Raw genomic sequence first — 57,516 nt, 5'->3', positions numbered from 1 at the left:
AGTGCTCGGCCGTGTTGAACACAGCTGGCTGGCAGTGGCTGATGAGCCTAACGGCCAGTTAATTGGCTATATTCCGCCGAAAGCGGGCGTGGAGAGCAGCCGTTACGACGCGACCATTCGAAGCGATCGTCCGCGCCCCCGCCGCAACAGCAAACAGGTTTGTGTGGCCGTTGGCGGCGCCAGCAAGGCTTGTCGCACTAACGATACCGCGACCTGGATTTTAGACTGATAATGCAATCCGGCGCACAATGCCCGCAGAAGCGTTTGCTCTGCGGGCTGTGATTTTCGCCCTTGCCTGGATAACCAAGATTTAATGACTCAGGATTCCCTTGCTCGCGATGGCATTGTCGCGGGCAATGATAACCTTTTGCTTAATGCCGCAGCACCCATCCTGAATGCCGTGGTACGTATACGGCAGGCCGCGACACATGACGATCCTGCCGGATTGCGCCAGTTACTGATCGAAGAGATCCGCCAATTCGAACAACGCTGTAAACAAGCGGGCTTACCTTTTGAGATGATTATCGGCGCGCGCTACTGCCTGTGCAGCGTACTGGATGAAGCCGCAGCGCAAACGCCGTGGGGCACGCGCGGCGTGTGGTCCGGCAACGGCATGCTGGTCACCTTTCACAATGAAAGCTGGGGCGGAGAGAAAGTTTTCCAGCTGTTGTCGCGCGTATCGCAAAGCCCGCAGCAGCATCTGTGGCTGCTGGAACTGATCCACTATTGCCTGCTGCTTGGTTATGAAGGCCGTTATCGCGGCAGTGACAGCGGCCGCGCGCAGTGTGAAGCCATCCGCAAACGCCTGGCACAACTCATTACGGAACATCGCCCGGCGAGCGCCAATCCGGCGGTGCCGCTGGTGGAAGTGCATCCGCTGGTCAGCACCCTGACGCGTCCGATGGTGCCGCTTTGGGCCTGCGTTACCCTGGCCACTCTGGTGGCGAGCCTGATTTACAGCGGGCTGAACTGGCGACTCGGCAACGCCGCCGAACCGCTGCTGCGCACCATCTATCAAACCCCGCTGCCACAAATCACGCCAGGACGTCGCCCTACTTCCCCTCAAGCGCTGCTTGATCTGCATCAACGTCTGAATGATGTGATTGCCGCCGGACAGCTGGAAGTGAGCGACGGCGCGTTCGGCAGCAAAGTGATCATCCCCGCTGACAAACTGTTCTCCAGCGACGGCACGGTGGTGAATCAGGTGGGACGGGCGCTGCTGGCGCATGTCGCCAGTGCAATGAAAACCGTTAAAGGCACGGTTTTGGTGTCGGTGTATACCGATAACAGCCCGGTCGATGGCCGTTTCGCCTCCAGCTACGAATTCTCCTCTGCGCGCGCACGCGCCATCATGCAGCTGCTTAATCCGCAGCTCGCGGAAGGTCACAGCGTGAAAGCGGAAGGTCGCGGCGACAGCAATCCGCTGCTGCCGAACGACAGTAATGAAAACCGCGCCCGCAATCGTCGGGTGGAAATCACCCTGTTTGTGACACCGGAAACCCTCGGCAATCATCAGGGAGGCCAATGATGCGCGCATCACTGCAACATCTGTTAACCCATCGCCTGCTGTGGAGCCTGATTGGCGTCACGGCATTGAGCTGCGTGCTGTGGATGCTCGGACCGCTGTGGAGCTGGGGCGATACGCGCCCGCTCGAGCCGGTATTGCCGCGCCAGTTAGCGGTGGGTCTGCTCTATCTGCTCTGGCTGCTGTTCCAGTTTATTCCTGCACTGTGGCGCGGCTGGTTTAATAGCAAGTTGCTCAACCGTCTGCAGCAGATGAGCCAGGAAGAGTTATCCGATCGTCAGGCCACCGAAACCCTGCTGGCGCAGCGCTTCAGTGAAGCAGCGCTGCGTTTAAAGCGCACCCAGTTTGGTCGTCGTCATCAGCAGAGCTGGCTGGCACGTTTTCAAAGTCACTACCTTTATCAGCTGCCGTGGTACGTGATGATTGGCGCGCCGGGCGCCGGTAAAACTACCGCACTACTCAACGCTGGCCTGCAATTCCCGCTCACTGACAGCCTCGGCAAAGCGGCAATTCGCGGCGTGGGCGGCACGCGCCACTGCGATTGGTGGTTCACCGACAGCGCGGTGCTGATCGATACCGCCGGACGTTACGCGTTGCAGGAGAGCCAACGCGCGCGCGATGGCGCGGAGTGGCACAGTTTTATCAATCTGCTAAAGCGCTATCGCACCCGTCAGCCGATCAACGGCGTGATCATGACCATCAGCGTCTCCGATCTGCTGACCGATTCAGCCGAAGCGCGCCATGCGCAGGCCAGCGCGCTACGTGAACGCATGGCGGAGCTGCATCAGCACACCGGCATTCACTTCCCGGTGTATGTGATGGTGACCAAAACCGACCTGCTGAAAGGGTTTATGAGTTTTTACGGCACGCTCAGCAAGCCGCAGCGCGATGCGATTTGGGGCTTCACTTTCCCGTGGGAACCGGGCAAACCGCATAAAGACGACTGGCACCGCAGCTTCAGCCAGCAATATCAGCACTTAGAGCAGCGTTTACAGCAGCAGTTGGCCGACGTCATGGCTGGCGAGCGCGATCTCACCCAGCGCGCCGACAGCTTCCTGTTCCCGCAAGAGTTCAGTTCGTTGCGTCCGCTGCTGAATGAGTATCTCGATGTGGTGTTTTCCAGCCATCAGGAGCCGATCGCCTGGTCGGCGCGCGGCCTGTTCTTCACCAGCGGCACGCAGGAAGGTTTACCGTTTGACCGCATCATGGGCGAGCTGAACCGCAAGCTGCAGCTGCCGCATACCGGCGAAAGCAGCCTCGCGGCGTGGAATAGCGTCGATCGCAGCAGTCCGATCCCCGGCAACAAAGGACAAAGTTTCTTTATCCGCGATTTGCTGAGCGATTTAGTGTTCCGCGAAAGCGGCCTGGCGGGCAGCAATCGCCATTGGGAATACCGCAACCGCCTGTTCCACTGGATCGGTTATGGCGTGCTGACCGGCGCGCTGCTGCTGCTCTCCTGTTTGTGGCTCACCAGCTATATTCAGAATCAGCGTTATCTGGACCAGGTTGCCGAACGCCTCGCGCCGATCACCACCCAGAGTCAGCAGGTGATCCATCAGCCCGCCGATAATATTTTTGATCTGCTACCCTTCTTAAATAACCTGGTGAAACTGCCGCTCTCCGAGCGTTTTTCCCTCGACAATCCACCGCTTACCATGCGCGTTGGGCTGTATCGCGGCAACCAGGTCAGCGATGCGGCGTGGGCGCTTTATCAAAATGCGCTTAAGTCTTTACTGCTGCCGCGCGTGGCGCAGCAGATCACCAATTTGCTGCGTGACGATCCTGGCACCGATAACGAGTACAGTCGCAATGCGCTGCGGGCTTATCAGATGCTCTATCAGCCGCGCAATTATGACGGCGAGTTTCTGCGTGGCTGGCTGATGCAAAACCTGCAGCGCACGCTGCCGGATGATGTCAGCGCGCGCGATTTGCAGCAGCTCGACTGGCATCTGAGCCAGCTGCTGGATCAGCAAATTCAGTCTTCGCCGTATGCGCGTGACAATGCGTTGATGATGCGCAAGCTTGCGGAGAATCTGAAAAATGCCGGTGACAGCAGCAACACGCTGGCGATTGCGCCGCACGTTGTTTCGCAGCGATTGACCAGACACAGTGAGTAATGGTGAGGTAATCATGCCGACACACACTGCGCCGGGCTGGTACGGCAAGTTACCGGCCACCGGCGATTTTTTGCGCCAGCGTCTGAGCGAAAATACCGTGACGCCTTGGAGCCACTGGTTTCAGCAAGGATTACTGCACTGGCATCAGCAAGCCGATGCCAGCACCGCACAGTTTTTACGTGCGCCGGTGTGGAATTTTGTGTTACCGCTTTCGCCGCTGCGTCAGCAGGTGCAGATGGGCTGCCTGCTGCCGTCTTGCGATCGCGTGGGCCGCAGCTGGCCGCTCCTGGCGCTGCGCAGCTTCCCGCTGAGCCACTGGCACAGCGCGCAGCTGGCGATGTCCGGTGACTGGTTCCAGGAGCTGGGCGCGTTGCTGCTGCACGCGGTGCGCGATCGACTCAATCCCGATGCGCTGGAGCAGCAGATGCAGCGCCTGTCGCCGCTGCTGGTGCCGGATACGCAGCGCAGCGACATCATGGATGTGATTGGTTTTGATGATTTACCCTGCACGCTGAGCTGGCGTGAAGTGGCTGACAGATTCGATCCGCAGCAGCACATGAGCTACTGGTGGAGTAATCGCAGTGACGGTTTTAGCCATGCCACCCACAAACACAGTGGCCCGCTGACTGCGCAACTTTTTTCATTATTGTTTAACCCGGCGTCTGGTGCACAGCCGGGCCGCAACGGCCTCTATCCACCGATGTTTGAATAGGCCGTGGCGTTTGCCTTGTTAACGGGATGACTCATGCAATTTACCATTGTGCAGTGCAATACGGATGTGCCCGCCAAGACGGTAGCCTTTAAACCGCCCGGCGGCACCATCGGCCGCAGTCAGGATAACGATCTGGTGCTGCCTGACGAATCGCGCGCCATATCGCGTCTGCAGGCGCTGGTGCACCTTTCGCCGGAGGGCGAGTGCCGCCTGACCAATCAGGGCAGCGTCACGTCGGTGGTATTGAACGGCGTCGCGTTGCAACGCGGCTCGCAAGTGGCGTTGCAGGATGGCGACACGCTGCAAATCGGTGAGTATGGGCTCGAAGTCCGCGACCCTAACAACCTGAAAGCCCGCCAGGACGATCCGCTGGCGTTCTTTGCCGACAGCAGCGACGACCCGCTCGGTATGATGCAGGAGTCGGAAGTGATTCCCGAGCCGGTTGCGCGTCAGGAGCGCCGCAACGATCCGCGTCTGGCGATTGATCCGCAAAGCGATGCGCCGACGCTGCCCGCCACGTTGCCGGGCGTCTCTCAGGACAAACTGATTGCCGCGCTGCTGGAAGGGATGGGGCTCAACAACGGCCATCAAACCACCATCACCGAAGAGCAGATGCGCGTAACCGGTCGCATGCTGAGCCTGTTTTCGCAAGGCACCGTCGCCCTGCTCTCCTCGCGCTCGATCCTCAAGCGCGGCGTGAAAGCCGACATGACGATGATTCTCAATGAGGCGAATAACCCGTTCAAAATTCTGCCGTCCGGTAAAACCGTATTGATGCAGATGTATCAAAGCCAGATGCCGGGCTTTATGCCGCCGGAACCGGCGGTGCGCGATGCGCTGGTGGATTTGCAGGCGCATCAGCTCGGCATGATTGCCGGTATCCGCGCCATTATTGCCGCCATGCTGCAGTCGTTTAACCCGCAGCGCTTAGAAGAAGAAGCACGCAAAGATGGCGTGCTACCCAAAATGGCGTTCAGCACCGGACGCAAAGCGGCGCTGTGGGATTACTTCTCACGCCACTATCAACGTACCGCTGGCGAAATTGAGGATGACTTCCATACGCTGTTCGGCGAAGCCTTCCTGCATGCCTATGATATGGAAGTGAATCAATACAAAGATTCTCAAACGCGGACCGAAGACGCATGAAGATGATGTTTGCCAGCCGCTGCCAGCAAGGCATGCGCGACGAAAATCAGGATCGTACCGGCGTCGAGCTGGACGATCACAAAGCCTGTTTTCTGGTGTGTGACGGCGTCGCCGGTTTGCCTGGCGGTGATATCGCCGCGCAGCTGGTGCGCGATACGCTGCTAACGCAGCTGCAGCACAGTGCGACGTTCACCCCTGAAAGCACGCGCGCCGCCATCGAACACTGCCAGCAGGTGCTGATTGAGGCACAGGGAAACAATCCGAATTTTTCACGTATGAGCACCACGCTCGCCGCGCTGTTTATCGACCGCGAAAAACAGCGCGCATGGTGGGCGCACGCTGGCGACAGCCGGGTTTATCACTTCCGTCATGGGGTGCTAAATCAGGTGACGCGTGACCACAGTCTGGCCCAGCAGTTACGCGAGGCGGGCTATGAAAATACCGGCATTAACAGTAATTTACTCTATAATGCGCTCGGTGTTGAGCCTGCCCGTCCGGCCACTTTTAGCGAGGTGATTACGCTGGCCGATGGCGATGCGTTTCTGGTTTGCAGCGATGGATTCTGGCTCAATCTCACCACCCACGAAATGGAACTGGCCCTGCGCATGGTGAATGCCTGCGAAGAGTGGCTGACTTTGATGGAACAAGCCGTTAACCGCAGTGTTAAAAGCGACAATCTCAGCGCTCTGGCCGTCTGGATTGGCGAACCGCAGGAAGCGACGCTGCTTTATTCCCAGGCCGATGCGGCACGTTTTCTGCCGTCACGTTATTGATCCAAGGATGCTTATGAAAGTGTGGTTGACGGGCTTCGCAACCCTGTTGCTGGCCGTAAATGCGCAGGCAGAAGATTATCGCGTGGTGTATTCCCCGAGCCTGTCATTAGAAGTCTACATTGATGACGTGGCGAGCAAAGCGCCCAACGACTGGTGCAAAGAGACGCTGCCGCTGCGCATCGTCTCGGGCAAAAGCACCGACTCCAGCATTCTGACCAGCTTCCTGCCGCGCGTCGGTACGCTGCTGGCGAATCAGTGCGGCCTGCTGGATGAACTGCCGTGGCAGATGACCAATAAAGAGGGCAGCGTGCTGGCTAACGGCAGCGCGGCCAAATTACAGAACTGGCGCCCGATCGTGCTGAACGATGCCACCGCCAGCGCCACCACCAGCAACGCCGCGCCGCTCGATCTCTCGCGCCCGGCGGATAGCACGCCGCTGCAGCACTTTGCCTTGCCGGGCGGCTGCCATTTCCGTACCTGGTGGGATGACAAAGGCGAATCGCTGTTTATCCCGGATAACCCGAATCAGCACTGCTCCACCGAAGGCTGGCTGGAAGGCCCGAGCGAAATGACGCTGATGAGCGCTGGCAAAACCCATAATCTGGCGCTGAACTTCTATCAGGGCTACCCGATTGCAGATTTGAAAATGAGCGGTCCGCCGCTGGAAGTGGTCTCGGTGAATAACCAGCGCATGATTGTTACGCGTCCGGATGCCGATGATAGCTGGTTAGTGCTGCCGTTTGATGCACAACAGCATGTGTGGCGTTTTAGCGGCACACTACTGGTGAAGATGGACAAAACCGCCGATCAGGGCAGCGATGTGCTGAAAAAGCGGGTTGAGACGTTACGCGGCGTTTGGTCGCCGCAATTTATGCCACAGCAAAAAGTGACTGTGTTACTGATTGACACCCTGCATGCGGATCTCGCCGATCCGGCGATTGGTGCCTGGCGTAACATTAATTAATTAGCGGTCGTTGCCTGCCGTCATCGTGATGACGGGGCGCTACAGGACGTGTTCAGAGAGTTCACTATGTCGGCAAACGAAAACCATACACCTAACGCCCTCCCTGCGGGCTACCGGTTTAATGAATTTGAAATCAAGGAAGTGATTGGCGGCGGCGGCTTCGGCATTGTTTATCGTGCCTGGGACCATCAGCTGGAACGCACCATCGCGATCAAAGAGTACATGCCCGTCTCGTTGGCGGTGCGTGCGGCGGATATGTCGCTGGAACTGCGCGGAGAGCGTTTCCATAAGCTGTTTACCGCCGGTCGTAATAGCTTTATTCAGGAGGCGCGCCTGCTGGCACGCTTCAATCATCCCGGCTTGCTACACGTGTTGCGCTTCTGGGAAGAGAACGGCACCGCCTACATGGGCACGCTCTATTACAGCGGCATGACGCTGAAAGAGTGGCAGATCACCAGTCCGGACAGCATTGACGAGAGCTGGATCCGTCGTCTGCTACCGCCTCTGTTTGGCGCCATTGATACTATCCACGCCGCCGGTTATCTGCATCGCGATATCTCGCTGGATAACATCCAGATTCAGGAAAACCAGCTGCCGGTGCTGCTTGATTTTGGCTCGGCGCGCAAAGAGATCGGCAATCTCTCGGATGAAACCGAGATCATGCTGAAGCCCGGCTTTGCGCCGATTGAGCAGTACAGCGAAGAAGGCGAAATAGAGCAAGGTCCGTGGACCGATATCTATGCGCTAGGCGCAGTGCTGCACAACCTGATCACCGGCCATGCACCGCCGGTGAGCGTGGTGCGCTGCATAGAGGATAACTATCAGCCGCTGGTGGAGCGCAAGCCGGAAGGCTATTCGCTGCCGCTGCTGCACGCCATTGACTGCGCGTTAGCCATGAAGCCAGCAGATCGTCCGCAAAGCATTGATGCCTTTGCCAGCTTGATCGATCTGCCGGTCAGCGATGTCGAAGCGCTCTCCACCACTATTCCGCTCGTGGCTGAGCCGGTTGTGCCGGTGGAGCCGAGTGTTGCAACGCCGGAACCGCAAGTGTTGGCCGTCAATCATGCCGCTGCCACCGTTGAACCTTTGACGCCGCGCAACGTGCGTCGTTTGTCGCCAGGTTTAGTGGTGGCCGCTGCGATTGCGGTGCTGGCGGTTGTGGTGGTGGTTTGGAAAGCGAATCATCACAGCGAAGCACCGCCGGTTGCCGCCAGCACCGCTCCCGCTGCGCCTGCTGCCGCAGCAGGCAACAGTGTAGCGAGCAGCGCACCGACGGTGGCGACGGTTTATCTGCGTTTGCAGGCGGGTGAGAATGTGATGCTGAATGGCGAAGCACGCGATGTGAAGCCCTCCTCCAGCGGATTCGCTTCACTGAATCTGGCGGCGGGGAACTATCGCATTGAGGTGCGTAACGGCAACCAGGTGCATAGCCAATCGCTGACCATCGATAAGCCGGGAACCTGGCTGATTAATCCGGCGCAGTAATCCGTATCAGCGCGCTGCCGAATGACTCTGCAGCGCTCTGACATCTGCTGCCAGGCGCGTCAATGCCGCTTCCTGCATGCCACGTTTGCCTAGCTCCTGCTCCAGCGCGTAGAGGTATTGTGCGTTGGTGCCGAGCGGACCGCTGGCCTGGGCAATCAACGGCGCAATGGTGCTGCGGCAGGAATCGGTTTCATACAGCGGATGACGTGGATCCATGATAAACACCAGCGCGGTAACGTTGCGTCCATCCTCCAGCTCCAGTTCACACCAGGTTGGCAGATAGCAGCCAGTAATCATTTCACGCTTCCACAGCAGCTCCAGCTCATCATGCAAACGCGATTCCGGTAAGCGGAACGCCAGTCCGCTGGTGGAACCGCCCTCTTTCAGCGCCAGCATGCGGCCAGGCGCGGTTACGGTGCCGCGACCGGCAATTAGACGCAGGCAAAACGCACGGTGCCAGCCCTCTAAACGACCCGGTGCCACTTCGGCCGCTTCAAAAATGGGATTCCACATCAGCGAGCCGTAGCCAAAAATCCACACCGGGCTTTGGTCAGGACGACAGGCCAGCGTCGCGGACAGCGATGCCGCACGCTTTTCACAGCTCCAGAACAGCGCTTCATCAATATCGCCAAACGATGTTTTACAATCTGCTTTTAACAAAAATTCCCGCGTTAACACTGTGGTCTCCTCTACTACGCTGACATCTTGCCGGTGTGGTTCCTCAAAACTGATGTCTACAGGCGACGCTCATTGCATCGTCTTAAGAGAAGACATTAATTCATTTTTAACAAAACATTCAAGATTGACCCCGATCACAAAAGGGAAATTCTGTGTAAATAGCATCGGCTGCCTGGTGAGGAACTTGAATGGCGAAGGGAAAAGTGCGAGGCGGGCCGCACCGGCCCGCAAGACAAACTAGTTTTTAGGGTGCCACTTTTCATCGTCACCTTTTGAGTACTCATGCTTGACTGCTGCCCAGGCGACTTTGTGTGCCACCTCTTCGCGCGACTCATCGCCACGCCGGTCGTCGGGATCTTTGTATTGGTCCCAGGCGCTGTTAAAGGCCTTTTGATAGATGGTTTGTGCGTGAGCCGGCAGGACATGACGCACGCTGTCTGGCAGCTCTTTGTTTGATGAATAAGGCATATTTCCTCCTGTTTCATACCCAGGGTTTAAGTCTGGATCATCTGGGTCAAAACGCAAACTGGTACTTTCACTGGCAGATGGCGTAAAACAGGTTTAAACCTTCATAAACTTCACCCTATACGACGATTAACCAGACCAATCTCATCTTTAATTGGGTGAGTGACTCATGCAACATAATGAATACAGGCGTTAATCCAGCGATAACACACTCTTTTGCCGTGTTATGCATAATAAACGCTTTTGGTAAAATCGCGTAAAGTCACAGCAGCACAGCTGATGAAAAGTTACACTGCGTTACGTCAGAAAACTCATTATATTTATCAGGCAATGATTGCCTGCTTTGTACTTTTTCCGGAGAGGATGGTAAATGCCTGGACATGAGAAAACCCGCCATACCGAGTACTCACTGATTTTCCCCGTTGCTGCGCTGGCGGTGCTGAGCTTCTTCGGCAACCAGACAGCGCTTCTGCCGGTTATCGGCATCAACCTGTTGGCATTAGTTGCCATTCTGTTTAGCGCCTTCAGCGTGGTGCGTCACGCCGACGTGCTGGCACACCGTTTAGGCGAACCTTATGGATCGCTGATTCTCAGTCTTTCCGTCGTCATACTTGAAGTGAGTCTGATCTCCGCGCTGATGGCCACCGGCGATGCCGCGCCCGCGCTAATGCGCGACACGCTCTACTCGATCATCATGATTGTGACCGCCGGTTTAGTCGGCTTTGCCCTGCTGCTGGGCGGACGCAAGTTTGCCACGCAGTACGTTAATCTGGCGGGCGTAAAACAGTACATGATCGCCATTTTCCCGCTGGCGATTCTGGTACTGGTGTTCCCCAATGCGTTACCTGGCGGTAACTTCACGACTACGCAGGCGCTGATCATCGCGGCGATTTCTGCGGCCATGTACGGCGTATTCCTGCTGATTCAAACCAAAACCCACCAAAGCCTGTTCGTTTATGAGCATGAAGATGATGGCGACGATCCGCACCACGGTAAGCCTTCTGCGCACAGCTCGTTGTGGCACACCGCATGGCTGATCGTGCATCTAATTGCGGTGATTACCGTGACCAAGATGAACGCCAATCCGCTGGAGAGTCTGCTGACAGAACTGAACGCCCCGGCGCAGTTCACCGGCTTCCTGGTGGCGCTGTTGATCCTGTCGCCGGAAGGTTTAGGTGCAATCAAAGCGGTACTGATGAATCAGGTCCAGCGCGCAATGAATCTGTTCTTCGGTTCGGTACTGGCGACCATTTCACTGACGGTGCCTGCAGTGACCATCATCGCTACCCTGACCGACCAGCAATTGGTGTTCGGCCTTGAGCCACCGCAGATGGTGATCATGAGCGCCGTGCTGATCCTGTGCCACATCTCGTTCTCAACGGGCCGCACCAACGTGTTGAACGGTGCCGCGCATCTGGCGCTGTTTGCCGGGTATTTGTTGACGATTATGCTGTGAGACTAGCGGTCGGCATAAATGCCAACCTTACGGAAATCGTGCATGTTGTAGGATCGCCATTAATGGCGACCAGCCAATAAAAAAGGCGCCATCGGCGCCTTTTTCATATTTAAAAACAATCAGTTGCTGGTATCCAGCTCTGGGAAGCTCTTCACCAGATCGTCGATTGCTTTCATCTGCACCAGGAAGGGTTCCAGCTTATCCAGCGGCAGCGCGGATGGACCGTCGCATTTGGCGCTGTTTGGCTCTGGGTGCGCTTCGATGAACAGGCCAGCAATGCCAACCGCCATGCCGGCACGCGCCAGCTCGGCGACCTGCGCACGACGACCGCCAGACGCAGCGCCGAACGGATCGCGCGTTTGCAGCGCGTGGGTAACGTCGAAGATCACTGGGCTATTTTGGGTGACGTTCTTCATCACGTTGAAGCCGAGCATATCGACAACCAGGTTGTCATAGCCGAAGTTGCTGCCGCGATCGCACAGGATAACCTGATCGTTGCCGCCTTCGACGAATTTGTCGTAGATGTTACCTATCTGGCCTGGGCTAACAAACTGGGGCTTCTTGACGTTGATTACCGCGCCGGTTTTCGCCATCGCTTCCACCAAATCGGTCTGACGAGCGAGGAAAGCCGGCAGCTGAATCACATCAACCACGTCAGCCACCGGCTGCGCCTGCGATGCTTCATGCACATCGGTGATGATTTTCACGCCGAAAGCCTGCTTCAGCTCCTGGAAAATCTTCATGCCCTCTTCCAGGCCAGGACCACGATAGGATTTGATTGAAGAGCGGTTCGCTTTATCAAAAGAGGCTTTGAATACGTAAGGGATCCCGAGTTTGTCGGTGACCTCAACGTAGTGTTCGCAGATGCGCATGGCGAGATCGCGCGATTCCAGCACGTTCATGCCGCCGAAGAGAACGAATGGCAGATCGTTTGCGACCTTGATATCGCCGATATTCACTACTTTCTGTGTCATGCCCTTTCCTTTCCTTTTATCGGGTAACGCTTAGTGCAGCGTTACCTGTTTCTGTTCAATTGCGTGAATCTGCACTTTAATCATCTCGCTGACCGGATCTTCAGGACACTGTTCAACGAAATAGGTCAAATCATTCAGCGCGATGTGTTCACACTCTAATTGCGCGTAAATCAAACCACGGTCGCGAATCTCGTAAGGATCGTCAGGATCGATCTGCAGCAGCACTTTGCTGACGTTCAGCGCCAGCTCCATCTGCTTCTCTTCCATCAGCGCGGATTTCAAGGTGTCGAGCATCTTGCGCATCACGTTGATGGTCTTAGCTTCGTCGAGATCGTCGTTATACAGCTTGGCGGTTGGGCTGATGTTGCCTTTCAGCCACACTTCCAGCGTATGCGTATCCAGCGTTTCGCCGTTGAACGGGTTGATCAGCCACATTTCGCCATCTAACCAGTCGGCACGCAGAATCAGCTGTGTCGGGAAAATCACCGGCATCAGCGGCAATTCCAGCTCATCGGCGATGTGCAGCAGGATCACGCCCAGCGACACCGCCGTGCCCTGACGGCTCTTCAAGACTTTGTCGATCCACAGCGCGTCGGAGAGATTGTAGACGCCGCTGGCGCCGCCAAATCCCCACTGACGATAGAACAGCTCCAGCAGCTTACCCAGCTGCAAATCGGCGTCCTGCTCGCTGCTGACAAACTCACGGGCTTCATCTACCAGCGCCGCCAACTGTTGTTGCACAGAAGGCGCGGAAAAATCATTGCGTATGGCGCATGTGGCGCCAATCACCGCTTCACTCAGCGGTGTTTTACTATAATCGAGTTGCTCTGGCGAGGTCATACAATCCCCAATAACGGCATTTTGGTCATCGCCAGCTTAATCACAAACAGCAACGCTACGATTGCAATCAGGAAGGCGATCCAACGTGTCCCCATTTTACGTGGGCGACGGCTCAATGCCACGGAACCTAAGGCGATGTAGATAATAACCGCTAACAGCTTCTCCGTCAGCCAGCTTCCTTGCGGTGTGAACGGATAAAAATGCGTAATCGTCACCAGCAGCGCACCGCTTAACAGCAAAAAGGTGTCGTTAACGTGCGGCGCAATGCGCACCCAGCGGCGTTGCAGCATCGCTGAGCCGGTGGTTTGCCAGTAGAAGCGCAGCAAAAACAGAAAAATCGTCAGCGCAACGGTCAGCAAGTGAAAGTGTTTAATCAGGGGATACCAGCTCGCCATCGTTATTCCTTATTAAAAAAATTGTCCTAGTGTGACGCGCGGATTACCGCCGTAATCGTCAACGGTGCTCACCACCTGATAACCGTGCTGCGTCATGATGGCGCGCACGGCTGCACCTTGCTGCCAGCCATGTTCCAGCAGCAGCCAGCCGCCAGCGTGCAGCCAGTGCGGTGCGGTGTGAATGATAAAACGTAAATCGGCCAAACCCTGATCGTCCGCCACTAACGCGCTGCGCGGTTCAAAGCGCACGTCGCCCTGCTGCAGATGTTCATCGGCGGCATCAATATAGGGCGGATTGCTGACAATCAGATCAAAACGTTGGGCGGGAAGATCGTTAAACCAGTTGCTGAGGATGAAGCGGGCGTTATCAATGTGCAGACGCTGCGCATTGTCCTGCGCCAGTTCCACCGCCGCCGCGATGCGATCGCAGCCGATAACCTGGCAGCCTGGCCGTTCGCTGGCCAGCGCCAGCGCAATCGCGCCGGTGCCGGTGCCTAAATCCAACAAAGACGTCGCGGCGGCCGGCAGATGTGCCAGCGCTTGCTCCACCAGCACTTCGGTGTCCGGACGCGGGATCAGCGTGGCATCACTGACGCGCAACGGCAGCGACCAGAATTCACGCTCGCCGACCAGATGCGCAATCGGCTCGCCGTTGACGCGGCGCGCCAGCAGCGCATTCAGTTGTTCCAGCTGCTGCGCGTCCAGTTCCGCATCGTCAAAGGCAATCAGCCAACTGCGCGCTTTGCCCGTCACAAAACCCAGCAATATTTCCGCATCGCGCTTCGGGCTGTCGCCGCCACAGAGCGCTACCACAGCCTGCTGTAGCCAGCGACGGATGATCATTAGTCCTGTCCAGCCAGCGCGGCCAGCTGATCGGCTTGATACTCCTGCACAATCGGCTCAATCAGCGCATCCAGCTTGCCTTCCATCACCTCATCGAGACGGTAAACCGTGAGGTTGATGCGGTGATCGGTGACGCGACCCTGCGGGAAGTTGTAGGTGCGGTTACGATCCGAACGGTCGCCGCTGCCGAGCAGGTTACGACGCGTCGAAGCTTCAGCGGCATTACGCTTCGCCATTTCCGCCGCGTGAATACGCGCGCCCAACACCGCCAAGGCTTTGGCTTTGTTTTTGTGCTGTGAACGTTCGTCCTGACACTCCACCACAATGCCAGTTGGCAAGTGGGTGATACGAATCGCGGAATCGGTGGTGTTAACGTGCTGACCACCGGCACCGGAAGAACGGAAGGTGTCGATTTTCAAATCGCCGGCGTTGATTTCCGGCATTTCCGCTTCGGGCAGTTCCGGCATGACCGCAACGGTACAAGCCGAGGTGTGAATACGGCCCTGCGATTCGGTTTCTGGCACGCGCTGTACGCGATGGCCGCCCGATTCAAACTTAAAGCGGCCATACGCGCCATCGCCGATGATGCGGGCGATCACTTCTTTATAGCCGCCGTGCTCACCTTCGTTGGCGCTGATGATCTCAACCTGCCAGCGACGCGCTTCGGCGTAACGGCTGTACATACGGAACAGATCGCCGGCAAAAATCGCCGCTTCATCACCGCCGGTTCCGGCGCGCACTTCGACAAAGCACGAACGTTCATCGTCGGGATCTTTCGGCAGCAGCAGCACTTGCAGCTGTTGTTCCAGCGCTTCACGCTTCTCACGTGACAGCTTTAATTCTTCCTGCGCCATCTCGCGCATTTCCGGGTCTTCCAGCATCATTTCGGCAGTTTCAACGTCTTCCTGCACCTGCTGCCATTCGCGGAAACAACGGGTGACGTCGCTAAGCTGGGCATATTCGCGTGATAACGCACGGAAACGATCCTGATCGGCAATTACGCCGGCATCGCCCAGCAACGCTTCCACTTCCTCGTGGCGTTCCTGGAGCGCTTCCAGCTTGGCAACAATAGAGCTCTTCATGTAATAGCGGGTATCCCAGTGATAGGTCGTGACTGACCAGATTACTCTAAACCGAGGCTGTCACGTAAGATCTGCAGGCGTTCGCTGTCGCCGTCGCGCGCGGCCTGCTGCAGTGATTTGGTTGGTGCATGAATTAATCGGTTAGTCAGCTTGTGTGCCAGTTCCTGCAGCACTTTTTCGGCGTCAGCGCCCTGCTGCAGCGCGGCCAGCGCGCGTTCCTGTAACTCGGCGCGCACCTGATCGGCCTGCGAACGGTATTCACGGATGGTCTCAACCGCGCTTTGCGCGCGCAGCCAGGCCATAAATTCGCCGCTCTCCTGCACCACAATGCTTTCAGCCTGCACGGCGGCGGCTTTGCGCTGCGCCATGTTCTGCTCGATGATCGCTTGCAGATCATCAACGCTGTAGAGATAGGCGTTCGCCAGCTTGCCCACTTCCGGCTCGACATCGCGCGGTACGGCGATATCCACCAGCAGCATCGGCTGATTGCGACGTGCTTTCAGCGCGCGCTCCACCATCCCTTTACCGATAATCGGCAGCGGGCTGGCGGTGGAAGAGATAATGATGTCGGCATCGGCCAGACGGGTTTCGATATCGCCGAGGCCAATCACTTCTGCCCCCACTTCATCGGCCAGCAGCTGTGCGCGTTCGCGGGTGCGGTTGGCGATCATCAGCTTCTTGACGGAGTGTTCGCGCAGATGACGCGCCACTAACTCGATGGTTTCACCAGCGCCGACCAGCAGCACGTTAACGGTGCTGAGCGATTCAAAAATTTGACGCGCCAGTGAACAGGCAGCGAAGGCGACCGATACGGCGCTGGCGCCAATCTCGGTTTCGGTGCGCACACGCTTGGCCACCGAGAAGGTTTTCTGGAACATGCGCTCCAGTTCACTGCTCAGCGCGTGGTCGCGTGACGAATCAACAAAAGCTTTTTTTACCTGACCTAAAATCTGTGGTTCACCCAACACCAGTGAATCCAGCCCGCTGGCCACGCGCATCAGATGGCTGACCGCCGCGTTATCCTGATGCCAGTAGAGGCTGTTGCGCACATCCTCTTCACGCAGATCGTGATAGTCACACAGCCAACGCACCAGCTTCTCCTGCAGGTCGGCTTGCTGCTCTACACTGAGGTAGAGTTCCGTACGGTTGCAGGTCGAAAGGACCACACCGCTCTGCACCATCGGCTGGGACAGCAGGCTATTCAGCGCCAGTTCCAGCGTGTCTGGTGTAAACGCAACGCGTTCGCGTAGCGCAACAGGTGCAGTTTTGTGGTTGATTCCGAGTGCAAGCAGCGTCATGTGATTCGGGTTGGGATATCCCAAGTGTTGTCAGGGTTTTGTGCAGCGCATTCTACAAGATGCCACAGGTCAAGAAAAGCCATACAAAGCCTATGACAGTAATAAGATTAAACTGATCGTGCGCAATTATTGCCATAACAGCATTGACGGCTTACATGCGGATGGTTAGCGTTACCGGTTACGAAGTAAAAACGTGTCTGAGGAGATGACCACGTGATGCATTTGCCCCCGCGCAAGTTACTGCGCCTTTTACCCCTTGCCAGCGTGTTACTGGCTGCATGTACCATTAACAAACCACAAGGTCCGGGCCCAAGCACCACGTCACCGCAATGGCAGCAGCATCAGCAAGCCGTGGCGAAAATCAGCCAGTATCAGACGCGCGGTGCGTTCGCTTACCTGTCGGATAAGCAAAAAGTGTATGCACGCTTTAACTGGCAGCAAACCGCTGCGGATCGCTATCGCCTGCTGCTGACCAATCCGCTCGGCAGCACCGAATTGCAGTTGGATGCACAAGGTTCCGTGGTGCAGATCGTGGATAACAAAGGCAAACGCTACGTGAGTAACGATGCCGAGAAGATGATTTCACAGCTTACCGGCATGGATATCCCGCTCGCCAATCTGCGTCAGTGGATGATGGGCTTGCCGGGCGATGCCAGCGATTATCAGCTGAATAACAATTACCAGCTGCAAAGCCTTAACTACAGCCGCAACGGTCAGCAGTGGAAAGTGAACATTTCTGATTACGACAGCAAAGTGAATCCGCCGCTGCCGGCCAATCTGGAGCTGTCTGAAGGCGGTCAGCGCATTAAATTACGCATGGATAGCTGGACCACTCAATGATCACCACGTGGCCCGCGCCAGCAAAACTGAATCTGTTCCTGTATATCACTGGCCGTCGTGCTGACGGCTACCACAATCTGCAAACGCTGTTTCAGTTCCTCGATTACGGTGACACGCTGGAAATCACACCGGACAGCAGCGGCAAGATAACGCTGCTGACGCCGCTGACTGGCGTGCCGGATGACGAGAACCTGATTGTGCGTGCTGCGCAGGCGTTAAAAACCGTTGCCGCTGCGCGTGGCACCTTGCCCGCGCAGGCCGGTGCCAGCATCGCGCTGGAGAAGGTTTTGCCGATGGGCGGCGGGCTTGGCGGCGGCTCTTCAGATGCGGCAACGGTGTTAGTGGCGCTGAATCATCTGTGGCAAACCGGATTAAGTGTTGCTGAGCTGGCGACGATTGGCATCAAACTGGGCGCGGATGTGCCAGTGTTTATTGGAGGTCACGCGGCCTTTGCAGAAGGCGTGGGCGAACTATTGCAGCCGGCTGAACCGGCAGAAAAATGGTATCTGGTGGCGCATCCAGGCGTGAGCATCGCGACGCCTGATCTGTTCCGCGATCCCGAACTGACGCGCGATTCACCAATCCGCACATTAGATGAACTGTTACAGCGTCCTTTTCACAATGATTGTGAGGCTGTGGCAAGAAAACGTTTTCGTAAGGTTGATGAGCTGCTTTCCTGGCTGCTAGAATACGCGCCGTCGCGCCTGACTGGGACCGGAGCTTGTGTGTTTGCTGAATTTGACACCGAATCCGACGCACGTCAGGTGCTGGAGCTTGCCCCGAAATGGATTTGCGGATTTGTGGCGCGCGGGCTTAACCTCTCGCCGTTGCAGCGCACACTTTCTGGGCTAAAAGCGTCTACGTGACAGTGTCACCCGTTCCAGACACTGCATGTTGCGCATTAACACACCCGTATGAACATGCTCTTTGGTATTCGCCGGTTACTCTAGAGCCGTTCATTCTCTGGACGCCAAGCCTGAGGTTCTTCTCGTGCCTGATATGAAGCTATTTGCTGGTAACGCCACCCCGGAACTAGCACAACGTATTGCCAACCGCCTTTACACTAGCCTCGGAGACGCCGCTGTTGGCCGTTTCAGTGATGGTGAAGTAAGTGTACAGATTAACGAAAATGTACGCGGTGGTGATATTTTCATCATCCAGTCCACCTGTGCCCCCACCAACGATAATCTGATGGAGCTGGTTGTGATGGTCGACGCCTTGCGTCGGGCTTCTGCTGGTCGTATTACTGCTGTCATTCCTTACTTTGGCTATGCGCGTCAGGACCGCCGTGTGCGTTCTGCTCGTGTACCGATCACTGCCAAAGTGGTTGCCGATTTCCTTTCTAGCGTGGGCGTTGACCGTGTTCTCACCGTTGACCTGCATGCTGAACAGATTCAGGGCTTCTTTGATGTCCCGGTGGATAACGTCTTCGGCAGCCCAATCCTGCTGGAAGATATGCTGCAAATTGGCCTGGAAAATCCCATTGTAGTTTCCCCAGACATCGGTGGCGTAGTGCGTGCCCGCGCCATAGCCAAACTGCTCAACGATACCGATATGGCTATCATCGACAAACGCCGCCCTCGCGCGAACGTTTCGCAGGTGATGCATATTATTGGTGACGTTGCGGGTCGTGACTGTGTACTGGTCGACGATATGATCGACACCGGCGGTACGCTGTGCAAAGCGGCTGAAGCGTTGAAAGAGCGCGGCGCGAAACGTGTTTTCGCTTACGCTACTCACCCAATCTTCTCCGGCAATGCGGTGGAAAACCTGCGTAAGTCGGTGATTGACCAGGTGATTGTCTGCGATACCATTCCGCTGTCTGAAGAGATGAAATCTCTGCCAAACGTGCGTACTCTGACGCTGTCTGGCATGTTGGCCGAAGCGATTCGTCGTATCAGCAACGAAGAATCAATCTCCGCGATGTTTGAGCATTAATTCATCGCGTGAAACCGGGCCTCGTGCCCGGTTTTTTTTTGCACCCTGCCCTCAATCTGACTCACCGATTAAGCCACTTTCCCCATTGATATTTGCGCGATAAATTTCGTTAAATCTCGCTATTCTCGCTGCCATCCACTCTTTTCTGGTGACTCGCATTGCCGCCCTTTAGCGGTCCAATGTTTAATGCTATTTTCTTCCCACTTTTTCCCCGAGCTCCGACCACTATGACTCTCGACCTCTACACGCTGTTTGTTTGCGAGCTCTTTGTGCTGGGGTTTTTGAGTATCATTTTGATTTTTGCCTGGATCGGTGCGCAGTACGATCGCGTATTGGGCTGCACCACGCTGGCGCTGGTTTTAACCCTGGCGGCGGTGTTCCTTAGCAGCTTACGCAGTGCGGGATTCCATTTTTTACCGGTCGCGGTCGGCAACGTCATGCTGTTGCTGGCTTATGGCAATCTGCTCAATGCCTTCCGCATCTTCTGCGGAAAAGCAATTGGCCTCAGCTGGTTAGGCGGCGGTTTGTTGTGGGCGATTTTGTGCCTGTTCCCCGCGTTTTATCACAGCCAGCCGAAGCGCGTGCTGGTGGTTTGCTTGCTGTGCATCATCTATACCGGCGCGCTAATCCGCTTGCTGTGGCGCGTGCGCGCGTCGTTGACCGTCACCTTCTGGCCGGCGCAAATCCTGCTATGGATCCATTTGCTGTTTCACGTGGCGCGTATCTTTCTGGACGATGCGGTGGCGACGCCGGTGCGCGGTGCGATTGGCGGTTCCAGCTTCTCGGTGTATGTGATTCTTGAATCGATCCTGTTTGTTATTGGCCTGAGTTTCACCATTCTGGCGATGGTCAACGAACGCACGCAAATCGCCCATAAACTGGCATCAATGCACGATCCGCTCACCAGCGTGTGGAACCGCCGCGCGCTATTCGAGCAGGCCGATAAAATGTTATTGCGCAGCGCGCGACAGTCACAACACTTTGTCTATAGCGCGGTGCTGTTCGATCTGGACCATTTTAAAAGCATCAATGACCGTTTCGGCCATCAGCAAGGCGATCAAGTGTTAATCGATTTTTGTCAGGTGGTGCAGGCGTTGATGCCAGAGAGTGGCCATTTTGCCCGTTTGGGTGGCGAGGAGTTTGCGGCGATCATTCCCGGCGATGCCGAGCAGGCGCAGCGGGTATGTGAACGTATCCGTTTGGCGACACAGCTGTCGCAACCTAACGACGTGCGTTATACCGTCAGCATCGGTTATGCCACCGCGCTGCAGCCTGGCGAACCCTTCCCGCTGTTGCTGGCGCTGGCCGATGAAGCATTGTACCGCGCAAAAGCCAGCGGCCGTAACCGCATCGAACGTTATCTCGCGCAGTTACAGCCGCTGCAGCAAACCGTACTCACTTAATGTGATGAGTGATTGCGACGGCAACGCTTATCGCCGTAATGACGTAACCAGTAATAACGATCTTCCACGCGCTCACGTCCGCTGACGCGTGCGCCCACCAGCCACAGTAAAGCGCCAACGAAGATGCTGAACATCGCACCGTGCGCAAGGAATTGCGGCAGGTTGAGTGAAGGAAGCTGGTTGATAATGGAATAGCCCACGCCTAATACCATCGTCAGTAAACCCAAACACATCAAACCGTTACCTACAAAGCGGCAATTTTGACGTTTCATGATCCACCTCCATCCTTTTAAAAGCAAAACAGCACGTATGGTTAACTAGCCATAAGCTTAGGCAATACCTGCCGCTTAAGTTGCGTACAGGATCACATATCCTTCACAACCTTTGACAAATCTTTACCGCCAGCGCCTTGATTTCGATAGAAAATGATTAGTCACGTAGAGACATTATCTGCGGCGCGTGGCCTTTGTCATCCGTGCCGCCAGGCAGTAAACTATCGCCCTTTCCGCAGCAAGACAGGATAAACATCGTGAGCAGCATTAAACTGATTGTGGGGCTGGCCAATCCCGGCGCTGAATACGCCGCAACCCGCCATAACGCTGGCGCCTGGTATGTCGATTTACTGGCGAGCCGCAACAATCAGTCGTTAAAAGACGAGCCAAAGTTTTATGGCTATACCGCGCGCCTGTCGCTGGCGGGAGAAGATGTGCGCCTGCTGGTGCCCACCACTTTTATGAATCTCAGCGGCAAAGCGGTGGCGGCGATGGCGACCTTTTATCGCATTGCGCCAGAAGAGATTTTGGTAGCGCACGATGAGCTGGATTTACCGCCGGGCGTGGCGAAATTCAAGCAAGGTGGCGGCCACGGCGGCCATAACGGCCTGAAAGATATCATCAGCAAGCTGGGCAACAACAATAATTTTCACCGTTTACGCGTGGGTATTGGCCATCCTGGCGACCGCAATAAAGTGACCGGTTTCGTGCTGGGTAAGCCGCCAGCCAGCGAACAAAAGCTGATTGATGATGCCGTAGACGAAGCGGTGCGCTGCACCGAACTGTGGCTGAAAGAAGACAAGATTAAGGCGATGAACCGCCTGCACGCGTTCAAGGCGGGCTAAGGCCAATTCCCGCGCCGCAGAAGGCAATTCTGTGTATAATGCGCGAAATTTTTTGAATCTGTCGGCGCTATCCAATAGCGCTGCGCACTCAGTGAGAAAGGTAATCAGACCATGGGATTTAAATGCGGTATTGTGGGCCTGCCGAACGTCGGTAAATCCACCCTGTTCAACGCGCTGACTAAAGCGGGTATCGAAGCAGCCAACTTTCCGTTCTGCACCATCGAGCCAAACACCGGTGTGGTACCAATGCCCGATCTGCGCCTCGATCAGCTGAGCGAGATTGTTAAGCCACAGCGCGTCGTGCCCACCACCATGGAGTTCGTCGATATCGCCGGTCTGGTGAAAGGCGCGTCCAAAGGTGAAGGCCTGGGCAACCAGTTCCTGACCAACATCCGTGAAACCGAAGCCATCGGTCACGTGGTGCGCTGTTTCGAAAACGACAACATCATCCACGTTGCGGGTAAAGTTAACCCGGCGGAAGATATTGACGTGATCAACACCGAGCTGGCGCTGTCGGATCTCGACACCTGCGAACGTGCGATTCAGCGTTGCCAGAAGAAAGCCAAAGGCGGCGACAAAGATGCCAAAGCTGAGCTGGCGGCGCTGGAGAAGTGCCTGCCGCACCTGTCAGAAGCGGGCATGCTGCGCGCACTGAATCTGGATGCTGACGAGAAAGCGGCCATCCGCTACCTCAGCTTCCTGACGCTGAAGCCAACCATGTACATCGCTAACGTCAACGAAGACGGTTTCGAAAACAATCCGTACCTCGATCAGGTGCGCGCGATCGCCGAAGCCGAAGGTTCGGTGGTGGTGCCAGTGTGTGCTGCGGTTGAATCTGATATCGCTGAGCTGGAAGATGACGAGCGCGACGAGTTTATGGCTGAACTGGGCCTGGAAGAGCCGGGCCTGAACCGCGTGATCCGCGCCGGTTATGCGCTGCTCAACCTGCAAACCTACTTCACCGCAGGCGTGAAAGAAGTGCGTGCATGGACCATTCCTGTTGGCGCCACCGCGCCACAGGCGGCGGGTAAAATCCACACTGACTTCGAGAAAGGCTTTATCCGCGCTCAGACCATCGCGTTTGAAGATTTCGTTGCCTTCAAAGGCGAACAAGGTGCGAAAGAAGCCGGTAAAATGCGCTCAGAAGGTAAAGAGTACATTGTAAAAGATGGCGATGTGATGAACTTCTTGTTCAACGTCTAATCTCTTAATCGCAATAAAAAGCCCAGTTTCTTAACTGGGCTTTTTTATTATCAAAATCTCACGTCTTTCAGGCCGCTTTATCCGTCATCGCCACCCGCGCATCCAGCTCTTCAGGCGTTTTCAGGAATGGCGTCAACACCCCGCTCAGAACATAAAGCCCGGCATAAATCCCCAGCACCCCACCCGCACCCAGCGATGAGTAGAACAGTGCGGTGATAGCAGGAGCTATAAACGCGCCCAGACCTGCACCCAGATTCAGCACCGACATTGCCGCGCCTTTGCTGTCCGGGGCCAGCAACGGGAACAGCGCCGACAGCGGCACATAACCCGCCATGGTAATACCGCACAGGCACAGCACCAATGCCATCACATAGAAGTTGTGGCCCAGCACCTGCGGCACCGCCCAAACCAGAATCAGCACGGCGGCATAACCAAAGCCACCGACCCACATAATAGTGGTACGCCAGCCAAACTTATCGCCAAAGAAACCAAAGAACAAGTTGGCGAAAATCGCCACCAGGAACACCGCCGACCACATATGCAACCATTCGGTTTTACTGTAGCCGAAACTGATCAGATAGAGCGGCAGGAAGGTCGCCAGGCCATATTGGGCGATGCCGTTTACCGATTTCACCACCAATCCCATCGCAATCACCGGACGCTGCAGAATGGTGATGCCTTTAATTAACTCCGCCGCGCTGAAAGGATGAATTTCAGATGCCGGTACCACGTCGCGGTTCACCCAAATGCCTAACACGGAGCCGACGACCACAAATACCATGCCGACCCACAGCACATGAATTTCGCCCATCACCGGCAATGCCAGCGACGAGAAGAACGGACCGATGACGCTCAAACCCAGCGAGAAGGTAAACCAGAACCAACCCACTGCGGTAGAACGGCGCTCCAACGGCGTGCTGTAGTTAATCCAGATGAGAAACGAGTAGGCAAACAGTGGATAACCGATGCCGCGAATGGCATAAAACGGCAGCATCCAGGCCATGTGCATGGTCTTGAGGCCAACGCCGATAAACCCGATACTGCCGATAACAAAGGTGATCATCCCATACAGCATCACTTTGCGCGGGCCGAGGGTTTGCACCAGTACGCCGGTCACCCAGGCCGCCAGCGTCACGGTGACACCGTATGCGGTGATCAGATAAGAGGCTTGCGCGACAGACAGCCCTTTATCCACCAGCCAGATGGCAATCCACGCTTGTTCTACACCATCGCCGATCATGAATATCGCGAGGCCGATATAGCCCCAAAGCAAGTTTTTAGGCAAACCTATTTTGTCGAACATAGTTTCCCCCGTGTCAGACACTGACTGGTGGTAGTTAATAGAGGTAAGTTTTGATTTTGTTTTTATTCAGCGATGATTTTCATCAGCATGCCCTGCACTTTCAGCGCATCCTGGCTTTTAATCAGCTGATCGATTTCATCAATGCTCAGGCGATCAATAAAGCTGGAGAGCGCTTTATACATGCGAATGTTTTGCGCGCATTCGGCAACCGGATCTTCACGGCTTGGGAAGGTATCGAAATAGATCAGGCCGCTGAAGTTAACGCGTTTTGCGTAATAGATGTATTCCAGCGTCTGCATCAGATGCACAGAACCCAGCATCAATCCATCATCAAAATGGCCATAACCATCATTCAGGTGGAAGCCCACCAGACGGTTTTTGCGTGCCGACTGGAACAATGAGAATGCGGGATTCTCTTTCTTCATGATCATGTGACAGAAATCGAGGGTAATACCGAGATTGTCGGAGCCTACATCATCAATCAGCATCAGCGTTGAAGAGACATCACCAATAAAGGAGAAGGTGCGCGGTTCATACGGCTTATATTCAAAACTGAATTGCATATCCGCGTGTGCCTGGGTCACGGTCTGTAATGCGCTGACCAGCCACTCATAGGCGCGGAAATAATCCTGCTGGAACGGATAATCGTAACCATCATAGCCAAACCACAGCGTGACGGTATTGCCGCCGAGGTATTTGCACATCTCTGCGGCTTCGAGGGTAATTTCGATCGCTTTTTTACGCAATGCGGCATCAGGATTGGTGAATTCACCCTCGATGAACTCTTTGTTATAACGCAGAGCGATGCCGCCCACCTGCAAATTGTTATCAGCGATGGTCTGTTTAATCAGCGCTTTATCCTGACCAATAAAGTGTTCCGGATAATTCAGCTCAATATGCGTCAAGCCCGCAACGCTACCCATACGCGTAATAAGATCGCAAGTATCCATATTGTTCTTCGCCGCAAACAGATCGGCTCTGGAGCGAAATGAATTTATACGTGATGAGAATTTCATTTTTTAAATTACCTTTAATGGGATTTCCATGTTCTTATAAATGAGAATATTCATCAGGTAAATGCGATCAGCTAAATACTACCGCTAATAAAATAAACGGTAGATTTATAATAGTAAAAATTTTACTGCGAGTAAAATCATTGTAATACAATAGCTTAAATAGCTATTTTACTGTTAATGAAATAACAGTCGCAATAAGGATAGTTTTGTTTTACTGCCAGTAAAATGCATCAGTAAAACGTTTTACAGCGTGTGATCCAGTTAACACTTTTCCCCTAACTGCCATGCTAGCTTAGCGACAATGTTTTTAATGAGCGCGCAAAATGCATAATCGACTTAAAGGTAATGAGATATTCCTGCTGGCTCGCACCCTTGCGCCTGAGCTGGGAAAAAAGGAACGTTCAATTGCACGTTTTATTGACGACAATCCGCAGTCTTTATCTAAAATGTGCATCACTGATATTGCGAATTATCTGAATGTTAGCGTGTCGAGCATTACTAAAGTATCGAAGAAACTCGGCTTTACCGGTTTTCACGATCTGAAAATCAATATTGCCCGGCAAGTCAGCACGCAGGAAGATATCATCGATATTCCGGTAATCCCGGATTCAGAAAAATATGTCGAGCAGGTGATTGAAAGCACCTTTTTAAATTCGGTGCTGGCACTGCAGGATTCTCTGAGCGTGATTAACAGTGCCGTGATAAAAGCAGTGGCGTATCTGTTTATTAATAAACCAGAAAGCGCACGCATAGTTATTGCCGGGTGCGGTGGATCAGGTTCTATCTGTGATGACTTCAATCATAAGCTGCTGAAGATCGGCATCTTCTCGTCGGTGTTTAGTGACAGCCACAAGCAGCTGATGACCGCCTCATTGATGCAACCCGGCGATATCCTGCTGGCGATTTCTCACTCCGGCCAAACCACGGACATTATTCAGATGGTAAAAGCGGCGAATGAGAACGGCGCAGAAACCATCTGCCTGACCAATTATCCCAACAGCCCACTGAGTTTAATTGCCCGGCACTCGATTATCTCGTCGGTTAAAAACAATCCAATTACCGGAGAGAACGCCACCACGCGCATTGTGCATCTGAATATTCTGGATGCCATTTTTACCCTTATCGCCAGCAAGACCAGCGAAAAAAGTCAGACCAGTTTACACAACACCAGAAATGCGGTTGCGTCCAAGCGCACCGCCAATTAAGGGCCGAAATGATGAAACATAATATTGTTGTTATTGGCAGTCTTAACTACGACATTCTTGTCCAGCAGGATCGCCTGCCGGAAATTGGGGAGACGTTTACCGGCAACGAATTAATGTTGATGCCGGGCGGTAAAGGAGCAAACCAGGCGGTTCAGTGCGCTAAGCTGGGGCTGAACGTCAATATGGTGGGCTGTGTGGGCAATGATATTTATGGCAGCGAACTCATAAAATCACTGAATGAAAACGGCGTATCGGTAGATAACATTAGCCAGCGCGGAAAAACCTCCGGCATTGGCATCGTGCAGATTCTGGAATCCGGTGATTACTGCAGCACCATTATTAAAGGCGCAAACTACCTGATTACCGAACCCGATATTCACGATGGATTATTTAGCGATCGGCCACTGTTAATCCTGCAGTCAGAAATTCCCGATCGTGTGGTTGAACGTGCCATCAGCGTGGCCCGCCGTCACGATTGCCAGATTTTGCTGAACAACGCGCCAGCACGCGAAATCTCTCCGCAGGCGCTGAGTCAGGTCGATTTACTGGTGGTGAATGAGACCGAAGCCAGCTTTATGAGTAAAACCGCTGTCACGTCGGTTAAAGAGGCGATGGCCTGTGCGGCAGCGCTACAGCAGAAGGTGAATGGCCGGGTGATTATTACGCTGGGCGAGAAAGGCGCGGTGTTATCCGGTGATGCCGGTGCCAGACATTATCCCGCCGTGTTCTGTCCGGATGTAGTGGATACCACCGGCGCAGGGGATTCCTTTATTGGCGGCATCGCCTATTGCCTGGTGAACAACATCGATTTGGAAGAAGCGATTCCTTTCGCGGCTGAAATCAGTTCCTGCTCAATCCAGAAATATGGTGGTCAGAGTTCTTTCCCGATGCTGCCTGATGTGGCGCACGCGCTGACGCAAAATCGCCAGCGCCTGTTTGGTTGAAAAATACGGACCTGAAGCTCTGAACGGCACCTTTACAACATCAGACCATATACTTCGCAGCCTTCGTAAACGCCGATTAAGTACTGGCGCGCACCACAAAGTGCCAGTCCATCATAATGCGTTGAGCCGGCGAATCAGGTTGATCGATCTTATTCAGCAGCAAGGTAAACGCCTTGCGTCCCATAGCGCGCGACGGCTGCGCCAGCGTGCTCAGCGGCGGCGTGACCATTTCGGCGAGGTCGGATCCATCAAACCCCGTCACCGCTATATCCTGCGGCACGCGCAGCCCGGCGGCGTGAATGGCTGACAGCGCGCCCGCCGCTAAGGTATCCGACACGGCGAACACGGCATCTGGACGCTCGGGCGCTGCCAGCAAGGCTTCCATCGCCTGTTTGCCGGCATTAAAACTCAGCTCGGTGGCGTACGTGATGGCCTGCCAGCTGCGTGCTTCATGGATAAGTTGCTGCTGATAACCCGCCTGCCGCAGCTGCGCATATTTATAGCTGAGATCGTGGTTGATTAAGGCAATACGCTGTCGTCCCCTGCCCGCCAGAAACGCCACGACGTGCTTTGATGCCTGCACATCATCAATGCCCACGCAGGAAACATCACCGGCATCGGCGTATTCCGCGCATTGCACCCAGGGCGTTTCGCCAATCAGCTGCGCCAGTTCTGGCAACTTACTGAACGCATCCATAGTGATAATGCCATCCACCATTTTCCCGGCCAGCAATTGCAAACTTGAGCGGGAGCGCTCGATGTCTGAGCCAGAATTGCACAACAGAATGCGATAACTGTTTTTCTCCGCCTGCTCCTCAATGCCTTTCACCAACTCGGCGCAAAAGGGATTGGAGATATCCGACACCATCACGAGAATCATTGAGCTACGCGCAGTACGCAACTGACGCGCTAATAAATTTGGCTGGTAATTACTTGCTTTAATAGCGTGCAGGACTTTCTCACGATTCAGCGCTTTTACCGTATCGCTGTTATTCAGTACCCGTGAAACTGTTGCCACAGAAACGCCCGCTAAGCGGGCGATTTTTTGGATGGACATGCTTGCAACTCTTGCTCAGTCAGATACTACGGAGGCTAGCATAATTTCGCGCCCGCCTTAATCATGCGACTTTGCCGCATTTAACCCCAACTGGGCGCGGATGCTGGCCGCCTGCTGCGGTTGTGCGGCAAAGTCATCGAATGCCCGTTCGGCCACCGGAATGATGTGGCGACGAATGAAGTCGGCGCCCTCGCGCGCGCCGGTTACCGCCTCTTTCAGGCAACACTCCCACTCCAGCACCGCCCAACCGGCATAATCGTATTGCGCCAGCTTGCTGAAAATGGCCGGGAAATCGATCTGTCCGTCACCGGGTGAGCGGAAGCGACCAGCACGATCTATCCAGCGCTGATAACCGCCATACACGCCGCTGCGTCCGTTCGGCAGATATTCGGCATCTTTAACGTGAAAGGCCTTAATGCGCTGATGGTAGATATCGATGAACTGCAGATAATCGATATGCTGCAAGTGCAAGTGGCTGGGATCGAACAAGATGTTGCAGCGCGCATGATTGTTCACTAACGCCAGGAAGCGTTCAAACGTCACGCCATCATGCAAATCCTCACCGGGATGGATCTCGTAGCAGACATCAATGCCGTAGCGGTCAAACTCGTCCAGCACCGGCAGCCAGCGCCGCGCCAGCTCTGAGAAAGCTTCACTCAATAGCTGAGGATTGTGTGGCGGCCACGGATAGAGATATGGCCAGGCCAGCGAACCGGAGAACGTCGCGTGGGCCTGCAATCCCAGGTTGGCTGACGCGGCAGCTGCCTGCTTCACCGTCTGAATCGCCCACGCGGTGCGCTTTTCTTTGTCGCCACGCAAAGCGGGGGGTGCAAAACCGTCGAAGGCGCGATCGTGCGCCGGATGGACGGCAATCAGCTGGCCTTCCAGGTGCGTCGATAATTCACTGATCTGCAAGCCGTAGTTGGCCAGCAAACCCGTCACTTCATCGCAATAGGTTTGACTGGTTGCGGCGCACGGCAGATCAAAAATTAGCGGGTGATTACAAGGCATCTGTAGCGCCTTATAACCGAGCGCAGAGGCCCATTGCGCCAGCCCTGCCAGCGAATTAAACGGTGGCTGCTGCCCAATAAACTGCGCGAGAAAAATTCCCGGTCCTTTTAACGTTTTCACCTACACCTCCCGTCAATCAAACCGCTTCATCCCGGTATTTAAAGCTGAAGAGGAAAAGAACGGCGATCGCCGCCGCGGCAATCGCGGGGATCCACCAGAATGTTGCCCAGTTTTGCGCCGTGCCCTGTCCGGCAATCAGGCGGTTATACAGCGCGCCCGAGATCTGCGAGCCCAGCAGCATGCCAATACCGTAGGTGAACATCACCACCATGCTCTGCGCCTGCCCTTTCACTTTCTCGCCGGCGATGCGGTCGGTGTAAATAAAGCCCACCACAAAAAAGAAGTCGTAACAGACACCGTGCAGCAGAATGCCCATGTAGATCAGTGCGCGGCTTTCATCGTTCATGCCCAAGGCAAACAGCGCGTAGCGCACAAACCACGCCACCATGCCGACCAGCAACATGTATTTGACGCCAAGGCGGCGGAACAGCAGCGGGATCACCAGCATAAAGAAGATTTCCGACATCTGACCAAATGACATCGCGGTACTGACGTTACTCACGCCCGCATCCGCCAGCCAGGACGCCGTGTAGGCGTAATAGGTGCCGAGCGGGATGGAGATCAAGGTGGCGCAGAGAGCAAACACGAAGAAGTGACGGATTTTCAGCAGCGCAAAGGCATCCGCGCAGAACAGATCGCGTACTTTTAGCGGCATGCCTTTCGCCGGTGCAGGCGTATGCGGCAGCGTCAGACTGTAAATTGCCAACGCCACCGAGCAGATTGCGGCCAGGGTGAAAATCGCGGTACTGGAGGCGATGCCGGTAACACCAATAAAGATGCCCGCCACAATCCAGCCAATGGTGCCGAACACCCGCACCACCGGAAAACTTTTGTCACTGCTGGCCAGGCTGTGAAAGGCAATGTTGTTAGAGAGCGCCAGCGTCGGCATAAAACACAGCGTATAGCCAAACAGCAAGCCAATCAGCAGCGCGCCGTTTTCGGCCACCAGCGCGCCCGGGACAAACCATAAAAGCACCGCGCCCGCCAGGTTCATCACCGCCATGACTTTCTGTGAAGGGAAGAAGCGGTCAACCAACATGCCCAGCACAAACGGCGACAGTATTGAGGCGATCGGCCCTGCTGAGAAAGCATCACCAATCAGCAATGACATGTTGTGCTGCGTCATCACCAGCCCGAGCGTTACGGACCAGCTTCCCCAAATGAAAAACAGCATGAACATCATCAATGACAAGCGGGGAATCAGCAGATGCTGCTGCCTCACCGCGATCTCAGAATCTGTCGTTGTCGAAACCATGCTGACCTCGCGCCAAAAAGAAATCGATTACATTCCACAGAGAGAAACAAAGTAATCGATTACTTTGAGCAGTTCCTGGTGACCGATCACAATTCTTTTACAAGTGACCCGAGCATCACCGAGCGGCTTAGGCTGACAGTGATTGCACGCGCAGCCTTGCTGATTTGCACTATCCTGTGCGGGAGAGATTTTAATGACGATTCAGAGGAATGGGATGAGCGCCGATAACGAACATGAAAACAGTGCAGAAACGCTACTGCAAAGCGGGCAAGCCTGGAATGGCCAGCATATTGAACACTATCCAGCCGGTAAGCCCGAGATCACGGTGATGAAGATGACCCTTCCTGCCCATTCCGAGCTGCCGTGGCATACGCATCCGATGCCGAATACCGCGTATATTTTATCGGGATCGCTGACTATCGAAGACAAAGCCAGCGGCGAGACTAAAACGTTTAACGCTGGCGAAGCCTTTAATGAATCCATCGACATTGCCCATCGTGGTTTCACCACGGATCAGCGTGCCGAGCTGATTATTTTCTACGCCGGGGTTGAGGGCATGGAACTCTCTATTCCGCTGCCGGGTGAAGAAGCCGAATATTAATTATTCAGCAGCGCCTGTTTAAACGAATAGATATGCACCCGCGCCGCCTCTTCCGCTAGCTCGGCATTTCCCTGCTCCAGCGCCGCAATGATCGCTTCGTGTTCGGCGATGACTTCGTTCATGTGCGCAGCGCTGGAAAGCGTGGTGGCCCAGAAGCGCTGCGCCTGCGCATGGATAATGCTGAGAATATCGGCCAGCCGACCGTTGGCGGCGATGTCCGCCAGTACCTGATGAAATTCGCGGTCCAGCAGCATCATCTGTTCGCGATCGCGTGAGGCGCTGGCATTGGCAATGCGCTGATTCATCTCCCGCAGATAGACGATCTGCGCCGCATTGACCCGCTGCGAAGCCAGCCGCAAGCACAGCGCCTCATTCACCAGACGCACCTCAATTAACTCCAGCGCATCATCAATTGACAGCGGCGACACCATCACGCCCTTGCGCGGGATGATCTGCAACAGCCCTTCCGTCTCCAGCCGATGCACCGCCTGATTCACCGGCGTTCTGCCCATCTCAAGATCATCCATCACCTGCGCGATATTGAGATAGTCGCCCGGTTTGTAGCGCAGCGTGATCAGCCGGTGCTTGAACGCCAGATAGGCGCGCTCGTTAAGCGAAATGCTCTTCGGGGTCGTCGGCGAGCTCACATTTTCAGCCATCACATTACTCATCACGCAAATCCTTATTAGGTAACTGAGACATATTACACAAAAACCTGGCATGAAAATGGCTAGATTGAAATCACAGTGAAATTTCACACGCATTTCTCACCTGGAGATTGATCCCATGCAATTACGGTTTACAACAGATTACGCCGATGCGGCAGTGCTGGATGTTGAATTTAATCAACTTGTTATCGCGGGCTGGGTAGGACGTGAGCAGGAAGCGGTGCTGCACCATATCAGGGAGCTGGAAGCGCTGGGCGTGCCCGCTCCTGGTGCAGTGCCGCTGTTTTATCGCGTCGCAACCAATCAATTAACTCAGGAAACGCAGCTGGAGGTGGTCGGCGATCAGACGTCCGGTGAAGCTGAACCCTTCGTGTTTTTCCATCGCGGCGAATATTGGGTTTCGCTGATTTCCGATCATACCGATCGTCATCTGGAAACGTTCAGCGTAGCGCTATCGAAACAGGCGTGCATCAAACCGGTGGCCGGTCACGCGTGGCGCATGGCGGACGTCAAAGCGCACTGGGATCAGCTGGAGCTGCGCGCCTGGATCAACGTCAACGGTGATTGGGTGACTTATCAGCAAGGCGCCCTCTCCTCGCTGCTGACGCCACTTGATCTGCTAAGCCGCTATTTTGCAGCGGGCCAGGTTGAGGAAGGTTTCGCCATGTCGTGCGGCACGCTCAGCGCCATCGGCGGGATTCGTCCTGCCAGTGAATTCCGTATGGCGCTGCACGATCCGGTGCTGAACCGCACGCTGGAACACACCTACATCACTGGCTCGCTGCCGGTTATCGCCTGAGGTTCCCTATGACAACGTTATGGCAAGCGAGCCAGCAGCTGCTCGCCGGGCAAATCAGCCCTGAAACCCCGACCCAGCATGCACTGAGTGCAATTGCAGCGGAAAGCGGAGAAGGCAAACGCGTCTTCACTAAGGTGTATACCGCTGCTGCGCGCCAGCAGGCCGAGCAAGCCAGAGTACGCTGGCAGCAGCAACAGCCACGCAGCGCGATTGATGGTCTGCCCATCAGCATTAAAGATCTGTTTGATGTCGCCGGAGAAGTCACCACCGCCGGCTCCCACTTGCTCAGTAGCGCCAGCCCAGCCACGGCGAACGCCAGCATGGTGGATCGGCTGCAGCAGGCCGGTGCCGCCATCGTTGGCAAAACCAATATGAGCGAGTTCGCCTTCACTGGCCTCGGCGTCAATCCGCATTACGGCACACCCGCCAATCCGTGGCAGCGCGCGCAGCAGCGCATTCCGGGCGGTTCCTCTTCCGGTGCGGCAGTCGCGGTGAGCGATGGCATGTGTCTGGCGGCGGTTGGCACCGATACCGGCGGTTCGGTGCGCATTCCGGCGGCGCTGTGCGGCTTAACCGGTTTTAAACCGAGCGCCAGCCGCATCGATCAACGCGGAACGCTGCCGCTGGCGGCATCGCTCGACAGCATCGGTGTGATCGCTCACGACGTGCGCAGCTGCTGGTTGCTCGATAGCGTGATTGCCGATCGGCCGCTCACGCTGGATGAACGCACTCTATCGGACGCGCATTTCGTTATCCCGCAGACGCGTGTGCTGGCTGGCCTTGACGAACACGTCAGCGCCGCCTGGCTGCATGCGCTTGATGTGCTGCGCGCGCAGGGCGTGAAAATCACCGAGCTGCCGCTGCAAGAGCTGGCAGAACTGGACTCCATTAACGCGCGTGGCGGCATTACCGCGTGGGAAGCCTGGCAATGGCATCAGCATTACGCCCAATCCCAGCCAGAAGCCTACGATCCGCAGGTTCTGACGCGCATTAATCGCGGCAGCTTACTGAACGAAGAGGATGCCGCCGAACTTTACCAACTGCGCGCCGACTGGAAACAGCGCGTCGAGCAGGCGGTTGCGCCCTTCGACGGCATCCTGATGCCGACGGTGCCGTTGATCGCGCCGACGCTGAGTGAGCTTGAGGATCCCGCGCGCTACATGCAGGTCAATCTGCTGATGCTGCGCAACACCAGCGTGATCAACATGCTGGATGGCTGTTCGATTTCTCTGCCTTGCCATCAGCCCGGCGCTGCGCCGGTTGGCCTGATGCTCTCTTCCACCCATGGCAACGATGCTGCATTACTCAGCTGGGCTGCCGCGATTGAAACCACCCTGAAACGGAGTAGCTGATCATGACTCAACCCCACGGCATGCTGTTTGTCGCCACCAATATCGATGCTGCAGATGAAGCGGATTTCAACCAATGGTACGACCACGAACACGTTGAAGAGCGCGTGGCCATCAGCGGCTTTCTTAGCGGCACGCGTTATCAGGCGGTGGATGCCGAACGCAAATACCTCGGCCTGTATGAAACCGCATCGCTGGAAGCCTTTACCAGCGCCGATTATCACGCCGCCTTCACGCGCCAGACCGAATGGTCGGTGAAGAACCTCAACAAAATGGTCAATCCGATGCGCCGCGTCTGCGCCATCTCGCATCAGCATGGACAAGGCACCGGTAGCCATCTGGCGGTGCTGACCTTAAAAGCGGGTACAGATGTTGCATCGCTGGGCAGCTGGCAAAGCAGCGTGCAGCAAACGCCCGGCTATATCGCCTCACGTTTGCTGACGCCTGACACCACGCTGAGCTCGCCGCTGCCACGGGAAACCAGCGCAACGCGACCAATGCATCCGATGCTGCTGCTGACCTGCCGCGACGCCCAAGTGTGTAAAACCCTCGCCGCCGATGCCGCGCAGGCACTCAACGCGGACGTACAGCTCTACTCCCTCAGCTGGCAGTTAACCCAACAGGAGATGGCTCATGGCTAATACCGATTCAACGTTGCCGCACGCGTCAGGCGCGCGCGCCAGCCACAGCAAAACCGGTCGCCTCGCGGCGGCCAGCTCCATCGGTACCGCGCTGGAGTGGTATGACTTCACGGTCTACAACATCATGGCGGCGCTGGTGTTTAACCACGTCTTTTTTCCCAGCTTTGATCCGCTGGTCGGTACCATTCTGGCGTTTTCCACCTATGCGGTCGGCTACATTTCCCGTCCGGTGGGCGGCTTTATCTTTGGTCATCTCGGCGATGTCGCCGGGCGTAAAGCGGTATTGATCACCACCCTGGTGATTATGGGCGTCACCACCGCGCTGATGGGCCTGCTGCCTGGCTATGCGGTGTGGGGCATCTGGAGTCCAGTGCTGTTGGTGGCCTTACGCTTTATTCAGGGCATTGCATTAGGCGGCGAATGGGCCGGTGCAGTGTTGCTGTCGATGGAGCATGGCGATGCCGACAAGCGTGGCCGTAACGCCTCGTTTGCGCAGGTAGGTCCCTCGTGCGGTACCTTGATTGGTACCGGATTTATCACGCTGGTAACGGTTGCGTTGAGCGGCGAGCAGTTTCAGGAGTGGGGATGGCGCATTCCGTTCCTGCTGAGTCTGCTGCTGGTGATGTTTGGCTTATGGCTGCGTCGCGGCGTAGAAGAGACGCCAACCTTTGTCGCGATGCAGCAGGCGGAGAAAACCACGCATACGCCACTGAAAGAGGTGTTTGTTCGCTATCCGCGTGAGCTACTGATCGCTGGCGGTTCACGTATCGGCTCCGACGTGTTGTACGCGTTGGTGGTGGTGTTCACTCTTACCTACGTCACCACCGTGCTACAACTGCCGCGTCCGCTGGCGCTAATGGCCACCATGCTCGGCGCGATTGGCAATGCGATTACGGTGCCGATGTTTGGTGCGCTCTCCGACAAGCTCGGCCGTCGTCCGGTCTACATTGCCGGTGCGCTGCTGGCAATCGTTTGGTCGTTTGTGTTCTTTGTGCTGCTGGATAGCTCACAGCCGGTGCTGATTGTGCTGGCGGTGATTGGCGGCTTGCTGATTCATGCGGTGATGTACGGACCGCAGGCGGCGTTTGTCACCGAACAGTTCCCCAGCCACGTGCGCTACGCCGGATCGTCACTGGCTTACACGCTGGCGGGTATCATTGGCGGTGGCTTTGCGCCCCTGATCATCACGACCTTGTATAAAGAGATGGGCAGCACGCTGTGGGTATCGCTGTATGTCAGCCTGGCGTTGCTGATCACGCTGTTTGCGCTGTGGAAGGCAAAAGAGACCGCGCATCGCCCGCTTTAATCAGAGAGGTGTTTGGCGAGGGATTGCCAGACTTCAGCAGAGGAGAACAACAAGGCGCGGCACGCGCGACCCTATTAGTGCAGTTTTTTCGCCAGGATACGAATAGCTTTCTCGCAGGCGACTTTGGTTTTGCTGTCGGTGGAGCGCAAACTTAGGCGATACAACGCGCCTATGAGTTCCTGAACGGTAAGCGCTTCATCAGGACGCAGGATACGTGTCACTACCCTGCCCACCAATGCGCGAATCTCTTCCGTAATATCTGAATCTTCGTCTTTCACTTGCCCTCCGTCTTTACGCTTCGCTTATTTAGGAAGTATCCGACTCCTAATTAGACAAATTTTAGTCCAGCAGCTTCATAACTAACTTGATGGTCTCTGGTTCATCTTTTACATCGGTGATCTTGCCCACAACGCGCATGCCAAAGGCGATGCAGAGGATCAATCCCGCGGCGGTGTCCACATCCAGATTGGGCGTGACCGAGCCATCTTCCTGGCCCAGTTTGAGCAGCGAGGCGAGGAAGTTTTTATTACGAATGACCGCTTCACTCACCAGTTGCGAAAGATCGTCATCCAGCACCTGCAGCTCTACCGCGCTGCCCACCACTAAACAGCCGGTGCGACCTTCCACCGCCCGCGCGGAATCAAGGTAAAACTGCAGCAGCTCGCCGAGCTTCTCACGGCCGCTGGTGAACTGTGCCAGACGCTGGCGCAGATCGGCATTACGCACCGAAAGATAGCGTTCAAACACCAGCAGAAACAAGCTGCGCTTATCTTTAAAAGCCTTGTAGATGCTGCCCGCTGTCAACCCCATCGCTTCGCCCAGATCGTTAAGTGAAGCCGCATGAAACCCCTTCTGACGAAAAACAATCATGGCTTTGTCCAGAGCCTGTTCGATGTCGAACTCTCTGGGGCGGCCACGTTCTCTGCTTTTCATGTCGGTGGGTTGCGTTTTACTCATACGGATGGCATCAGGGAATGCGGGTTTCCAAAAGTTGACGGAAATGTCTTATCGACGATTACTATATCGCAACCCACCCTTGCCTGTATAGCCGGGCAAACATAATGCCTTATAGAGCAAAGAGTTAGAGAATCACTTTTTGCTATTAGCGGCTTTTTTCTCCACGCTGGCTCACACATTCGCAAATTTATGAGTCAGCTCACAGCTCAGGCAAGCAAAGCGCAAATCCTGTGCCAGGATTAATTCACCCGCTGGCATCAGGCCAGCGAAGGGCAGCACACAGTCACCACGAAATAGGGAGATCAACATGAACGAAGATCGTATTAGCGGCAACTGGAAGCAGTTCAAAGGGAAAGTGAAGGAAAAATGGGGCGACCTGACCGATGATGACATGACCGTGGTTGAAGGAAAACGCGATCAGCTGGTCGGCAAAATCCAGGAACGCTACGGTTATGAAAAAGACCGTGCGGAGAAAGAAGTTAAAGAGTGGGAAGATTCGAATAAGTACCGCTGGTAACGCCGCGCCGTTATGCCGGACAACTTTGTCCGGCATACAGCGATCAGTGCTGCGTTGAGTCATCCGCCGAAACGTTTTTCGCCCTAAAGCTCATCACGTTCTCTTCCGATTGCTCAACCTTGTCGGCTGTGCTGCTGTTCGTCACCAGCTCTAAAGCCAGTCTGGCGATCCGTACCTCTTCCGCCGTCACACCCGCATGTATCATCTTCTCTAATTGCGCGAGCAGCGTGGTACGCGAAACCGGCGCATCCTGGTTAAATAATTCCATCACCGCATCACCAATCGCGATGTCGCATAACTGTTTGTCATTACTGTTTTTCATGGGCTCTCTGTAATCGTCTCAACCAACCCTGGCCGGGGGATCCTGACGTGGCTGAGCATACCCACTGAGAAAAAAACGTCAAATACAAAAAAATGTCGATGCAATCGAAAATGCTTCGACATTGCAGGCTATGCGTTAAACGTCGAGTTTGCGGCCTGTCAGCCACTCCGGGATCGCGGTGTTAGCGGAAGGAATTGTGAAGATAATGGCCTGAAGAGTATTGGGTCTATGAGAATTCATTAATATTTATTGCGCGATAAATCGCGCCGCTACCAATACGTGCACTGATTCCGTAGCGACGCAATTTATTGCGCGACCGCATTAACTCAGCGTCAACTTCCGTTGCGGATGCGTCGCCGGCAGTTTGCTCTTCTGGCCGAAAATCTTCTCGCGCAGCGTGCCTGGCTTGTACGCCGTCTGCGCCAGGCCGCGTTTTTGCAGCACCGGCACCACGTGTTCAACCCACTCATCCCACCAGCCGAGCGTGGTGACCGGCACCACGTTAAAACCATCAACGCCAGCATCAGCAAACTGCTGCACCCGGTCGGCGATCTGTTCTGGCGTACCGGCGAAACGGCCCGGTAGCAGCGCATGTTGAATCAGGTATTCGCGCCAGGTCAGCACGCGGCCTTGCCCATAATCGGCATCGACCGCGATACGGAATTTCGAGCGCATGTGCTGGCTGAACTCTTCGCGCCGGCTCAGTTCGGTCAGCGGCGTATCGGGATCGATATTCGCCAGATCGATGCCCGAACCGCCGCTGTAGAAGCCCTGCAATGCATTGATATCAATATTGTCGAACAGATATTGCTGCTTACGCTTCGCCTCTTCCTCGGTCGATCCAATCACGGTGGAAAGCATCACCAGCTTCTTCAAATCCTCCGGCTGGCGACCGTAATCGACCACATCCTGATTGAGGATGGCGATATCTTTGCGCGCGGTGTCTGGCGTTTGCGATGGCAGGAACGTCACTTCGGCATTGCGCGCGGCAAAGCGGCGTCCGGCATCCGAGTTGCCGGCCTGGAAGAACACCGGGCTGCGCTGCGGCGACGGCTCAACAATGTGCGGCCCTTCCACCCGATAGCGCTTACCGACGTGGTTGATTTTGTGGATCTTGTCGGCATCGAAAAAGCGGTTAGTCGCGGGATCGTGCAGCACTGCGCCCTCTTCCCACGACAGTTCCCACAGCTTATATGCCACATCGAGATACTCCTGCGCCCATTCGTAGCGCTCATCGTGCGGCACAATGTCCTGATAACCGTAGTTGCGGAAGCCATTGGAGAGATACGAAGTCACGATATTCCAGCCGATGCGACCGCGGGTAAATTCATCCAGCGAGGAGATTTGGCGCGCAAACGAGAACGGATGGGTCTGAATCACGTTGCTGGTCACCACCAGACCGAGATTTTCAGTCGCTAAACCCAGCGCCGAAAGAATGGTGATCGGATCGGGCTCGGGGAACTGGGTGCCAGCGCGCATGGTGGTTTTGCCGTCGCCATATTCGATGTCATACACGCCCACTACATCGGCGATGAACAAGGTATCAAACAGCCCTTTTTCCAGGGTTTTCACCGTCTGCACATAGGCATCAAGCTGGTTGTAGTTGTACTGCACCTGACCTTCCGGCGTGCGCCAGTAACCGTGGCTGTGATGATTCGGTGTGAGATGCAAAAATCCGTTATAAATCAGTTCGCGTGACATGTTCGCTCCAGTAGCAAAGTTAAGCGGTTTCCAGCGCGGCCAGGCGTGGCAGCGAGGCAAGTAACGTCTGGGTGTAAGGATGGCGCGGGCGGTAGAACACCTCATCGGCGGCGCCCTGCTCGACCGCCTGGCCGTTCTGCATCACCAGCACGCGATCGCTCATGTGATGGATCACGCCGAGATCGTGCGAGATAAACAGGTAGCTGACGCCGAGCTGCGCCTGCAGATCGCTGAGCAGATCGAGAATCTGCGCCTGAATGGTGACGTCCAGCGCCGAGACCGCTTCGTCGAGCACAATCACTTTGGGATGGGTCGCAATCGCGCGGGCAATCGCCACACGCTGCCGCTGGCCGCCCGACATGCGCGCCGGCCATTGGTTGAGATGCTCCGCGCCGAGCCCAACCGCTTGCAGCAGGCTAATAGCCCGCTCGCGCGGCGCCTGCGTCGGCGCATGCCGATCGAGTGCAATCGCATCCAGCAGGATGTCGGCCACGCGCCAGCGCGGATCGAACGAAGAGAGCGGATCCTGATATACCACGGCAATCTGGCGACGAATGGCACGCTGATCGGCGGCGGACGCATGGCTCCACGGCTGGCCGGCAAACAGCACCTCGCCGCTGTCCGGTGATTCCAGCGCCAGCGCGATGCGCGACAAGGTGGTTTTACCCGAACCCGACTCGCCGACAATTCCCAGCGTCTCGCCGCGCTTCAGGGTAAAGGAAACGTCATCGACGGCGCTGGTGCCCGCGAAAACGCTTCACGATATGCCGCGCTTCCAGCAGCACTTCCGCTGAGGGCGTTACGGATGGGATTGGCACGCTGGGCGCGCTGCCGGAAAGGCGTTGTCCTTTGGTGTGTTCGCTGGGAATCGCGTTTATCAAACCTTGGGTATACGCATGCTGCGGCTGTTGCAGCACCTGCTGCGCCGAGCCCGCCTCCACAATCGATCCGCCCTGCATCACCAGAATTTGATCGGCGATTTTTGCCACCACCGCCAGATCGTGGCTAATCAAAATTACGCTGGTGCCACGATCCAGCATCTGGCGCAGCACTTCCAGCACCTGCGCCTGCACCGTGACATCCAGCGCGGTGGTGGGCTCATCGGCGATCAGCACATCCGGATGCAGCGCAATCGCCGAGGCGATCAATGCGCGCTGGCGCAAACCGCCCGACAGCTCTCCCGGCCGCTGGCTGGCTCGATAAGCCGCCTGCGGCACGCCAACCTCTTCCAGCAAGGCCTGCACTTTCTGCTGGCGGCTGGCGGCGTTGCCCCAGCCATGCAGCGCCAGCGCTTCGGCGATCTCTTTGCCCACCGGACGCAGCGGATCCAGCGACACCAGCGCGTCCTGCAAAATGAAACCCACTTTGCTGCCGCGCACCTTGCGCCACCAGTTGTCGCTCCGCTGCTGCAGCGTATCACCGTGCAGGCTCAGCGTGTCAGCCTGCACGTGTAATCCGTCTCCAGCTAATCCCACCAGCGAACGGGCGGTGACGCTTTTCCCCGATCCCGATTCACCCACCAGCGCCAGACATTGCCCGCGTTGCAGCGCGAAGCTGACGTTCTTCACAATATGGCGCGGTTGCCCGCTTTCGCTGCTGGCCCAGATATTCAGGCCGCGCACATCAATCACATTGTTGCTCATTAGCGCGTCTCTCCTTCCGCTCGCTGCTGGATGTAGCGGCCAATCTGCGTAAACGACAGCGCCACCAGCACAATGGCAATGCCCGGCAAGACTTCCAGCCACCAGGCGACGGTGACGTTAATTTTTCCGGCTTCAAGCAGCGCGCCCCATTCTGGCGACGGCGGCACCACGCCTAATCCAAGAAACGACAGACCGGATGCCCACACCACCGATTGCCCGATGCCTAACGCCACCAGCGAGAACAGCGGCCGAAACACGTTGGGCGCGATGTGCTGGGTAAACAGCCGCGGCCACGGATGCCCGAGCGCACGCGCCGCTTCGACATAACCGGATTGTTTGACCTGCAATGCCTGGGCACGCACCAATCGCGCATAGCCGGGCGCGGTGCCAATGCCGACCGAGATCAGCAAACTGCTGGCGGAGGGACCCAGCAGCGCGACAAACAGCAGCGCCAGCAGCAAGGTGGGAAACGCCAGCAAGATCTCCAGCAGACGATTAACCGGCTCCGCCAGCCAACGCGGTCCGAGTGCGGCGCTAAAGCCGAGCACCACCGCGCCAAATAACGCAATCACCATCGCGCCGATGCCAATCAGCAGCGACTGACGCGTGCCCCAGATAATGCGGCTATAGAGATCGCGGCCAATGTCATCGGTGCCGAGCCAGTTGGCCCACGAAGGGGCTTGCAGCGCGCGATAGAGATCGGTGCTGAAGGGATCGTGCGTCGCCAGCACGCCAGGCGCGATGGCCGCGACAATAAAGAACAGCGCCACAATGGCGGAAAGCAGCACTGAGAGCGGCAATTGCCAGCTCACGCGCGTAATGCGCGGTCCGGCGTAATCCGTGAGATGAGTTGTCATGGGCGACCTCGCAGGCGGGGATCGACGATCAGGTAAATCAGGTCAACCACCAGGTTAATGACGATGTAGAGGAAACTGATGAGAATCACGATGCCGGAAACCAGCGCAAAATCCTTGTTGCTCACCGCATTGACCAGCACATTGCCAAGTCCCGGCCGGGCAAACACCGCTTCCACCAGCACCGCGCCAGAGAGCAAATTGCCAATTGCCCAGCCGCTGAGCGTGATGGCCGGAATCAGGGCGTGGCGTAATACATGGCGCAGCCGCACGCCCGCCAGACTCATGCCGCGCGCCCGCGCCGACAGCACAAATGGCTGCTGCATGCTGCGTTCAAATTCGCCGCGAATGGCGTGACCCATAAAGCCCGCCAGCGGAATCGCCAGCGTGATGGCGGGCAGCACGGTGCCGAGCAGTCTGGTGCCGCCGACCACCGGGAACCAGCGCAGACCGATGGCGAAAACAATCAGCAGCAGAATACCAATCCAGTACTGCGGCAATCCGGCCATGATGGTTTCCACTGCCGAACCGAATGCCGCCAGCCGACGGTTACGTCCGGCGGTGAGCAGCGTCCACGGAATGGCAATAATCCACGCCAGCAGCAGCGCGGCAATCGCCAGAGTAAAGGTCGGCAGTAGCTGCTCGGCAATGATGTGCACCACCGGCCGCTGCAACTCAAAGGAGAAACCAAAATCGGCGTGCAGCAACCGCCAGAAATAGTGCAGATACTGCTCGACAATCGGCTTATCGAAACCGTACTGCGCGTTGATCGGTGCCAGCTCCGCTGGCGTGCGTTCAATCACCTGCCCGGATGTGATATTCAGCAGGATGGTGGCGCGATCGCCCGGCAGCACCGACAGCACCAAAAACGTCACGGTGATGGTGCCCCACAGCACGAACAGCGCGGAGGCGATGCGCAGTGAAATCCGCCGCAGCAGCGACGCCGTACGGCTGCGTGGCGCGGCAACGCTGGCCACATCGGCGGTGCTGTTTTGCGGCGACGATGACATCAATTCACTCATGGCTGCTCCTGCACGAAGTAAGCATCGTTAAAGTTCAGCAATCCGTTGCCCTGATCCTGCCAAAGCCCGCGAATGTTGTTGGCAATGGCAACGTTGTAGGTGAAGTTGTAGCCGCCGATGGCAATCGCCTGATCGTCAAACCACTTTTGCAGCAGGTCGAACTTTTGCTGGCGCCGTTGCGCATTCGGCTCACGCTGCGCATCAAGGATTTGCGCTTCCACTTCGGGATCATTGAAAAAGCTGGTGTTGTTGCCGTTGAACGCGCCGTTGAGCGCATGGTTGTAGACGATGTCGAGGATGTTGGGCGACGGCCAAACCCAGTAACCAAAGCTGATTTCTTTATCTGCCGGACGCGAACGTGCGCCGGCAAAGCCTTCGGTTTGCGTCAGCGGGATCAGATCCAGCTTGATGCCAACGCGTTTGACCTGATCCTGCACCGCCTGCAGCATCAGCGCGCCCTCCTGGTCGATAATCGCCTGAATAAACGGCAAGCGCGCATCCAGCGTTTTGCCGTCTTTGGTGCGATAGCCGGCGGCATCGCGCCCGGTCCAGCCGGCGGCGTCCAGCAGCTGATTGGCTTTGGCGATATTGAGTGAATAGCGATCGTCGACATTGAGATAGAGCGGCGTGCTTTTACTCAGCGAGCCGTTGCCCTCATACGGTACCGCACCTTTGAACACGGTTTTGACGATCTGCTTGCGGTCCAGCGCGTAAGCAAACGCCTGGCGCACCCGCTGATCGGTAAACGGACCGCGCTGCACATTAAAGGAGAACGCCTGCGGCCGTCCGGTGGCGACGTAGGAGAGCGTTTGATAGTGACGCTGCAGCGCCTGCCACTGCGCGGACGGCGGCTGATAAATCACATCCGCGCCGCCGCTCACCAGCGCGCCCCAGCGCGTGGTGGCATCCGGCACGAACTTCCACTCCAGATGCTTGATATATGCCGGGCCGTTGTGGTGCGCGTTTGGCGGCGCCCAGCGATAGTCGTCATTGCGCACAAAACTGATGCCATCGCCGCGCACCCAGCGCGCCACTTTCCACGGCCCGGTGCCGACCGGTCGTAAGCACTTCTGCTCGCTGCTGTTATGCGCCAGTGAATCGGGTGATTGAAATCCGTAATGACCGTTTGCCAGCACGTTATAGATTTCAGGATTCGGCTCAGATAAATGCAGCGCCACGGTATAATCATCAACCTTGGTAAAACCGGTCATATAAGTAAAACCGTGCCAGCCGATGCCTTTTTGCCACGCCGGATAATTCGCAACAACCGCATCGGCATTAAACAGATCGCCATCGGTAAATTTAACGTCGTGGCGTAAATGAAAAGTAATGGTTTTACGATCGGCGGATTCACTCCAGCTGGCAGCCAGCCACGGACGAATCTGTCCGTTGTCATAACTCACCAGATAATCAAAAACCTGACGCGATAAATATGCTTGCTGCACCCAGCCGCCCCACAAGCATGGCGGCTCCTGCTCATGCAGATAAACCAGCGTGCCGTCGCTATAACGAGGCGGCGCGTTCTGCGCGCTGACGCTTAAGGGCAACGCACCACTTATCATCGCCAATATCGGTATAAATAAGCGCTGAAGAAGCTGATATTTCATTTCTCACTATTTCCCGGTCAAAAGCTAATAACAGATTTCGCGTGGATCTATTCCGCTTGAAATTATATTTTCTGGAAATTAATGGGTAATTTTCGGACTCGCGTTTGAATAGAGCACAGATATAAAGCGCGGCAAATAACAATAGTGGCAGTCAATATGCAGAAATGAATTATTTGTTCCATATAGTGAAATAAGCAGAGATTAGTTATTTGGCGAAATAGCTTACGCAGAAAAAGCATTAAATCGCGCCCGATGGCGATGACATAGTAATGAAAATTTCTATGCTGGAGAGAAGCGTCATGTCGCACATCGAATCAGGTTGGGGAGCTGGCCCGTCATCTCGTTATGAACAGCTTGCGGAGCGTTTCCGTCCTGTGTTCAGGAACATACGCGCGGGCGCGATTGAGCGAGAGCTGCAGCGTCAACTGCCGCTGGAGCAAATTGCGTGGCTGAAACAGAGCGGTTTCACCGCACTGCGCGTGCCGGAGAGCCATGGTGGACTCGGCGCGACGCTGCCTGAGCTGTTCGCGCTGCTGATTGAGCTCGGCGAGGCGGATTCCAATCTGGTGCAATCGATTCGCGGTCATCTCGGCTTTGTGGAGAACGTGCTGAACAGCGGCAGCAGCCCGTTTCGGGATAAGTGGCTAACGCGCCTTGGACGCGGTGAAATCGTTGGGCCGGCGTGGAGCGAAACCGGCGATGCGCGCCAGTCTGAATTCTCCACGCGCATTGCACGCAGCGGCGAATCCTGGCGGCTCAATGGCCGCAAGTTTTACACTACCGGCTCGCTCTATTCTGACTGGATTGATATCGGCATCACCGATGAAAACGGCAAAGGCATATCGGTGACGGTATCCCGCACCGCCGAGGGCGTGACGGTGCTCGACGACTGGAACGGTTTCGGCCAAACCCTGACCGCCAGCGGCACGGCGATTTTTGCCAACGTGGCGATCGCCGCCGATGACTTCAACGAAGAGATTCATTTCAGGTATTCACCGGCGTTTTATCAGCTGATTCATCTGGCGACGCTGGCTGGCATTGGCCGCGCGCAGAGCGGTGAAGTGGCGCAGCAGGTGGCATCGCGCAGCGGCGCGATTGTGCTGCACGCCGCCAGCGCGGTGCAGCGAGCGTATGACGCCCACTTTAGTGGCGATCAGGAGGTGGAGAACCATGCGGTGGCGATCGCCGAGTTGGAAGTGTCGCAGTCGCTGAATGTGGTGAGCGATCTGCTGCTCAATGCCAGCTCGACGCTGTTTGATGCGCTGGGCGCGTCGGCCACGCTGAAACCGCTGGCGCTGGACCGCTTCTGGCGCAACGTGCGCACGCTTTCCTCGCACAATCCGCGCATCTACAAGGATCGCATCGTCGGTGATTTCGCGGTGAACGGCACGTTGCCACCCGAGCAGTGGCGCATCGGCATAGCGGATAAATCATCTGTATAATCAATGTGGATGATTGCACCCTCCCGTAGCGGCGCAATTTATTGCGCAATAAAGTGCGCCGCTACGGATTGTGCATGATATTGCCGCCATGAGACACTCTGGCTTATTCCGTCAAAATGTCTATTTCATGCCATGAAAACCTTTCTGATTATTGTGCCCGACGGCGGCATGCTGTTTGAAGCGGCGGGTATCGCCGATATCCTGATGCGCGCCAATCAGCATCTGCCGGTTGGCGTCGATCAGCAGCGCTATCGCGTCAGCCTCGCCACTACCCAATCGCATCAGGTGATCCACGGCCAATCCGGCCTCAATCTATTAGCCGATCTCAAGCTGGCCGATCTCGATCCGCGCACTGCGTGGGACACCATCATGATCACCGGGCGCGGCGACAGCGTGGAAGAAGGCAATATGGTGGTCGATTTCATCAAGCTGGCGGCTCCGCAGGCGCGTCGCGTGGTGTCGGTATGTGGCGGCGCGATGCTGCTGGCGGAATCCGGCTTGCTGGCAGGTCGCCGCGCCACCACGCACTGGCGCTTGCTCGATACCTTGCAATCGCGCTATCCAGCGATTCAGGTGGAAGGCGGTCCGCTGTTTATTCAGGACGGACCGATCTGGACCTCCGGCGGCGTCAGCTCGGGCTTTGACCTGACATTAGCGCTGGTGGAAGAGGATTTCGGCTTTAGCGTGGCGCGTGATATTGCGCAGGACATGGTGATGTATCTGCGCCGTCCCGGCGGACAGATGCAGTTCAGCCGTTTTCATCTGCAAACGCCGAGCGGCATTGGCCCGATCGGTGAACTGCAGCACTGGATCCGCGCCAACCTCGCCGAAGATCTCTCTGTCGAGAAACTGGCGGAGCGCGTCGCCATGAGCCCGCGCAACTTTACCCGCGTGTTCACCCGTGAAACCGGCGCGCCGCCCGCGCGCTATGTGGCCGAAGCGCGCCTCGCCGCCGCGCGTGAACAACTGGAACAAAGCAACGACACGCTGGATCGCATCGCGCAACAGACCGGTTTTGGCAGCAGCATCAATTTACGCCGCAGCTTTGAGCGTCAGCTGCATCTCACGCCGGGCGAATATCGCCAGCGCTTCCACTGTCGGAAATTGGCGTAAAGTGATCCTTTTTTGGCATTTACGCCATCACACCATCGGCTTAGAGTGACTCCAGCATCTTCGGAAAAGGAGTCAATCATGACTAAGATCGGCATTAACGGCTTTGGCCGTATCGGACGTAACGTTTTTCGTGCAGCGCTGGGCAGCGATGATATTGAAATCGTCGCCATTAACGACCTCACCGACAGTAAAACCCTCGCGCATCTGTTGAAACACGACTCCCTGCTCGGCAGGCTACCGGCGGAAGTGGAAGCCGGTGAAGGCGAATTGCGCATTGATGGCAAAGCGGTGCGCGTGTTCAGCGAGCGCGATCCGGCGAATATTCGCTGGCGCGATGTCGGCGTGGATATCGTGATTGAAGCCACCGGCTTCTTCACCGAACGCGACAAAGCCGCAGTGCATATCACCAGCGGCGGTGCTAAGCGCGTGATTATCTCCGCGCCGGGCAAGAACGATGACCTGACAATTGTGCTGGGCGTGAACGATAAACGTTACGATCCGCAGCAGCACTTTGTGGTGAGTAACGGCAGCTGCACCACCAACGGCTTAGCGCCAGCGGCGGCAGTGCTGCACCAGGCGTTTGGTATCGAGCACGGTTTAATGAACACCACGCATGCTTATACCAACAGCCAGGTGCTGCACGATCAGCCGGAGAAAGATCTGCGCGGTGCGCGGGCGGCGGCGTTGTCGATTGTGCCTTACTCAAGCGGGGCGGCGAAGGCGCTCGGTCGGGTGATTCCGGAGCTGGAGGGTCGATTGACCGGCTATTCCCTGCGCGTGCCGGTGCCGGTGGTTTCGATTGTGGATTTGACCGTGACGTTGAAACGCGACGTGACCGCAGAAGAGGTGAATGACGCGTTTAAAGCCGCGGCGGCAGAAGGTCCGCTGCAGGGTATTCTTGGATACAGCGACGAGCCGCTGGTATCAAGCGATTATCAGGGCGATGCCCGTTCATCGATTATTGATGGGCTTTCTACGCTGGTGATTGGCGGCAATCTGGTGAAGATTCTTGCCTGGTACGATAACGAATGGGGCTTCTCCAATCGTCTGGTGGATTTAGCGCGGTTGATGGCAAAACGCGGGTTGTGACTTTAGGTTCGTCTTTCGAGCAGTCTATACCACCGAAAGCACACATTGTAGCGGCGCAATTTATTGCGCGATAAATCGCGCCGCTACGGAATATGCGATTATTGAATCGTCAAGATGTTACCTGAGCCCCATCGCATCCTTCAGGGTAAAGAACAGATCGGTCTGATCGGTCAAGCCCACCACGTTAGCCGCATGCGGGCCGTACGCCGCAATGCGCACCTGCGTGCCGGTGTGTTCCTGCGAATCCTCTTCTGAATTGCCGTAGCTGATGGTCATCACCGCGCCATCTTTGGTATTCACCGCCTGCGTCAGACCTGGCGCTTTGGTGCCGTTTTCCACGATCTGGCTGCTGTGCGCGTGGTCGGCGGTCACCACCACCAGCGTGTCGCCATGTTCGCGCGCAAAGGCCAGCGCCTGCTGCACTGCCTCATCCAGATCAACGGTTTCACCAATTTGACCGCATGGATTGGCCGCATGATCCTGCTTATCAATCGACGCGCCTTCCACCTGCAGGAAGAAGCCTTTCTCATTAGTGCTTAGCAGATCGATGGCTTTTTTGGTCATCTGCGCCAGCGTCGGTACCGAAGCCGGACGCTCTTTATTCACTTCACAGGTCACCACCGGCTTATCAATGTTGCCGTGATAGCTGGCTTTAGGTCCCTGCCAGCGCACCGGCATATTGCCGTCGGCAAACAGGCCAAGCACCGGTTTACTCTGGTCGGCCTGCTGAATGGCGTTCATGCCATCGAGATTATCAACCCACTGATAACCCAGCGCCTGTGCCTGCTCGCGCAGGGTTTTATCCTGATACTCGCCAGCTTTGGCGGTTTCGCCGAAGGATTTCGCGCCGCCGCCCAGCGTGACGTCCGCACGGATTTTTAGCATCTGCTCGGTAATCGATCCTTTACCGCCCTGCTCCAGCGCGTTAGTGGGGCACAATTCGCTGGTTTTCTCCGGGCCGTAGCATTTGCGCGAAGTGACGTGCGCGATCAACGCTGCTGGCGTGGCATCCTGCAGCTCGGCGGTGGAGACGTTGCCGGTGGCTTTACCGGCGGCTTTCGCCAGCTCAAGAATCGTTACCTGATCTTTGCCGTTCACGTCGACGCCAATCGCGCCGTTATAGGATTTGGTGCCGGTGGCCCACGCGGTGGCCGACGCGGCGGAATCTGTCACGTAATTCGGCTTGTGGGTTTTCTTATCCAGTGAATAGTGCGTGTATTGACCGGTGAGCGGCAACGCATCAAGGCCGGGGAAGAAACCGCCTGCGCCCCGCGCCTGATTACGCGCGGCGGTGATTTCCGAATCTCCCATGCCGTCACCAATCAGCAGAATCACGTTTTTTGCGGTGTTATTACTTAATGACGCTCTTAGCGCTTCGGTCTGGTCGCCGGTGAGACGACGGGCGCCGCCGTGCTGGGTGACATCACCGGTTGCAGCGCGGGAATAGTGTGCATCGTCTGCCACTGCTGATGTCGCGATCAGAGAAGCCAGCAGCGTAACCGTAAAGAGAGGTATCTGTTTCATTTATAAGCATCCTTTTCCATAGATATAACCAAATGTTTCCGCGGACAAGTCTGCGACAGTGCGGTGACATTTTTGTGACAGAGAGGGAATGATTTGATGACAGAATCGCCATGATGAGCAGGCTAACGGCAATACGCTCAGAGCTTAAGCGAATAGAACAAAAGGAGAAAATAGCGCTTGACCCTTTTCAGCGATCTCCCTATAGTAGCGCCCCGTTGACCCAGCGCGGTTGACAAAAAAATGTGGTGAGGTGTCCGAGTGGCTGAAGGAGCACGCCTGGAAAGTGTGTATACGGCAACGTATCGGGGGTTCGAATCCCCCTCTCACCGCCACATTCTAAAGAAGAGCCTGAACGAAAGTTCAGGCTTTTTTTTTGCCTGTTTTCTGCGAGGGGGATTCGAACCCCGTCAGGTTCGATACCTGGCGAAAGCAAGTTACACCGTGAATTGTGCTTAATCGTACTCTCTTGCAGATGTGACTATCTCTTGATAGCTGGCGATAAGCTGCTTCAGGTGCATTTCCGCTTGTGATAGCTGATTCTGTGTAGCGTCATCGTCCGATTGCTGCAACACGCGCAGTTCCTCTTCCAGTGGCACCGTTTCGTTGAACGCCTGCGTCATATTGTAGACCGCAGTTTTCAGTTCGCTCACCGTCAAATATTTGCCGCGCTTCTCGTCAAGTCCATTCAGGCGCTGCGACAACGCGTTGAGCTGCTCCATGCCCTGTTGCCATCCCTGCATTTTATCTGCTGGCATTGCTGCCGCGTTAAGCTGCTTGTTCCAGCGTGCGCTCATCGTTTTAACCGCATCCGAATCAGGCCACAACAGGCTGGCCTGCATTACCAGCGTATTACCGAGTTGCAGATTCCAGTCCGGCGATACGTTTTGTAGCCGGTTCAATTGCTGCTGCGTTTGCTCCAGCCATGCCGCTTCGTTTAGCCATTCGGGGGGATTCGCCTGCAGTTCAGCCATCATTTCCGGTGAGAGAGGCGCAGGAAGTGGTGATATTGAAGCCAGTAATGCTTGCTGTAACGGAGATTCCTGCTCAGTTTTTTGCACAACCAAATAGCCTGTAGCGGCGATGAGTAACACGCTCAGCAGCGTCGCGCCCACGCCACTGATAAACGCCCGACGGCGCAGCCGCCGCAAATCGGGTGCCGGCGCACCCGCAGAAGGAACGTACACCCAGCCACTGACTTCTGCACTTGCTAACGTCAGTGCGGGCTTCTCAATCGGAACGACTTCAGGCAGCTTAGTCACAGCATCAGATGTTGAAACATCGCAGTGTTCCAGCATCACCACCGCACTGCGAATGCGGTCCAGCAGCGGATCAATCTGACTAAGCTGACGCAGTTCAAGACGTTGCAGATGATCGCCAACCTTGCTGAGCAAGCGCGCCGCCTGGCTCAGCGCCGTTAAGTCTGCTTCGGTTATCGTTTGAGTACGCAGGAATTGCTGCAACCGACGACTCAGTCCCGCCAGCAGTTCGATACGTGAATGTGCCGGTTGCGGCCATAACGTCGGCCAATCGCGGGTAATCAATGCTACTAGCACCGCCAGGCCTTCCGCCATCCCCGCCGCTCCAGCAGTATTTGCACGTGCAAGCGTGTACCAAACTGCACCTTGCAATTCGACACCGTTTTTTTCGAACAGCGTTAAACAGAGCGTGGAGACGTGCGGCCAATCGACATCCGGACGCGCCGGATGCGTGAGTTTCTGCATTTCCTGACGCAGCGCAGCATATTCCGCGAACGCGCGTGGATCGCCGCCGGTTTTGACGAAGCGAGGTTGAGATGAAGTCATTGCTGTGTTCCGAAAAGCCTTAATCAGGCGAAAAAGAAAGTTATTCAGATGGTAAGTTCGCGCCCAGTTTTGCTATCAAGACAACGTTTGGTTGTCGGCTCCCAGTAGGCGTAAATATTTTGGCTGTTGACGCACCGCTGCATCCGCTCCTGTGGATTATCCACAGCGCGCTGCTGCACTTTATTTTCAGGTTTTTGTGTAGTAATCGAAGATCGAGGAGTTGTGTGCGATGGTTTTTTGTTAGCGGGTTTCTTTTCAGGGCTTCTCGCCGGCGCTGCTGGTTCGCTTGCGAAGTAGTCAGCAGACTTTCTTTTTGCCCCATGGCAATGATAGCCGCCATTTTTACGATCGTTATGACAGCCCTCGGAATTAGTTCTGCCTGGATGCGCGTTGGCATCATTAACGGCACCTGCATTGATTAAAACCAGCACTCCGAATAACAGTAATTTCTTCATTTACGACTCCATTCGCTCTTCTCAAACAAAAGCTCGGACATCTAAATACTGCTGCTGTTTCATATGACGGATCATCACACGGCCCTCCGGCATAAATTCGGTGCCGAAGCATACTAATCCGATCTCTTTCAGCTCAGCATCAATCGCGTAGCGCAGTTCACCGGGCATGTTTTGCTCCAGTAAAATGACATCAATGCGCTTCAGCCGCGGCTCATATTTAAGTAGCACTTCTGAGAGCGTATAAAGCAACTGATGCGCGGTGCCCGGCATGCCCTGCAAAATACGTGACATATCCGGTAGACCGTAATCAGGGATGTGCGACAGCGATCCGGCGCGGGTATTGAGGATGCGCTGCATGTTGTCCAGCACCGACAAAATCACCTGATTCTCTTCACTCAGGCGTTCAGTTTCAAATTCTCCTGCAAAATTGCCCAGAAGAGTTTCGTATAACGAGATTTGGGATTTATTCACGTAGATGACTCATTACTATCGGGTGGATGATATTGCAGATTTAAAATCATTTAAACAACGAAGAGGAACAGGGATAAGACAACGTTTTCCAATAGCGCTATCGATAAAGCTATAGAATATAACCTCTTTAAAAACTGCCTCTTCAATCAAAGTATGTAAATTAAAACATTGTATTACGCCTGACTTAATATAAACTTCGCCAGTATCACCATGAATATTTAAATTACATTCACTACTCCCTATAACCTGTAAAAGCCTTCTTGTATGTATAGCCAGACTAACCATCAAAAGAGATTTACGCATAAACTTTCGAAGACTCAAAAGGAGAAACTGCATTTTTCTGGTACTGAGAATATTTTTATAAAACCTTAAAGCAGAAAAACCGAACGCTAGAGAAAGCACATAGATTAAGATATTACTTAAAGTAAAGCCCAACCAAATTGAAAAAACCAAACTTAACACAATATAGTAGCATGACAACATTAGAGGGATATAAAGCAAGAGATCATCCTTTGTCTTCCCACTCAAAAATTCAACTCTATTATAAATCGAAAACCTTTTTACATAGGCGCGTCTAATGTAAAATATCACCCTGTCTGTTTCAATATCATTCAATTCGAAATTAACTTTCATCTTAGATTAGCCATTAATTTAGATTAACATGCTCTAATTTCAATTCCACATTCCAGAGCTCTGCTAAAGACATCGCTAATTGAGGATATACAAGCTCTTTGTTAGACGCGTCTATAAACTCAATCTCAATAACATTCCCTTTATAAATTAATGCAACTGAGTGCCATATTGATCATCTGCAAGTGTATTCAACTATTACAATACAATTTAAGTGTTCGGCGGAAAAAACTAAGCAGGTCTCTTTTATACACTAAACCACAAAAATTTTTAGAGCGTTCATAAAATGCATATACTTCATCATTTATCAAATCACCCAAGTGCTCTTTCAATAGAGGTCTTGAGTATTTGCTACCAGGCATTGCTGCTTGCAGATTGCAGATGAATGTATAAACATCTGCATCGCTGCCATTTTTGCATAAACATGCTCTATCTAATATGAAAAAATCAAAGGCCTTATTATTATTTACCGGCGCGTATTTCTTGTTAGCATATATGTATCCTCGATTGACATAAATCTTAGCCACCAATTCATTCTTGTTAATGTTTTCAGGCTGCGGACAAAGCAACACCTCAGAGGAGGATTCGAGCATAACGATGTCATCTTTGACTCTATAAAAAATCGGGCACAGCATAGACATAAAGAAAATGGACAATGAACATATAATAGCACCCCACTCATGATAAAAATTCAAAGCCATTAAAATCATGAGACATAACTCCACAAAGACCAAAAATGACATTGATTTGTTTATGGTAAAAAAGCATACGACCTTTGCAAAATAAAACACAATGTAGATTAAAAAAACGACAACAAATGGCAATTTAATTGATCACCACAAGAACAACACGCAAGACGATAAGAAAATAAAATGCACAGTAAAATCCTTTTTTCACATCAATATTTCTATCATTTACTTCATTGAATAGCTAATGGGTTATTTATTGTTATGCACTACTGTTTTCCATACGAGCAATCATTAAAATAAGTTTAATCCTGAGATTGATAAACACTCCCTTTATCATCTCTGCTCAAAAGGCTCCAGATAGCTCGGATTTTGTTATCAGGTGCGTAAATATCACTTTTGTATTTTGTCGCTTCAGGCATGACTTGACCTTTTTCAACTTCAATAAATTGTTGATGCTCTCCAGTAATGGTTGCCCAACGACCTGAATGCGGGCATATCTCTCCACTTTTGCATGTAATACGTTTTCCCAGCGCTTCATCATCAAGATAATATTCTGACTCATCAGGAATTATGCCACCGCAGTAGCGATTATCTTCCCAAGTCAAACGCCAGTGAACATCCTGATATCCCCAGCCATCTTGTTTCAGACTATCTAAATAGATCGACAATGGAGCCTTCATGCCGCGAATGAAGTAATTATAGGTACCTTAATTTTTAAAACTTTTAATGTCATTTTTAATTACAAGGAATTTATGGTTGTACTTAATATCAACTGGTTCCCAGATGCCGTCACAAGGTATGGAATCTCCCGTTTTAATTAGAATATTACTGCCTTCAGGTACAGGAGGCAGGTTTTTGGGGAAGACAGGATACGGTAATTTTTTGAAGTTCCGTTTGTAATACTGCGGATCAAGAATGTAGTCCGCATCATAAAAGTTACAGACATTATTACCTGATGGATAGATAAGGTGGTCACCTCGAAATTCTGCGGCTAATCTCAGTTTATTTAGTTTTTCGATCTCAGGTGGATAGGCTTCAACTTGTCCACCACGATTATGGCAAGGGAGATAGAAAAAGGCGCGAACCAGATCTGCGGACCGATCCATTTGATCAAATTCACCTTTTTTAGTTTGCCAAACTTGTCTATTCCCCATAGACAGTTCGGACAGTCCCACATAATAAAGACGTAAAGCATCATAAATCCAGATGATTGATTCGGGGTCAAATCCATTGGTTATATCCTCAGGCCAGTTCTTCAGTGCTTCTTCATACTTCTTAGCAAAAAATGCCCAGGAATCACGTTTACGTTGTCATAGCGTGTAACTGCTAAGACGTTGGAGTAGCCAGAATAGCTTTCTCCGAACCGTCCCATCGGTCATTGGATATTCAGATATTTTAATGGTCATTTTTGTTCGTTTCAAGTTCCTGTCTGATTGTCAATGCGAGTAGCATTATTGATTTCTCTATCTTTTATCTTGCAGAACAATTCATTAGTATGTGAATCACACACGCCAATCTTATAAGAGAAATGAAGCTTTAAATACCATTTAATATATGCATAGCATCATTTTTCTAATAAAAATAACCATCCATCTTTGAGCAAAGAAATTGAATTGTAAAAAAATTAAGCCGCGCAACTAGAAGAAACGACTGGCAACATTATTGAATCAATACCTTCGTTAGTAGGAAAAAAAAGCTCTCTTTCATTTAATGTTGAAAAACCCATTTCATCATAGAGCAAATTTGCACTCACCCCATAACTCAATGGAGTTTTATAAATTTCTCTTCCGCACTTGTCGTAAACCACAAAAAAATATCCCATTTCATCAAAAACCTTGTAAATAGAAATAAGAGAGACTGGGATATACTTGTAGATAACCACCTTATAATTTTTGTTTTCACTGTTAATTTCATACTTCTGATTATGCTTACCATAAAATATTGAGGGTGGAAAAAACAAAAAAAACACAGTACAATGAATAATAAAGAAAATACAAAAAATTTAGACTTTCTCACAATTCAATCAACCTATCTTTAGGTAAAGGGTTCATCCAGAGCACATCAGAGAAAACAATAAAGTCTCCACCAGAATTGTGTTTACGTTGCCAAATCCTGAAGTCTTTATTAAAAACAGGCACGAACCCTGAGAAATTTCTTGCCAGATGCCCCCACAATCCTGATGCATAAGATGAGAGGTACACCGCTGACTCAGCCTTATTCAATATTCTGTTTTTACTCCAAATCCCCTAAGGCTCTGACATCGTGTTTTCATCAACAAAATCGTAGGTGTCTTTCAAATAAAAACCAATCATCTCAACATGGAAGTATTCCCTTCTTTTTAATGTTGAGGTAAACCCTTTAACGCAAACTTTTAGAGTACTATTCCCCATTGCACCATACCATCCATCTACGGTATCAGTTTTACTTCCAATCCTGAGAATATTTATCTGCGCATTAGTTTCAAGTTTTTTAACACATGTCTCATAACCAATTCGGATACATTGAGTTTTGTGATCTCCGATTTTAGCAATTTTCTTTTTAAGTTCTCCTCGACCTTTTGGGCTATTCCAAATTTTTGTTAATTTATCTATTCCTTCATTCACCTGTTTGTATGAAACTGCCCAAGACATTTTAACAATGTCTGTATTGATTTTTTTGGAATCAATTAACTCCGGTTCCGCTTGTAAAAGTTCACCTTTGATTTTTTCCGAAAATTCAAATGCTGGTTCAATGCTAAACCAATGTCGCATGAGACTAGCCGCAGTCTGCCAATTCATCTTATCCATAGCATCAGGGATCATATCAATGTGGAAGAAATCAACTTCAACCTGCTTTTCTGTCTGACTTTCATCCTTAGATGTTAAGGTCGTTGCAACAGTCATTATTTTGTACCTGCTTTAATTTGGAACACATAGTCAAGCATCAGGAATTCCTCACGGTCAGATCTAATATGAGAGGTTTTAGCCTCATTAGTCTGGCCTTTAATTTGCCCACTTTCGGTCGTTAAGGCCCATGCGAACTCAATGTCTTCCGCTCCAGTATGGGTATCAGTTACTTTGAAACACGCTGAGTGTTCTCCGCATGAAAGTGCTGGTAATGCAGACTGCATCGCTGGAATGTTTACTTCCATCTCCCGCGCCACCGCCTTA

Annotated in this window: 54 protein-coding genes, 1 tRNA gene and 4 pseudogenes (1 of these 59 only partly in view); 27 read left to right on the top strand and 32 right to left on the bottom strand. The window is 54.4% G+C overall.

Features of this window, described 5'->3' with window-relative positions:
• The 8 genes from MWH02_RS00300 to MWH02_RS00265 form a co-directional block, all read left to right on the top strand.
• Window positions 1-229, top strand: the 3' end of a protein-coding gene (locus MWH02_RS00300) for an SH3 domain-containing protein (protein ID WP_192234148.1). It extends 266 nt beyond the left edge of the window; only the last 229 of its 495 coding nucleotides appear in the window; its start codon lies beyond the left edge, outside the window; its stop codon occupies window positions 227-229.
• 84 nt (window positions 230-313) lie between these two features.
• Window positions 314-1,528, top strand: a complete 1,215-nt coding sequence (gene icmH, locus MWH02_RS00295) for a type IVB secretion system protein IcmH/DotU (RefSeq protein WP_101764124.1) — start codon at window positions 314-316, stop codon at window positions 1,526-1,528.
• Entirely contained in the window at window positions 1,528-3,642 is a 2,115-nt protein-coding gene (tssM, locus tag MWH02_RS00290) for a type VI secretion system membrane subunit TssM (RefSeq protein WP_101764123.1), read from the top strand. Before icmH ends, tssM begins: the two co-directional genes overlap by 1 nt.
• 13 nt (window positions 3,643-3,655) lie before the next feature.
• The gene (gene tagF, locus MWH02_RS00285) at window positions 3,656-4,354 is read left to right on the top strand and encodes a type VI secretion system-associated protein TagF (protein ID WP_110866339.1); all 699 of its coding nucleotides are present in this window, start codon (window positions 3,656-3,658) and stop codon (window positions 4,352-4,354) included.
• Window positions 4,355-4,387: 33 nt separating this feature from the next.
• On the top strand, window positions 4,388-5,500 hold the full coding sequence (gene tagH / locus MWH02_RS00280) for a type VI secretion system-associated FHA domain protein TagH (RefSeq protein WP_137385967.1): 1,113 nt from the start codon (window positions 4,388-4,390) through the stop codon (window positions 5,498-5,500).
• Window positions 5,497-6,273, top strand: coding sequence for a PP2C family protein-serine/threonine phosphatase (locus tag MWH02_RS00275; RefSeq protein WP_271459650.1), 777 nt, complete (start codon window positions 5,497-5,499; stop codon window positions 6,271-6,273). Before tagH ends, MWH02_RS00275 begins: the two co-directional genes overlap by 4 nt.
• Before the next feature lie 13 nt (window positions 6,274-6,286).
• Entirely contained in the window at window positions 6,287-7,237 is a 951-nt protein-coding gene (locus MWH02_RS00270; RefSeq protein ID WP_110866342.1) for a hypothetical protein, read from the top strand.
• A 66-nt stretch (window positions 7,238-7,303) separates the two neighbouring features.
• Complete coding sequence (locus MWH02_RS00265; RefSeq protein WP_271459649.1) at window positions 7,304-8,722, top strand: serine/threonine protein kinase; 1,419 nt, start codon at window positions 7,304-7,306, stop codon at window positions 8,720-8,722.
• Window positions 8,723-8,728: 6 nt separating this feature from the next.
• On the opposite strand, the gene MWH02_RS00260 is transcribed toward MWH02_RS00265, so the two are convergent.
• Together MWH02_RS00260 and chaB are read right to left on the bottom strand one after the other, a co-directional pair.
• Window positions 8,729-9,400, bottom strand: a complete 672-nt coding sequence (locus tag MWH02_RS00260) for a gamma-glutamylcyclotransferase (protein ID WP_168197458.1) — start codon at window positions 9,398-9,400, stop codon at window positions 8,729-8,731.
• Window positions 9,401-9,637: 237 nt separating this feature from the next.
• A complete protein-coding gene (chaB, locus tag MWH02_RS00255) occupies window positions 9,638-9,868 on the bottom strand; it encodes a putative cation transport regulator ChaB (RefSeq protein WP_271459648.1) in 231 nt (76 codons plus the stop codon).
• Between the two features lie 367 nt (window positions 9,869-10,235).
• Here chaB and chaA point away from each other — a divergent pair, with 367 nt between their 5' ends.
• Complete coding sequence (chaA, locus tag MWH02_RS00250) at window positions 10,236-11,321, top strand: sodium-potassium/proton antiporter ChaA (protein ID WP_110866345.1); 1,086 nt, start codon at window positions 10,236-10,238, stop codon at window positions 11,319-11,321.
• Between the two features lie 119 nt (window positions 11,322-11,440).
• Here chaA and kdsA read toward each other — a convergent pair whose 3' ends face one another.
• From kdsA to hemA, 6 genes are read right to left on the bottom strand one after another with little or no spacing between them, the layout of a single operon-like run.
• The gene (gene kdsA, locus MWH02_RS00245) at window positions 11,441-12,295 is read right to left on the bottom strand and encodes a 3-deoxy-8-phosphooctulonate synthase (RefSeq protein WP_271459647.1); all 855 of its coding nucleotides are present in this window, start codon (window positions 12,293-12,295) and stop codon (window positions 11,441-11,443) included.
• Window positions 12,296-12,325: 30 nt separating this feature from the next.
• Entirely contained in the window at window positions 12,326-13,135 is an 810-nt protein-coding gene (gene sirB1, locus MWH02_RS00240; RefSeq protein WP_101764113.1) for an invasion regulator SirB1, read from the bottom strand.
• Window positions 13,132-13,530, bottom strand: coding sequence for a SirB2 family protein (locus MWH02_RS00235; RefSeq protein ID WP_271459646.1), 399 nt, complete (start codon window positions 13,528-13,530; stop codon window positions 13,132-13,134). The genes sirB1 and MWH02_RS00235 overlap by 4 nt, the downstream gene beginning before the upstream one ends.
• Window positions 13,531-13,542: 12 nt before the next feature.
• Window positions 13,543-14,373: a peptide chain release factor N(5)-glutamine methyltransferase gene (gene prmC, locus MWH02_RS00230; protein ID WP_271459645.1), complete on the bottom strand. Its 831-nt coding sequence runs from the start codon at window positions 14,371-14,373 to the stop codon at window positions 13,543-13,545.
• A complete protein-coding gene (gene prfA, locus MWH02_RS00225) occupies window positions 14,373-15,455 on the bottom strand; it encodes a peptide chain release factor 1 (RefSeq protein WP_210080803.1) in 1,083 nt (360 codons plus the stop codon). The genes prmC and prfA overlap by 1 nt, the downstream gene beginning before the upstream one ends.
• A gap of 41 nt (window positions 15,456-15,496) precedes the next feature.
• Entirely contained in the window at window positions 15,497-16,753 is a 1,257-nt protein-coding gene (gene hemA, locus MWH02_RS00220) for a glutamyl-tRNA reductase (protein WP_061718543.1), read from the bottom strand.
• Window positions 16,754-16,969: 216 nt separating this feature from the next.
• Between hemA and lolB the strand changes: the two genes are divergently transcribed.
• The 4 genes from lolB to MWH02_RS00200 all read left to right on the top strand — a co-directional run bounded on the left by lolB (window position 16,970) and on the right by MWH02_RS00200 (window position 20,934).
• Window positions 16,970-17,593, top strand: coding sequence for a lipoprotein insertase outer membrane protein LolB (gene lolB, locus MWH02_RS00215; RefSeq protein WP_101764109.1), 624 nt, complete (start codon window positions 16,970-16,972; stop codon window positions 17,591-17,593).
• Entirely contained in the window at window positions 17,590-18,459 is an 870-nt protein-coding gene (ispE, locus tag MWH02_RS00210; protein WP_217546367.1) for a 4-(cytidine 5'-diphospho)-2-C-methyl-D-erythritol kinase, read from the top strand. The genes lolB and ispE overlap by 4 nt, the downstream gene beginning before the upstream one ends.
• 124 nt (window positions 18,460-18,583) lie before the next feature.
• On the top strand, window positions 18,584-19,531 hold the full coding sequence (gene prs / locus MWH02_RS00205; RefSeq protein WP_006118899.1) for a ribose-phosphate diphosphokinase: 948 nt from the start codon (window positions 18,584-18,586) through the stop codon (window positions 19,529-19,531).
• A 227-nt stretch (window positions 19,532-19,758) separates the two neighbouring features.
• Entirely contained in the window at window positions 19,759-20,934 is a 1,176-nt protein-coding gene (locus MWH02_RS00200) for a GGDEF domain-containing protein (RefSeq protein ID WP_271459644.1), read from the top strand.
• Here the strand turns inward: MWH02_RS00200 and ychH are convergent.
• Window positions 20,931-21,206: a stress-induced protein YchH gene (gene ychH, locus MWH02_RS00195; RefSeq protein WP_061723496.1), complete on the bottom strand. Its 276-nt coding sequence runs from the start codon at window positions 21,204-21,206 to the stop codon at window positions 20,931-20,933. The two genes, MWH02_RS00200 and ychH, sit on opposite strands and share 4 nt — an antisense overlap.
• Window positions 21,207-21,463: 257 nt before the next feature.
• Here ychH and pth point away from each other — a divergent pair, with 257 nt between their 5' ends.
• Window positions 21,464-22,051 (top strand): aminoacyl-tRNA hydrolase, encoded by a 588-nt coding sequence (pth, locus tag MWH02_RS00190; protein WP_008107639.1) that lies wholly within the window; start codon window positions 21,464-21,466, stop codon window positions 22,049-22,051.
• A 111-nt stretch (window positions 22,052-22,162) separates the two neighbouring features.
• Window positions 22,163-23,254 carry a redox-regulated ATPase YchF gene (gene ychF / locus MWH02_RS00185; protein ID WP_008107633.1) on the top strand — a complete coding sequence of 364 codons (1,092 nt, stop codon included), beginning with the start codon at window positions 22,163-22,165 and terminating at the stop codon, window positions 23,252-23,254.
• A 67-nt stretch (window positions 23,255-23,321) separates the two neighbouring features.
• Here ychF and MWH02_RS00180 read toward each other — a convergent pair whose 3' ends face one another.
• Complete coding sequence (locus tag MWH02_RS00180; protein WP_271459643.1) at window positions 23,322-24,557, bottom strand: MFS transporter; 1,236 nt, start codon at window positions 24,555-24,557, stop codon at window positions 23,322-23,324.
• 62 nt (window positions 24,558-24,619) lie between these two features.
• Window positions 24,620-25,573: a sugar phosphate isomerase/epimerase family protein gene (locus MWH02_RS00175; protein WP_101764104.1), complete on the bottom strand. Its 954-nt coding sequence runs from the start codon at window positions 25,571-25,573 to the stop codon at window positions 24,620-24,622.
• Between the two features lie 323 nt (window positions 25,574-25,896).
• Between MWH02_RS00175 and MWH02_RS00170 the strand changes: the two genes are divergently transcribed.
• Together MWH02_RS00170 and MWH02_RS00165 are read left to right on the top strand one after the other, a co-directional pair.
• Window positions 25,897-26,778 carry an SIS domain-containing protein gene (locus tag MWH02_RS00170; RefSeq protein ID WP_137385979.1) on the top strand — a complete coding sequence of 294 codons (882 nt, stop codon included), beginning with the start codon at window positions 25,897-25,899 and terminating at the stop codon, window positions 26,776-26,778.
• A gap of 11 nt (window positions 26,779-26,789) precedes the next feature.
• Complete coding sequence (locus MWH02_RS00165; protein ID WP_271460162.1) at window positions 26,790-27,722, top strand: ribokinase; 933 nt, start codon at window positions 26,790-26,792, stop codon at window positions 27,720-27,722.
• Between the two features lie 76 nt (window positions 27,723-27,798).
• Here the strand turns inward: MWH02_RS00165 and MWH02_RS00160 are convergent, their stop codons facing one another.
• The 3 genes from MWH02_RS00160 to MWH02_RS00150 are packed head-to-tail and all read right to left on the bottom strand — an operon-like array spanning window position 27,799 to window position 31,165.
• Window positions 27,799-28,779: a LacI family DNA-binding transcriptional regulator gene (locus tag MWH02_RS00160; protein ID WP_110866355.1), complete on the bottom strand. Its 981-nt coding sequence runs from the start codon at window positions 28,777-28,779 to the stop codon at window positions 27,799-27,801.
• A gap of 57 nt (window positions 28,780-28,836) precedes the next feature.
• Window positions 28,837-29,910: a sugar phosphate isomerase/epimerase family protein gene (locus tag MWH02_RS00155; RefSeq protein ID WP_271459642.1), complete on the bottom strand. Its 1,074-nt coding sequence runs from the start codon at window positions 29,908-29,910 to the stop codon at window positions 28,837-28,839.
• 16 nt (window positions 29,911-29,926) lie between these two features.
• The gene (locus MWH02_RS00150; RefSeq protein WP_271459641.1) at window positions 29,927-31,165 is read right to left on the bottom strand and encodes an MFS transporter; all 1,239 of its coding nucleotides are present in this window, start codon (window positions 31,163-31,165) and stop codon (window positions 29,927-29,929) included.
• Between the two features lie 214 nt (window positions 31,166-31,379).
• Here MWH02_RS00150 and MWH02_RS00145 point away from each other — a divergent pair, with 214 nt between their 5' ends.
• A complete protein-coding gene (locus MWH02_RS00145) occupies window positions 31,380-31,766 on the top strand; it encodes a cupin domain-containing protein (RefSeq protein ID WP_168197478.1) in 387 nt (128 codons plus the stop codon).
• Here the strand turns inward: MWH02_RS00145 and MWH02_RS00140 are convergent.
• Window positions 31,763-32,437, bottom strand: coding sequence for a GntR family transcriptional regulator (locus MWH02_RS00140; RefSeq protein ID WP_137385984.1), 675 nt, complete (start codon window positions 32,435-32,437; stop codon window positions 31,763-31,765). The two genes, MWH02_RS00145 and MWH02_RS00140, sit on opposite strands and share 4 nt — an antisense overlap.
• A gap of 115 nt (window positions 32,438-32,552) precedes the next feature.
• Here MWH02_RS00140 and MWH02_RS00135 point away from each other — a divergent pair, with 115 nt between their 5' ends.
• The 4 genes from MWH02_RS00135 to MWH02_RS00120 are packed head-to-tail and all read left to right on the top strand — an operon-like array spanning window position 32,553 to window position 36,529.
• Window positions 32,553-33,233: a DUF2848 domain-containing protein gene (locus MWH02_RS00135; protein ID WP_271459640.1), complete on the top strand. Its 681-nt coding sequence runs from the start codon at window positions 32,553-32,555 to the stop codon at window positions 33,231-33,233.
• A gap of 8 nt (window positions 33,234-33,241) precedes the next feature.
• Window positions 33,242-34,585 carry an amidase gene (locus tag MWH02_RS00130; protein ID WP_271459639.1) on the top strand — a complete coding sequence of 448 codons (1,344 nt, stop codon included), beginning with the start codon at window positions 33,242-33,244 and terminating at the stop codon, window positions 34,583-34,585.
• Window positions 34,586-34,587: 2 nt separating this feature from the next.
• The gene (locus MWH02_RS00125) at window positions 34,588-35,223 is read left to right on the top strand and encodes a DUF4286 family protein (protein ID WP_271459638.1); all 636 of its coding nucleotides are present in this window, start codon (window positions 34,588-34,590) and stop codon (window positions 35,221-35,223) included.
• On the top strand, window positions 35,216-36,529 hold the full coding sequence (locus tag MWH02_RS00120; protein WP_137385988.1) for an MFS transporter: 1,314 nt from the start codon (window positions 35,216-35,218) through the stop codon (window positions 36,527-36,529). Before MWH02_RS00125 ends, MWH02_RS00120 begins: the two co-directional genes overlap by 8 nt.
• 74 nt (window positions 36,530-36,603) lie before the next feature.
• Here the strand turns inward: MWH02_RS00120 and MWH02_RS00115 are convergent, their stop codons facing one another.
• Window positions 36,604-36,807 carry a hypothetical protein gene (locus MWH02_RS00115; protein ID WP_101764092.1) on the bottom strand — a complete coding sequence of 68 codons (204 nt, stop codon included), beginning with the start codon at window positions 36,805-36,807 and terminating at the stop codon, window positions 36,604-36,606.
• Between the two features lie 61 nt (window positions 36,808-36,868).
• Complete coding sequence (locus MWH02_RS00110) at window positions 36,869-37,486, bottom strand: TetR/AcrR family transcriptional regulator (RefSeq protein ID WP_137385989.1); 618 nt, start codon at window positions 37,484-37,486, stop codon at window positions 36,869-36,871.
• A gap of 307 nt (window positions 37,487-37,793) precedes the next feature.
• Here MWH02_RS00110 and MWH02_RS00105 point away from each other — a divergent pair, with 307 nt between their 5' ends.
• Window positions 37,794-38,003, top strand: a complete 210-nt coding sequence (locus MWH02_RS00105; RefSeq protein ID WP_007892931.1) for a CsbD family protein — start codon at window positions 37,794-37,796, stop codon at window positions 38,001-38,003.
• A 43-nt stretch (window positions 38,004-38,046) separates the two neighbouring features.
• On the opposite strand, the gene MWH02_RS00100 is transcribed toward MWH02_RS00105, so the two are convergent.
• From MWH02_RS00100 to MWH02_RS00070, 6 genes and pseudogenes are all read right to left on the bottom strand, one after another.
• Window positions 38,047-38,325 (bottom strand): hypothetical protein, encoded by a 279-nt coding sequence (locus MWH02_RS00100; protein WP_101764090.1) that lies wholly within the window; start codon window positions 38,323-38,325, stop codon window positions 38,047-38,049.
• Between the two features lie 321 nt (window positions 38,326-38,646).
• Complete coding sequence (locus MWH02_RS00095; RefSeq protein ID WP_271459637.1) at window positions 38,647-40,026, bottom strand: NtaA/DmoA family FMN-dependent monooxygenase; 1,380 nt, start codon at window positions 40,024-40,026, stop codon at window positions 38,647-38,649.
• A 19-nt stretch (window positions 40,027-40,045) separates the two neighbouring features.
• A pseudogene (locus tag MWH02_RS23120) lies at window positions 40,046-41,669 on the bottom strand (dipeptide ABC transporter ATP-binding protein).
• A complete protein-coding gene (locus tag MWH02_RS00080) occupies window positions 41,669-42,526 on the bottom strand; it encodes an ABC transporter permease (RefSeq protein WP_271459635.1) in 858 nt (285 codons plus the stop codon). The pseudogene MWH02_RS23120 and the gene MWH02_RS00080 overlap by 1 nt, the downstream one beginning before the upstream one ends.
• Window positions 42,523-43,545, bottom strand: a complete 1,023-nt coding sequence (locus tag MWH02_RS00075) for an ABC transporter permease (protein ID WP_271459634.1) — start codon at window positions 43,543-43,545, stop codon at window positions 42,523-42,525. Before MWH02_RS00075 ends, MWH02_RS00080 begins: the two co-directional genes overlap by 4 nt.
• Window positions 43,542-45,152 carry an ABC transporter substrate-binding protein gene (locus MWH02_RS00070; protein ID WP_271459633.1) on the bottom strand — a complete coding sequence of 537 codons (1,611 nt, stop codon included), beginning with the start codon at window positions 45,150-45,152 and terminating at the stop codon, window positions 43,542-43,544. The genes MWH02_RS00075 and MWH02_RS00070 overlap by 4 nt, the downstream gene beginning before the upstream one ends.
• A 299-nt stretch (window positions 45,153-45,451) precedes the next feature.
• Here MWH02_RS00070 and MWH02_RS00065 point away from each other — a divergent pair, with 299 nt between their 5' ends.
• From MWH02_RS00065 to gap, 3 genes are all read left to right on the top strand, one after another.
• Entirely contained in the window at window positions 45,452-46,594 is a 1,143-nt protein-coding gene (locus MWH02_RS00065) for an acyl-CoA dehydrogenase family protein (RefSeq protein ID WP_271459632.1), read from the top strand.
• A gap of 132 nt (window positions 46,595-46,726) precedes the next feature.
• On the top strand, window positions 46,727-47,707 hold the full coding sequence (locus MWH02_RS00060) for a GlxA family transcriptional regulator (RefSeq protein WP_217546340.1): 981 nt from the start codon (window positions 46,727-46,729) through the stop codon (window positions 47,705-47,707).
• A 78-nt stretch (window positions 47,708-47,785) separates the two neighbouring features.
• Window positions 47,786-48,796: a type I glyceraldehyde-3-phosphate dehydrogenase gene (gene gap, locus MWH02_RS00055; protein WP_271459631.1), complete on the top strand. Its 1,011-nt coding sequence runs from the start codon at window positions 47,786-47,788 to the stop codon at window positions 48,794-48,796.
• Window positions 48,797-48,913: 117 nt separating this feature from the next.
• On the opposite strand, the gene phoA is transcribed toward gap, so the two are convergent.
• On the bottom strand, window positions 48,914-50,320 hold the full coding sequence (gene phoA, locus MWH02_RS00050; RefSeq protein ID WP_271459630.1) for an alkaline phosphatase: 1,407 nt from the start codon (window positions 50,318-50,320) through the stop codon (window positions 48,914-48,916).
• A gap of 244 nt (window positions 50,321-50,564) precedes the next feature.
• On the opposite strand from phoA, the gene MWH02_RS00045 reads away from it, so the two are divergent.
• Window positions 50,565-50,652 (top strand) — tRNA-Ser (locus MWH02_RS00045).
• Window positions 50,653-50,772: 120 nt separating this feature from the next.
• On the opposite strand, the gene MWH02_RS00040 is transcribed toward MWH02_RS00045, so the two are convergent.
• The 8 genes and pseudogenes from MWH02_RS00040 to MWH02_RS00005 all read right to left on the bottom strand — a co-directional run.
• On the bottom strand, window positions 50,773-52,122 hold the full coding sequence (locus tag MWH02_RS00040; RefSeq protein WP_271459629.1) for a VasL domain-containing protein: 1,350 nt from the start codon (window positions 52,120-52,122) through the stop codon (window positions 50,773-50,775).
• Window positions 52,123-52,166: 44 nt separating this feature from the next.
• Window positions 52,167-52,577 (bottom strand): DUF1283 domain-containing protein, encoded by a 411-nt coding sequence (locus MWH02_RS00035; RefSeq protein ID WP_271459628.1) that lies wholly within the window; start codon window positions 52,575-52,577, stop codon window positions 52,167-52,169.
• A 21-nt stretch (window positions 52,578-52,598) separates the two neighbouring features.
• Window positions 52,599-53,048: a type VI secretion system baseplate subunit TssE gene (tssE, locus tag MWH02_RS00030; RefSeq protein ID WP_271459627.1), complete on the bottom strand. Its 450-nt coding sequence runs from the start codon at window positions 53,046-53,048 to the stop codon at window positions 52,599-52,601.
• An 821-nt stretch (window positions 53,049-53,869) separates the two neighbouring features.
• Complete coding sequence (locus MWH02_RS00025; protein ID WP_271459626.1) at window positions 53,870-54,388, bottom strand: hypothetical protein; 519 nt, start codon at window positions 54,386-54,388, stop codon at window positions 53,870-53,872.
• Window positions 54,389-54,669: 281 nt separating this feature from the next.
• Window positions 54,670-55,473: pseudogene (locus MWH02_RS00020) on the bottom strand (Imm72 family immunity protein).
• A 518-nt stretch (window positions 55,474-55,991) separates the two neighbouring features.
• Complete coding sequence (locus MWH02_RS00015) at window positions 55,992-56,327, bottom strand: hypothetical protein (protein ID WP_439652352.1); 336 nt, start codon at window positions 56,325-56,327, stop codon at window positions 55,992-55,994.
• Window positions 56,328-56,379: 52 nt separating this feature from the next.
• Window positions 56,380-57,168, bottom strand: a pseudogene (locus MWH02_RS00010) (DUF6402 family protein).
• Window positions 57,169-57,248: 80 nt separating this feature from the next.
• Window positions 57,249-57,516, bottom strand: a pseudogene (locus tag MWH02_RS00005) (type VI secretion system Vgr family protein); the annotation flags it as partial.

Origin of the sequence: Pantoea leporis (assembly GCF_028048155.1) — a bacterium.
GTDB classification, from domain to species: Bacteria; Pseudomonadota; Gammaproteobacteria; order Enterobacterales; family Enterobacteriaceae; genus Pantoea; species Pantoea leporis.
Note: the sequence above shows the minus strand (reverse complement) of the source record. Positions and strands in the feature narration are given on the sequence as shown.

Bases quoted from the DNA above. Each gene is read 5' to 3' on its own strand.
- icmH (WP_101764124.1), top strand. From the start codon at position 314: ATGACTCAGGATTCCCTTGCTCGCGATGGCATTGTCGCGGGCAATGAT.
- tssM (WP_101764123.1), top strand. From the start codon at position 1,528: ATGCGCGCATCACTGCAACATCTGTTAACCCATCGCCTGCTGTGGAGC.
- tagF (WP_110866339.1), top strand. From the start codon at position 3,656: ATGCCGACACACACTGCGCCGGGCTGGTACGGCAAGTTACCGGCCACC.
- tagH (WP_137385967.1), top strand. From the start codon at position 4,388: ATGCAATTTACCATTGTGCAGTGCAATACGGATGTGCCCGCCAAGACG.
- MWH02_RS00275 (WP_271459650.1), top strand. From the start codon at position 5,497: ATGAAGATGATGTTTGCCAGCCGCTGCCAGCAAGGCATGCGCGACGAA.
- MWH02_RS00270 (WP_110866342.1), top strand. From the start codon at position 6,287: ATGAAAGTGTGGTTGACGGGCTTCGCAACCCTGTTGCTGGCCGTAAAT.
- MWH02_RS00265 (WP_271459649.1), top strand. From the start codon at position 7,304: ATGTCGGCAAACGAAAACCATACACCTAACGCCCTCCCTGCGGGCTAC.
- chaB (WP_271459648.1), bottom strand. From the start codon at position 9,868: ATGCCTTATTCATCAAACAAAGAGCTGCCAGACAGCGTGCGTCATGTC.
- chaA (WP_110866345.1), top strand. From the start codon at position 10,236: ATGCCTGGACATGAGAAAACCCGCCATACCGAGTACTCACTGATTTTC.
- kdsA (WP_271459647.1), bottom strand. From the start codon at position 12,295: ATGACACAGAAAGTAGTGAATATCGGCGATATCAAGGTCGCAAACGAT.
- sirB1 (WP_101764113.1), bottom strand. From the start codon at position 13,135: ATGACCTCGCCAGAGCAACTCGATTATAGTAAAACACCGCTGAGTGAA.
- MWH02_RS00235 (WP_271459646.1), bottom strand. From the start codon at position 13,530: ATGGCGAGCTGGTATCCCCTGATTAAACACTTTCACTTGCTGACCGTT.
- prmC (WP_271459645.1), bottom strand. From the start codon at position 14,373: ATGATCATCCGTCGCTGGCTACAGCAGGCTGTGGTAGCGCTCTGTGGC.
- prfA (WP_210080803.1), bottom strand. From the start codon at position 15,455: ATGAAGAGCTCTATTGTTGCCAAGCTGGAAGCGCTCCAGGAACGCCAC.
- hemA (WP_061718543.1), bottom strand. From the start codon at position 16,753: ATGACGCTGCTTGCACTCGGAATCAACCACAAAACTGCACCTGTTGCG.
- lolB (WP_101764109.1), top strand. From the start codon at position 16,970: ATGCATTTGCCCCCGCGCAAGTTACTGCGCCTTTTACCCCTTGCCAGC.
- ispE (WP_217546367.1), top strand. From the start codon at position 17,590: ATGATCACCACGTGGCCCGCGCCAGCAAAACTGAATCTGTTCCTGTAT.
- MWH02_RS00200 (WP_271459644.1), top strand. From the start codon at position 19,759: ATGACTCTCGACCTCTACACGCTGTTTGTTTGCGAGCTCTTTGTGCTG.
- ychH (WP_061723496.1), bottom strand. From the start codon at position 21,206: ATGAAACGTCAAAATTGCCGCTTTGTAGGTAACGGTTTGATGTGTTTG.
- ychF (WP_008107633.1), top strand. From the start codon at position 22,163: ATGGGATTTAAATGCGGTATTGTGGGCCTGCCGAACGTCGGTAAATCC.
- MWH02_RS00180 (WP_271459643.1), bottom strand. From the start codon at position 24,557: ATGTTCGACAAAATAGGTTTGCCTAAAAACTTGCTTTGGGGCTATATC.
- MWH02_RS00175 (WP_101764104.1), bottom strand. From the start codon at position 25,573: ATGAAATTCTCATCACGTATAAATTCATTTCGCTCCAGAGCCGATCTG.
- MWH02_RS00170 (WP_137385979.1), top strand. From the start codon at position 25,897: ATGCATAATCGACTTAAAGGTAATGAGATATTCCTGCTGGCTCGCACC.
- MWH02_RS00165 (WP_271460162.1), top strand. From the start codon at position 26,790: ATGAAACATAATATTGTTGTTATTGGCAGTCTTAACTACGACATTCTT.
- MWH02_RS00160 (WP_110866355.1), bottom strand. From the start codon at position 28,779: ATGTCCATCCAAAAAATCGCCCGCTTAGCGGGCGTTTCTGTGGCAACA.
- MWH02_RS00150 (WP_271459641.1), bottom strand. From the start codon at position 31,165: ATGGTTTCGACAACGACAGATTCTGAGATCGCGGTGAGGCAGCAGCAT.
- MWH02_RS00145 (WP_168197478.1), top strand. From the start codon at position 31,380: ATGAGCGCCGATAACGAACATGAAAACAGTGCAGAAACGCTACTGCAA.
- MWH02_RS00140 (WP_137385984.1), bottom strand. From the start codon at position 32,437: ATGAGTAATGTGATGGCTGAAAATGTGAGCTCGCCGACGACCCCGAAG.
- MWH02_RS00135 (WP_271459640.1), top strand. From the start codon at position 32,553: ATGCAATTACGGTTTACAACAGATTACGCCGATGCGGCAGTGCTGGAT.
- MWH02_RS00130 (WP_271459639.1), top strand. From the start codon at position 33,242: ATGACAACGTTATGGCAAGCGAGCCAGCAGCTGCTCGCCGGGCAAATC.
- MWH02_RS00125 (WP_271459638.1), top strand. From the start codon at position 34,588: ATGACTCAACCCCACGGCATGCTGTTTGTCGCCACCAATATCGATGCT.
- MWH02_RS00120 (WP_137385988.1), top strand. From the start codon at position 35,216: ATGGCTAATACCGATTCAACGTTGCCGCACGCGTCAGGCGCGCGCGCC.
- MWH02_RS00110 (WP_137385989.1), bottom strand. From the start codon at position 37,486: ATGAGTAAAACGCAACCCACCGACATGAAAAGCAGAGAACGTGGCCGC.
- MWH02_RS00105 (WP_007892931.1), top strand. From the start codon at position 37,794: ATGAACGAAGATCGTATTAGCGGCAACTGGAAGCAGTTCAAAGGGAAA.
- MWH02_RS00100 (WP_101764090.1), bottom strand. From the start codon at position 38,325: ATGAAAAACAGTAATGACAAACAGTTATGCGACATCGCGATTGGTGAT.
- MWH02_RS00095 (WP_271459637.1), bottom strand. From the start codon at position 40,026: ATGTCACGCGAACTGATTTATAACGGATTTTTGCATCTCACACCGAAT.
- MWH02_RS00080 (WP_271459635.1), bottom strand. From the start codon at position 42,526: ATGACAACTCATCTCACGGATTACGCCGGACCGCGCATTACGCGCGTG.
- MWH02_RS00075 (WP_271459634.1), bottom strand. From the start codon at position 43,545: ATGAGTGAATTGATGTCATCGTCGCCGCAAAACAGCACCGCCGATGTG.
- MWH02_RS00070 (WP_271459633.1), bottom strand. From the start codon at position 45,152: ATGAAATATCAGCTTCTTCAGCGCTTATTTATACCGATATTGGCGATG.
- MWH02_RS00065 (WP_271459632.1), top strand. From the start codon at position 45,452: ATGTCGCACATCGAATCAGGTTGGGGAGCTGGCCCGTCATCTCGTTAT.
- MWH02_RS00060 (WP_217546340.1), top strand. From the start codon at position 46,727: ATGAAAACCTTTCTGATTATTGTGCCCGACGGCGGCATGCTGTTTGAA.
- gap (WP_271459631.1), top strand. From the start codon at position 47,786: ATGACTAAGATCGGCATTAACGGCTTTGGCCGTATCGGACGTAACGTT.
- phoA (WP_271459630.1), bottom strand. From the start codon at position 50,320: ATGAAACAGATACCTCTCTTTACGGTTACGCTGCTGGCTTCTCTGATC.
- MWH02_RS00040 (WP_271459629.1), bottom strand. From the start codon at position 52,122: ATGACTTCATCTCAACCTCGCTTCGTCAAAACCGGCGGCGATCCACGC.
- MWH02_RS00035 (WP_271459628.1), bottom strand. From the start codon at position 52,577: ATGAAGAAATTACTGTTATTCGGAGTGCTGGTTTTAATCAATGCAGGT.
- MWH02_RS00025 (WP_271459626.1), bottom strand. From the start codon at position 54,388: ATGATTTTAATGGCTTTGAATTTTTATCATGAGTGGGGTGCTATTATA.